The organism is Brevundimonas sp. (genome assembly GCF_035999125.1).
Classification (GTDB): domain Bacteria; phylum Pseudomonadota; class Alphaproteobacteria; order Caulobacterales; family Caulobacteraceae; genus Brevundimonas.
Map to the genome: position 1 here is coordinate 1 of NZ_DASYGX010000009.1, position 53,136 is coordinate 53,136.

62 protein-coding genes, 2 tRNA genes and 2 pseudogenes (1 of these 66 only partly in view) are annotated in these 53,136 nt (G+C 70.3%); 33 read left to right on the top strand and 33 right to left on the bottom strand.

Translation table 11 applies throughout. From position 1 onward, the window contains the following. Positions 1-160 (top strand): annotated as a pseudogene (locus VGN45_RS08555) (cell envelope biogenesis protein OmpA); the annotation flags it as partial. Between the two features lie 135 nt (positions 161-295). Here VGN45_RS08555 and cysC read toward each other — a convergent pair. From cysC to VGN45_RS08575, 4 genes are all read right to left on the bottom strand, one after another. After that, entirely contained in the window at positions 296-2,122 is a 1,827-nt protein-coding gene (cysC, locus tag VGN45_RS08560; protein WP_327461406.1) for an adenylyl-sulfate kinase, read from the bottom strand. Further along, positions 2,122-3,039: a sulfate adenylyltransferase subunit CysD gene (cysD, locus tag VGN45_RS08565; RefSeq protein ID WP_327461408.1), complete on the bottom strand. Its 918-nt coding sequence runs from the start codon at positions 3,037-3,039 to the stop codon at positions 2,122-2,124. The genes cysC and cysD overlap by 1 nt, the downstream gene beginning before the upstream one ends. A 45-nt stretch (positions 3,040-3,084) precedes the next feature. Then, on the bottom strand, positions 3,085-3,246 hold the full coding sequence (locus VGN45_RS08570; protein ID WP_327461409.1) for a hypothetical protein: 162 nt from the start codon (positions 3,244-3,246) through the stop codon (positions 3,085-3,087). A gap of 140 nt (positions 3,247-3,386) precedes the next feature. Beyond that, positions 3,387-4,058, bottom strand: a complete 672-nt coding sequence (locus VGN45_RS08575) for an OmpA family protein (protein ID WP_327461411.1) — start codon at positions 4,056-4,058, stop codon at positions 3,387-3,389. A 217-nt stretch (positions 4,059-4,275) separates the two neighbouring features. Here VGN45_RS08575 and VGN45_RS08580 point away from each other — a divergent pair, with 217 nt between their 5' ends. After that, positions 4,276-5,187, top strand: a complete 912-nt coding sequence (locus VGN45_RS08580; RefSeq protein WP_327461580.1) for an isopenicillin N synthase family dioxygenase — start codon at positions 4,276-4,278, stop codon at positions 5,185-5,187. A 3-nt stretch (positions 5,188-5,190) separates the two neighbouring features. Here VGN45_RS08580 and VGN45_RS08585 read toward each other — a convergent pair whose 3' ends face one another. The 12 genes from VGN45_RS08585 to VGN45_RS08640 form a co-directional block, all read right to left on the bottom strand. After that, positions 5,191-7,044: a ubiquitin-activating E1 FCCH domain-containing protein gene (locus VGN45_RS08585; protein ID WP_327461413.1), complete on the bottom strand. Its 1,854-nt coding sequence runs from the start codon at positions 7,042-7,044 to the stop codon at positions 5,191-5,193. A 136-nt stretch (positions 7,045-7,180) separates the two neighbouring features. Then, complete coding sequence (locus tag VGN45_RS08590; RefSeq protein WP_327461415.1) at positions 7,181-9,055, bottom strand: M2 family metallopeptidase; 1,875 nt, start codon at positions 9,053-9,055, stop codon at positions 7,181-7,183. Between the two features lie 231 nt (positions 9,056-9,286). Further along, a complete protein-coding gene (mtgA, locus tag VGN45_RS08595) occupies positions 9,287-9,979 on the bottom strand; it encodes a monofunctional biosynthetic peptidoglycan transglycosylase (RefSeq protein WP_327461417.1) in 693 nt (230 codons plus the stop codon). A gap of 270 nt (positions 9,980-10,249) precedes the next feature. Continuing rightward, complete coding sequence (locus VGN45_RS08600) at positions 10,250-11,212, bottom strand: WD40 repeat domain-containing protein (protein WP_327461419.1); 963 nt, start codon at positions 11,210-11,212, stop codon at positions 10,250-10,252. Positions 11,213-11,242: 30 nt separating this feature from the next. Next, on the bottom strand, positions 11,243-11,785 hold the full coding sequence (locus VGN45_RS08605) for a hypothetical protein (protein ID WP_327461421.1): 543 nt from the start codon (positions 11,783-11,785) through the stop codon (positions 11,243-11,245). A 76-nt stretch (positions 11,786-11,861) separates the two neighbouring features. Beyond that, positions 11,862-12,572 carry a hypothetical protein gene (locus VGN45_RS08610; RefSeq protein WP_327461423.1) on the bottom strand — a complete coding sequence of 237 codons (711 nt, stop codon included), beginning with the start codon at positions 12,570-12,572 and terminating at the stop codon, positions 11,862-11,864. 100 nt (positions 12,573-12,672) lie between these two features. Further along, the gene (locus tag VGN45_RS08615; protein ID WP_327461425.1) at positions 12,673-13,047 is read right to left on the bottom strand and encodes a type II toxin-antitoxin system VapC family toxin; all 375 of its coding nucleotides are present in this window, start codon (positions 13,045-13,047) and stop codon (positions 12,673-12,675) included. Positions 13,048-13,067: 20 nt separating this feature from the next. Further along, positions 13,068-13,337: an AbrB/MazE/SpoVT family DNA-binding domain-containing protein gene (locus VGN45_RS08620; RefSeq protein WP_327461427.1), complete on the bottom strand. Its 270-nt coding sequence runs from the start codon at positions 13,335-13,337 to the stop codon at positions 13,068-13,070. 31 nt (positions 13,338-13,368) lie between these two features. After that, positions 13,369-14,445, bottom strand: a complete 1,077-nt coding sequence (locus VGN45_RS08625; protein WP_414643420.1) for a CobW family GTP-binding protein — start codon at positions 14,443-14,445, stop codon at positions 13,369-13,371. A 31-nt stretch (positions 14,446-14,476) separates the two neighbouring features. Then, on the bottom strand, positions 14,477-15,439 hold the full coding sequence (locus tag VGN45_RS08630; RefSeq protein ID WP_327461430.1) for a cation diffusion facilitator family transporter: 963 nt from the start codon (positions 15,437-15,439) through the stop codon (positions 14,477-14,479). Between the two features lie 9 nt (positions 15,440-15,448). Beyond that, positions 15,449-16,102 carry a hypothetical protein gene (locus tag VGN45_RS08635; protein ID WP_327461432.1) on the bottom strand — a complete coding sequence of 218 codons (654 nt, stop codon included), beginning with the start codon at positions 16,100-16,102 and terminating at the stop codon, positions 15,449-15,451. A gap of 58 nt (positions 16,103-16,160) precedes the next feature. Continuing rightward, complete coding sequence (locus tag VGN45_RS08640) at positions 16,161-17,444, bottom strand: cyclopropane-fatty-acyl-phospholipid synthase family protein (protein WP_327461434.1); 1,284 nt, start codon at positions 17,442-17,444, stop codon at positions 16,161-16,163. A 142-nt stretch (positions 17,445-17,586) separates the two neighbouring features. Here VGN45_RS08640 and rplU point away from each other — a divergent pair, with 142 nt between their 5' ends. The 3 genes from rplU to VGN45_RS08655 all read left to right on the top strand — a co-directional run bounded on the left by rplU (position 17,587) and on the right by VGN45_RS08655 (position 19,138). Beyond that, positions 17,587-18,129, top strand: coding sequence for a 50S ribosomal protein L21 (rplU, locus tag VGN45_RS08645; protein WP_327461436.1), 543 nt, complete (start codon positions 17,587-17,589; stop codon positions 18,127-18,129). Positions 18,130-18,192: 63 nt separating this feature from the next. Further along, entirely contained in the window at positions 18,193-18,477 is a 285-nt protein-coding gene (gene rpmA / locus VGN45_RS08650; RefSeq protein WP_327461438.1) for a 50S ribosomal protein L27, read from the top strand. A gap of 127 nt (positions 18,478-18,604) precedes the next feature. After that, on the top strand, positions 18,605-19,138 hold the full coding sequence (locus tag VGN45_RS08655) for a GNAT family N-acetyltransferase (RefSeq protein ID WP_327461440.1): 534 nt from the start codon (positions 18,605-18,607) through the stop codon (positions 19,136-19,138). Here VGN45_RS08655 and VGN45_RS08660 read toward each other — a convergent pair. The 3 genes from VGN45_RS08660 to VGN45_RS08670 form a co-directional block, all read right to left on the bottom strand. Further along, complete coding sequence (locus tag VGN45_RS08660; protein WP_327461442.1) at positions 19,135-19,329, bottom strand: hypothetical protein; 195 nt, start codon at positions 19,327-19,329, stop codon at positions 19,135-19,137. The two genes, VGN45_RS08655 and VGN45_RS08660, sit on opposite strands and share 4 nt — an antisense overlap. Positions 19,330-19,489: 160 nt before the next feature. Continuing rightward, positions 19,490-20,002 (bottom strand): BA14K family protein, encoded by a 513-nt coding sequence (locus VGN45_RS08665; RefSeq protein WP_327461444.1) that lies wholly within the window; start codon positions 20,000-20,002, stop codon positions 19,490-19,492. Between the two features lie 22 nt (positions 20,003-20,024). Continuing rightward, positions 20,025-20,546 (bottom strand): hypothetical protein, encoded by a 522-nt coding sequence (locus tag VGN45_RS08670; RefSeq protein WP_327461446.1) that lies wholly within the window; start codon positions 20,544-20,546, stop codon positions 20,025-20,027. Positions 20,547-20,689: 143 nt separating this feature from the next. On the opposite strand from VGN45_RS08670, the gene VGN45_RS08675 reads away from it, so the two are divergent. Both VGN45_RS08675 and VGN45_RS08680 read left to right on the top strand, forming a co-directional pair. Next, positions 20,690-21,889, top strand: coding sequence for a threonine ammonia-lyase (locus tag VGN45_RS08675; protein ID WP_327461447.1), 1,200 nt, complete (start codon positions 20,690-20,692; stop codon positions 21,887-21,889). Further along, positions 21,873-22,418 (top strand): FKBP-type peptidyl-prolyl cis-trans isomerase, encoded by a 546-nt coding sequence (locus VGN45_RS08680; protein WP_327461449.1) that lies wholly within the window; start codon positions 21,873-21,875, stop codon positions 22,416-22,418. The genes VGN45_RS08675 and VGN45_RS08680 overlap by 17 nt, the downstream gene beginning before the upstream one ends. Before the next feature lie 174 nt (positions 22,419-22,592). Here the strand turns inward: VGN45_RS08680 and queG are convergent, their stop codons facing one another. The 3 genes from queG to VGN45_RS08695 form a co-directional block, all read right to left on the bottom strand. Further along, complete coding sequence (queG, locus tag VGN45_RS08685; RefSeq protein ID WP_327461452.1) at positions 22,593-23,648, bottom strand: tRNA epoxyqueuosine(34) reductase QueG; 1,056 nt, start codon at positions 23,646-23,648, stop codon at positions 22,593-22,595. 104 nt (positions 23,649-23,752) lie between these two features. Continuing rightward, positions 23,753-24,436 (bottom strand): glutathione S-transferase family protein, encoded by a 684-nt coding sequence (locus VGN45_RS08690; protein WP_327461454.1) that lies wholly within the window; start codon positions 24,434-24,436, stop codon positions 23,753-23,755. 36 nt (positions 24,437-24,472) lie between these two features. Then, the gene (locus VGN45_RS08695; protein ID WP_327461456.1) at positions 24,473-25,024 is read right to left on the bottom strand and encodes a hypothetical protein; all 552 of its coding nucleotides are present in this window, start codon (positions 25,022-25,024) and stop codon (positions 24,473-24,475) included. Between the two features lie 129 nt (positions 25,025-25,153). Between VGN45_RS08695 and VGN45_RS08700 the strand changes: the two genes are divergently transcribed. From VGN45_RS08700 to VGN45_RS08715, 4 genes are read left to right on the top strand one after another with little or no spacing between them, the layout of a single operon-like run. Then, complete coding sequence (locus VGN45_RS08700; protein WP_327461458.1) at positions 25,154-26,275, top strand: citrate synthase; 1,122 nt, start codon at positions 25,154-25,156, stop codon at positions 26,273-26,275. A 36-nt stretch (positions 26,276-26,311) separates the two neighbouring features. Beyond that, the gene (locus tag VGN45_RS08705) at positions 26,312-27,115 is read left to right on the top strand and encodes an undecaprenyl-diphosphate phosphatase (RefSeq protein WP_327461460.1); all 804 of its coding nucleotides are present in this window, start codon (positions 26,312-26,314) and stop codon (positions 27,113-27,115) included. Between the two features lie 49 nt (positions 27,116-27,164). Further along, the gene (locus VGN45_RS08710; RefSeq protein WP_327461462.1) at positions 27,165-27,413 is read left to right on the top strand and encodes a hypothetical protein; all 249 of its coding nucleotides are present in this window, start codon (positions 27,165-27,167) and stop codon (positions 27,411-27,413) included. Positions 27,414-27,415: 2 nt separating this feature from the next. Next, on the top strand, positions 27,416-27,814 hold the full coding sequence (locus tag VGN45_RS08715; protein ID WP_327461464.1) for a helix-turn-helix transcriptional regulator: 399 nt from the start codon (positions 27,416-27,418) through the stop codon (positions 27,812-27,814). A 14-nt stretch (positions 27,815-27,828) separates the two neighbouring features. On the opposite strand, the gene VGN45_RS08720 is transcribed toward VGN45_RS08715, so the two are convergent. Next, positions 27,829-28,800, bottom strand: coding sequence for a complex I NDUFA9 subunit family protein (locus tag VGN45_RS08720; protein WP_327461466.1), 972 nt, complete (start codon positions 28,798-28,800; stop codon positions 27,829-27,831). A gap of 188 nt (positions 28,801-28,988) precedes the next feature. Here VGN45_RS08720 and VGN45_RS08725 point away from each other — a divergent pair. The 8 genes from VGN45_RS08725 to VGN45_RS08760 all read left to right on the top strand — a co-directional run bounded on the left by VGN45_RS08725 (position 28,989) and on the right by VGN45_RS08760 (position 35,117). Next, a tRNA-Leu gene (locus VGN45_RS08725) sits at positions 28,989-29,075 on the top strand. 292 nt (positions 29,076-29,367) lie between these two features. Beyond that, a complete protein-coding gene (locus VGN45_RS08730; protein WP_327461468.1) occupies positions 29,368-29,982 on the top strand; it encodes a ribonuclease D in 615 nt (204 codons plus the stop codon). A 4-nt stretch (positions 29,983-29,986) separates the two neighbouring features. Beyond that, positions 29,987-30,640 carry an LPS export ABC transporter periplasmic protein LptC gene (gene lptC / locus VGN45_RS08735; RefSeq protein ID WP_327461470.1) on the top strand — a complete coding sequence of 218 codons (654 nt, stop codon included), beginning with the start codon at positions 29,987-29,989 and terminating at the stop codon, positions 30,638-30,640. Between the two features lie 2 nt (positions 30,641-30,642). Continuing rightward, on the top strand, positions 30,643-31,122 hold the full coding sequence (locus VGN45_RS08740) for an LptA/OstA family protein (RefSeq protein WP_327461472.1): 480 nt from the start codon (positions 30,643-30,645) through the stop codon (positions 31,120-31,122). A 356-nt stretch (positions 31,123-31,478) separates the two neighbouring features. Continuing rightward, positions 31,479-32,276 (top strand): LPS export ABC transporter ATP-binding protein, encoded by a 798-nt coding sequence (gene lptB, locus VGN45_RS08745; protein ID WP_327461474.1) that lies wholly within the window; start codon positions 31,479-31,481, stop codon positions 32,274-32,276. An 84-nt stretch (positions 32,277-32,360) separates the two neighbouring features. Then, a complete protein-coding gene (rpoN, locus tag VGN45_RS08750; protein WP_327461476.1) occupies positions 32,361-33,857 on the top strand; it encodes an RNA polymerase factor sigma-54 in 1,497 nt (498 codons plus the stop codon). Positions 33,858-33,930: 73 nt separating this feature from the next. Continuing rightward, positions 33,931-34,551, top strand: a complete 621-nt coding sequence (gene hpf, locus VGN45_RS08755) for a ribosome hibernation-promoting factor, HPF/YfiA family (protein ID WP_327461478.1) — start codon at positions 33,931-33,933, stop codon at positions 34,549-34,551. A 101-nt stretch (positions 34,552-34,652) separates the two neighbouring features. Beyond that, positions 34,653-35,117 (top strand): PTS sugar transporter subunit IIA, encoded by a 465-nt coding sequence (locus VGN45_RS08760; RefSeq protein ID WP_327461480.1) that lies wholly within the window; start codon positions 34,653-34,655, stop codon positions 35,115-35,117. Between the two features lie 20 nt (positions 35,118-35,137). Here VGN45_RS08760 and VGN45_RS08765 read toward each other — a convergent pair whose 3' ends face one another. The 3 genes from VGN45_RS08765 to VGN45_RS08775 form a co-directional block, all read right to left on the bottom strand. After that, positions 35,138-35,392, bottom strand: coding sequence for a DUF1150 family protein (locus VGN45_RS08765; RefSeq protein ID WP_327461482.1), 255 nt, complete (start codon positions 35,390-35,392; stop codon positions 35,138-35,140). 46 nt (positions 35,393-35,438) lie between these two features. Beyond that, positions 35,439-35,858, bottom strand: coding sequence for an Hsp20 family protein (locus tag VGN45_RS08770; RefSeq protein WP_327461484.1), 420 nt, complete (start codon positions 35,856-35,858; stop codon positions 35,439-35,441). A gap of 93 nt (positions 35,859-35,951) precedes the next feature. Beyond that, on the bottom strand, positions 35,952-36,392 hold the full coding sequence (locus tag VGN45_RS08775; RefSeq protein WP_327461486.1) for a DoxX family protein: 441 nt from the start codon (positions 36,390-36,392) through the stop codon (positions 35,952-35,954). Positions 36,393-36,459: 67 nt separating this feature from the next. Here VGN45_RS08775 and VGN45_RS08780 point away from each other — a divergent pair, with 67 nt between their 5' ends. The 3 genes from VGN45_RS08780 (at position 36,460) to copD (ending at position 38,383) form a co-directional block, all read left to right on the top strand. Beyond that, complete coding sequence (locus tag VGN45_RS08780) at positions 36,460-37,032, top strand: tetratricopeptide repeat protein (RefSeq protein WP_327461488.1); 573 nt, start codon at positions 36,460-36,462, stop codon at positions 37,030-37,032. A gap of 84 nt (positions 37,033-37,116) precedes the next feature. Further along, positions 37,117-37,479, top strand: coding sequence for a copper homeostasis periplasmic binding protein CopC (gene copC / locus VGN45_RS08785; protein WP_327461490.1), 363 nt, complete (start codon positions 37,117-37,119; stop codon positions 37,477-37,479). A 1-nt stretch (position 37,480) separates the two neighbouring features. Continuing rightward, complete coding sequence (gene copD / locus VGN45_RS08790; RefSeq protein ID WP_327461492.1) at positions 37,481-38,383, top strand: copper homeostasis membrane protein CopD; 903 nt, start codon at positions 37,481-37,483, stop codon at positions 38,381-38,383. A gap of 17 nt (positions 38,384-38,400) precedes the next feature. Here copD and VGN45_RS08795 read toward each other — a convergent pair whose 3' ends face one another. Both VGN45_RS08795 and VGN45_RS08800 read right to left on the bottom strand, forming a co-directional pair. After that, a complete protein-coding gene (locus VGN45_RS08795; RefSeq protein ID WP_327461494.1) occupies positions 38,401-40,044 on the bottom strand; it encodes a peptide chain release factor 3 in 1,644 nt (547 codons plus the stop codon). 36 nt (positions 40,045-40,080) lie between these two features. Further along, entirely contained in the window at positions 40,081-40,458 is a 378-nt protein-coding gene (locus VGN45_RS08800; protein WP_327461496.1) for a VOC family protein, read from the bottom strand. 124 nt (positions 40,459-40,582) lie between these two features. On the opposite strand from VGN45_RS08800, the pseudogene VGN45_RS14675 reads away from it, so the two are divergent. The 4 genes and pseudogenes from VGN45_RS14675 to VGN45_RS08820 form a co-directional block, all read left to right on the top strand. Continuing rightward, a pseudogene (locus tag VGN45_RS14675) lies at positions 40,583-40,699 on the top strand (LuxR C-terminal-related transcriptional regulator); the annotation flags it as partial. Between the two features lie 169 nt (positions 40,700-40,868). Next, positions 40,869-41,396 carry a hypothetical protein gene (locus tag VGN45_RS08810; RefSeq protein ID WP_327461500.1) on the top strand — a complete coding sequence of 176 codons (528 nt, stop codon included), beginning with the start codon at positions 40,869-40,871 and terminating at the stop codon, positions 41,394-41,396. 136 nt (positions 41,397-41,532) lie between these two features. Then, positions 41,533-41,880, top strand: a complete 348-nt coding sequence (locus VGN45_RS08815) for a hypothetical protein (RefSeq protein ID WP_327461502.1) — start codon at positions 41,533-41,535, stop codon at positions 41,878-41,880. 33 nt (positions 41,881-41,913) lie between these two features. After that, complete coding sequence (locus tag VGN45_RS08820) at positions 41,914-42,321, top strand: hypothetical protein (protein WP_327461504.1); 408 nt, start codon at positions 41,914-41,916, stop codon at positions 42,319-42,321. Positions 42,322-42,348: 27 nt separating this feature from the next. Here the strand turns inward: VGN45_RS08820 and VGN45_RS08825 are convergent, their stop codons facing one another. The 3 genes from VGN45_RS08825 to flgB are packed head-to-tail and all read right to left on the bottom strand — an operon-like array spanning position 42,349 to position 43,504. Beyond that, positions 42,349-42,654 carry a flagellar hook-basal body complex protein FliE gene (locus VGN45_RS08825; RefSeq protein WP_327461506.1) on the bottom strand — a complete coding sequence of 102 codons (306 nt, stop codon included), beginning with the start codon at positions 42,652-42,654 and terminating at the stop codon, positions 42,349-42,351. Positions 42,655-42,665: 11 nt separating this feature from the next. After that, a complete protein-coding gene (gene flgC / locus VGN45_RS08830) occupies positions 42,666-43,052 on the bottom strand; it encodes a flagellar basal body rod protein FlgC (protein WP_327461582.1) in 387 nt (128 codons plus the stop codon). A gap of 47 nt (positions 43,053-43,099) precedes the next feature. Continuing rightward, a complete protein-coding gene (gene flgB, locus VGN45_RS08835) occupies positions 43,100-43,504 on the bottom strand; it encodes a flagellar basal body rod protein FlgB (RefSeq protein WP_327461508.1) in 405 nt (134 codons plus the stop codon). Positions 43,505-43,620: 116 nt separating this feature from the next. Between flgB and VGN45_RS08840 the strand changes: the two genes are divergently transcribed. The 3 genes from VGN45_RS08840 (at position 43,621) to VGN45_RS08850 (ending at position 45,096) form a co-directional block, all read left to right on the top strand. Continuing rightward, positions 43,621-43,890, top strand: a complete 270-nt coding sequence (locus VGN45_RS08840) for a FliO/MopB family protein (protein WP_327461511.1) — start codon at positions 43,621-43,623, stop codon at positions 43,888-43,890. Then, complete coding sequence (gene fliP / locus VGN45_RS08845) at positions 43,887-44,702, top strand: flagellar type III secretion system pore protein FliP (protein ID WP_327461513.1); 816 nt, start codon at positions 43,887-43,889, stop codon at positions 44,700-44,702. Before VGN45_RS08840 ends, fliP begins: the two co-directional genes overlap by 4 nt. A 115-nt stretch (positions 44,703-44,817) precedes the next feature. Then, on the top strand, positions 44,818-45,096 hold the full coding sequence (locus VGN45_RS08850; RefSeq protein ID WP_125256313.1) for an HU family DNA-binding protein: 279 nt from the start codon (positions 44,818-44,820) through the stop codon (positions 45,094-45,096). Positions 45,097-45,110: 14 nt separating this feature from the next. On the opposite strand, the gene VGN45_RS08855 is transcribed toward VGN45_RS08850, so the two are convergent. After that, complete coding sequence (locus tag VGN45_RS08855) at positions 45,111-48,014, bottom strand: hypothetical protein (protein WP_327461517.1); 2,904 nt, start codon at positions 48,012-48,014, stop codon at positions 45,111-45,113. 325 nt (positions 48,015-48,339) lie between these two features. Between VGN45_RS08855 and VGN45_RS08860 the strand changes: the two genes are divergently transcribed. Continuing rightward, positions 48,340-48,753, top strand: a complete 414-nt coding sequence (locus VGN45_RS08860; protein WP_327461519.1) for a DUF983 domain-containing protein — start codon at positions 48,340-48,342, stop codon at positions 48,751-48,753. Between the two features lies 1 nt (position 48,754). Here VGN45_RS08860 and VGN45_RS08865 read toward each other — a convergent pair. After that, positions 48,755-48,831: transfer RNA gene (locus tag VGN45_RS08865), tRNA-Arg, on the bottom strand. 258 nt (positions 48,832-49,089) lie between these two features. Here VGN45_RS08865 and VGN45_RS08870 point away from each other — a divergent pair. The 3 genes from VGN45_RS08870 to VGN45_RS08880 all read left to right on the top strand — a co-directional run. Beyond that, positions 49,090-51,510: a helicase-related protein gene (locus VGN45_RS08870; protein WP_327461521.1), complete on the top strand. Its 2,421-nt coding sequence runs from the start codon at positions 49,090-49,092 to the stop codon at positions 51,508-51,510. A 65-nt stretch (positions 51,511-51,575) separates the two neighbouring features. After that, positions 51,576-52,898 (top strand): MFS transporter, encoded by a 1,323-nt coding sequence (locus VGN45_RS08875; protein ID WP_327461523.1) that lies wholly within the window; start codon positions 51,576-51,578, stop codon positions 52,896-52,898. Further along, positions 52,895-53,136, top strand: partial view of an RNA-binding S4 domain-containing protein gene (locus VGN45_RS08880; RefSeq protein ID WP_327461525.1) — the 5' portion only. The gene runs 46 nt beyond the window's last position; 242 of the gene's 288 nt are visible here — the first part of the coding sequence; the start codon lies at positions 52,895-52,897; its stop codon lies beyond the right edge, outside the window. Before VGN45_RS08875 ends, VGN45_RS08880 begins: the two co-directional genes overlap by 4 nt.

Here is a 53,136-nt window from a genome sequence, read left to right on the forward strand (position 1 = left end):
GCGCCGCGCCCGCACCGTGGCCGACGCCCTGGTCGCCCGCGGCGTCAACTCCGGCGTCCTGCGCGTCGACGCCCGCGGCGAGCGCGACCTGGCCCGCGCCACGGCCGACGGCGTGCGCGAGCCGCTGAACCGCCGCGCCACCATCGACATCAACTTCTAAGCCCAAGCTCAGAAGCCAGGTCGAAACACCAAGCAGGGGCCCGCCGGATCACTCCGGCGGGCCCTTCGCTTTTGTGGGACTTGCGGGTTTGGGGATTGCGGGTCGCGCGAGGCCGGGCGGCACGGCGGGCGTCGGTCAGACCTCGAGCCGGCCCCGGTCCTGGAGGGCCGCCACGATCCGTTCGGCCGCCTGGTCCGGCGTCTCCACGTCGGCGCGGACATGGATCTCGGGCGCCTCGGGACGCTCGTAGGGGCTGTCGATGCCGGTGAAGTTGGCCAGCCGACCCTCCCGCGCCTTTCGGTAGAGCCCCTTCACGTCGCGCGCCTCGGCCACGTCCAAGGGCACGTCGACGAAGACCTCGAGGAACCGCCCCTCCCCCATCAGGTCGCGCGCCATGCGACGCTCGGAGGCGAAGGGAGAGATCAGCGACACCAGCACGATCAGGCCGGCGTCGGCCATCAGGCGGGCGGCCTCGGCGGCGCGGCGGATGTTCTCCACCCGGTCGGCGTCGGTGAAGCCCAGATCGCGCGTCAGGCCGTGCCGCAGATTGTCGCCGTCGATCAGATAGGTGTGCCGCCCCAGGGCGTGCAGGCGGCGCTCGACCGCGTCGGCGATCGTCGACTTGCCGGCGCCGGACAGGCCGGTGAACCACAGCGCCGTCGGCTTCTGCCCCTTGGCGGCGGCGCGGGCGGCGGCGTCGACGGTCAGGGCCTGGCGATGGACGTTGTGGGCGCGGCGCAGGGCGAAGCGGATCATGCCCGCGCCGACGGTGTCCAGGCTGGTCCGGTCGGTCAGGATGAAGCCGCCCAGCGTCCGGTCCTCGGCATAGGGGGCGAAGGCGATCTCGGCGCCCAGCGACAGGTTGCAGACCCCGATCTCGTTCAGCTCCAGCGTCTTGGCCGCCAGAGGGGCGAGATCCTCGACCGAGACGCGGCGTCTGATCTCGGTGATCTGGGCCGAGACCGTGCGGGCCCCGATCTTCAGGTCGTAGACGCGGCCGGGCAGCATGGGCTCTTCGCCCATCCAGACCAGATCGATTTCGAACTGGTCGGCGACCTCCAGAGGGGAGTCGGCGGCGACGATCAGATCGCCGCGCGCCACGTCGACGGGGCGGTCGAGGCGGATCGAGCCGGTCAGGCCGGCGCCGACCTCATCCGCCGGGCCGTCGGCGCTCAGCACTTCGGCGACCGTGGCAAGTCGGCCCGAGGGCTGGATGCGCACGGCGTCGCCGGTGCGGATGCGGCCGGACGCGACCTTGCCCGCATAGGCCCGGTCCAGCCCGTCGCGGCTCACCCACTGAACGGGCATGCGGAACGGGCGGTCCGACGCGGTTTCGACGGACGCCGCCTCCAGACGTGCGATCAGCGGGAGCCCTTCGACCCAGGCCGCATCCGCCGGACGCGCCACGTTCTCGCCGGTCAGGCCGGACACAGGCACGACCTGGACCTCGTCCAGGTCCAGAGCCGCCGCGAAGGCCCGCGCCTCTTCCGCCAGTTCGTCGAACCGGCCCCGGTCCCAGGCCATGGCGTCCATCTTGGTGACGACGAAGACGACCGTGGGCACGCGGGTCAGGGCGGCGATCAGGGCGTGGCGGCGGGTCTGGGCGGTCATGCCCCGCACGGCGTCGATCAGGACCAGGGCGACGTCGGCCTGGCTGGCGCCGGTGACCATGTTGCGCGTGTACTGCTCGTGCCCCGGGGCGTCGATCAGGTGGAAGTCGCGACGCGGCGTGGACAGGTAGCGGTGGGCCACGTCGATGGTGATGCCCTGTTCCTTTTCCGCCATCAGGCCGTCGACCAGGGACGCGAAGTCGATCACGCCGTCGGGGCCTGTGGCGGTGGCCGCGACGTCGTCGGGCACGGCGCCGAGATCGTGCATCAGCCGGCCCATCAGGGTCGACTTGCCGTCGTCGACGGAGCCGCAGGTCAGGACGCGGAGGCGGTCGCCGGGCGCGCGGGCCATCAGAAGTAGCCCTCCTGCTTCTTGCGCTCCATGGAGCCGGGCCGATCCTTGTCGATCAGGCGGCCGGCGCGTTCGGAGGTGCGGGCGCCGCGCGCCTCGGCGGCGACGGCTTCAAGCGTGTCGGCGTCGCTTTCGACGGCGGCGGTCAGAGGCCAGCAGCCCAGGGTGCGGAAGCGCACGCGGCGCACCGCCGGCGTCTCGCCGGGCAGGAAGCGCATGCGGTCGTCGTCGACCATCAGCAGCTTGCCGTCGCGGACGACGGTCGGCCGCGGGGCGGCGAGGTACAGCGGCACGACGGGGATGGATTCGGCCACGACGTAGTCCCAGACGTCGGCCTCGGTCCAGTTCGACAGGGGGAAGACCCGCAGGGTCTCACCCGGCTTCAGGCGGGCGTTGTAAAGATCCCAGAGTTCCGGCCGCTGCCGGCGCGGGTCCCAGCCGTGGCCGGGGGTGCGGACGGAGAAGACCCGTTCCTTGGCGCGGCTGGCGTCCTCATCCCTGCGGGCGCCGCCGAAGGCCGCGTCGAAGCCGCCGGCGTCCAGCGCCTGCTTCAGCCCCTGCGTCTTCCACAGGTCGGTGTGCGCCGACGAGCCGTGATCGAAGGGGTTGACGCCCCTCGCCTCGGCCTCCGGATTGCGGTGGACGATCAGGTTCAGGTCCGGATCGGCCGCCACCCGGTCGCGCAGCGCATACATGTCCCGGAACTTCCACGTCGTGTCGACGTGCAGCAAGGGGAAAGGCAGGGGGCCGGGACCGAAGGCCTTCTTCGCCAGATGCAGCAGGACGGCCGAGTCCTTGCCGATCGAATAGAGCAGGACCGGCCGCGCGCATTCGGCCGCCGTCTCGCGCAGGATGTGCAGGCTTTCGGCCTCCAGCGCCCGCAGCAGGGGCGACGGGGCGCGCACGGGCGTCGTCATGGGGTCTGGGTGGCATTCCCCGGGTCGCGCGGCAAGGGGGCCCGCTCAGTGGGACGTCAGGATGACCTGCGGCTGGGCCTGGACCGAGCGGTCGTCACGGACGGCGGAGCCGATCTGGATGACCAGGGTCGCGGCGACGACGGCGCTGACCACGGCGACCAGGGTCAGCCGCGCGCCTTCGATCCACCCCTTGTCGTCCCCGTTCACGCGAATGCCGCCTCGATTCCACGCCTGTCAGGCGCAGACAGCATGCGGGACGGCGGGCCGCAAGCCTTGCATCACGGCGATCGACGAAAAACCGGCCGGAGCGGGCCCCGACCGGTCGTTTCGTCGGATTTTCAGTCGGATCAGCCCGTGAAGGGGCGGATCAGGATCTCGACGCGGCGGTTCTGAGCCTTGCCCTCGGCCGTGGCGTTGGAGGCGACCGGCTGGCTCTCGCCGCGGCCCTCGACGTACATGCGGGCCGGCAGGACGCCGCGGTCGATCAGATAGCGGGCCACGTTCGAGGCGCGGCGCTGCGACAGGTCGAGGTTGTAGGCGTCCGCGCCGTCGGAATCGGCGTGACCGACGATGTCGATGGTGGAGCGGTCGTACTGCTGGAGCACGCCGGCGACGTCGTCGAGCACCGCGTAGAAGTTGCGGTTCACCGCGTCCTGGTTCGTGCCGAAGGTCACGTCGGACGGCATGCGCAGCACCAGGACGTCGCCCTGACGGACCACGCCGACGCCGGTGCCCGAGAGCTCCTCGCGCATGGCCTGTTCCTGGCGGTCCATGTACTGGCCGACCGCCGCGCCGGCCAGGGCGCCGACGCCCGCGCCGATCAGGGCGTTCTTGCGGCCCTGTTCGCTGTTGGAGGTGTTGGTCAGATAGCCGACCAGGGCGCCGCCCAGCGCGCCGACGATGGCGCCGGTGCCGGTGTTGTTGCGGTCGGGGGTCGAGCTGTAGGGGTCCATGGTGGTGCAGGCCCCGGCGCCCAGGGCCAGGATGCAGACGCCGGTGAGGAAGATCTTGGAGCGCATGGGGCACGCCTTTCGTGGTTGAGCCGGTATGGCCGCTGAACGCCCCCTTATGGTGAAGGTTCCCCTGTATCCAGAATGAACGCCGGTCGCGGGAATGCGACAGGCGGACGTTTGCGGGTCGGGGGCGAGGGGCGTAGGACGTCCGCGACGCTCACTTCCAGGATCCGTGCCCGTGCCCGACTCCGCCAGCCCCGCCCCCGGCATCCGTCCCGTCTCCATGACCGGGCATGACGCCGACTTCGACGCCTTCGCCCGCGATCTGGGCGCCTCGTTCGAGCGCTACGGCTTCGCCGTGGTGTCGGATCATGGGCTGGACGCCGACCTGATCGAGGCGGCGGTGACGGACGCCAAGGCCTTCTTCGCCCTGCCGGAAGACGTGAAGCGCCAGTATCACCGGCCGGGCACCGGCGGCGCGCGCGGCCTGACGCCGTTCGGCGTCGAGGCGGCCAAGGACGCCAAGGCGGCGGACCTGAAGGAGTTCTGGCACACCGGGCGCGAGCTGCCGGAAGGCCACGCCTACACGGCCACCATGCCGCAAAACCTGTGGCCGACGGAGGTCGAGGGGTTCCGCGAGCACGTCTACGGCATGTACGAGGCGCTGGACGCGCTGGGGCGTAAGCTGTTGCGGGCGATCGCGCGGCATCTGGGGCTGGCCGACGATTATTTCGACGACAAGGTTCAGCTGGGCAACTCGGTCCTGCGGCTGCTGCACTATCCGCCGGTGCCGGCCGACGCGCCTGGCGTGCGGGCGGGCGCGCACGAGGACATCAACGTCATCACCCTGCTGCTGGGGGCCGAGGAGGCCGGGCTGCAGCTGAAGGAGAAGGACGGCAGCTGGCTGGACGTGGCCCCGCCGCCGGGCGCCCTGGTGGTCAACATCGGCGACATGCTGCAGCGGCTGACCAACCACGTGCTTCCGTCGACGACGCACCGCGTGGTCAATCCGGCGCCGGCGCGGCGCGGCTTCGCGCGCTATTCCACGCCCTTCTTCCTGCACTTCAACCCGGACTTCCGGATCGAGACCCTGCCGTCCACGGTCACGCCCGAGACCCCCGACCGCTATGCCGGCAAGGCGATCACGGCCGACGACTATCTGGCCGAGCGCCTGCGCGAGATCCGGCTGCTTTAGGCCTCACTTCGAGATGCGCAGGCGCATGATGTCGCGGCCGATGGCGGCGAAGGCGTCGGACAAGGCCGTGCCGGAGCTGGCCATATGCACGTGGTTGCTGGAGGAGGCGCATTGGTTCACCATCGTGCGCGCCCGCTCGTCGTCGACCACCTGGAAACCCACCGTATAGACGACCACCCCGGCTGACTTCATCGCCGCGCACAGCGCCAAAGTTTGGTCGAAGGGGTGGCCGTTGGGCGCGTCGCAGTTGATGTGCTTGGTCGTGTCGCCGGACCCGGCGGTCGAGTTCTTGGCGATCACGCCCTTGCAGTAGCCGCTGTTGTATTCGCCGTCGGTCATGATGATGACGGCCTTCAGCGTGCGCGTCGGATCATAGGCGCCGCCGGCGTTCGAGCCGAACAGGCCGCTGAAGTTCGGCGACAAGGCATACCAGCCCCAGGCGACGCCGATGTGGCCGCCGGTGGACCCGGACGCCGTCAGCGCGTCGATCTGGTCCTTCAGCGTGGCCTTGTCGCTGGTCAGTGGCCGAAGGGTGTTCGTCAGGCAGGGATTGCTGCCGCTCGGATAGTTGCGCCCGACCTTGTGCAGCGTGGGCGACGCGTCGGTCCAGGCCTGAGGTCCGGTCCGCTCGGTCACGCATGTCGAGATCTTCTGCGTGACGAGATCGTCGTAACGGTTCTCGAAAGCGAAGTAGGTGCAGCCTTCCTGAGCGCACCAAGCCTTGCCGCCCGACGTGTACGCCGACAGGCTCGACGACGCCTGCAGATCGATCGTGAAGGTGTTGGTCGTCGCGTTCCCGACCAGGAACGTGTCGCCGTTCAGCTCCGTCATTCCGCCGACGTCGCTGAAATAGACATAGTCGTTGTTGGACAGACCATGGTTGGCGGAAGTGATCACCACGGAGCAGTCGCTGGTCTGGCACTTCTGGATCTTGCCGCCGCTCGAGTACGAACTGTATTCGCGTCCATCCACCCTCGACCCGTTGCGATAGAGTTCGAAGGTGTTGTCGGAGCGGTTGGTGACGACGTAGGCCTTCTTGTTGAGGGACGTCATTCCGTTCACGCCCGTGATCCAGACCACGTCGCCGTTCTGGAAGCCGTGACCGTTCGAGGTGATGACGACCGGGCGTGCCTTGGTCGCGCCGGTGATGTCCTTGACCGGCCCGGTCGTCCAGGTGGCGTTGGTCACGGTCGTGGACGTGCGGATGTCGCCGCGCGCCGCGCCAGCATGGGAATCCACGTTCACCGCCATGGAATAGGGGACGACGGCGACCTTGGAATACCAGGGCGTCTGCTCCGGCTGGACCACGATGTCGACCAACTGCTTCGCGGCCGCGCGGAGGTCGATGATGCGTTGACCGGCCATTGAGCCGGTCGTGTCGAGCACCATGGCGACCTCGACGTTGCGGGCCGACCGGTTGACCTCCGAGTGTGCGCCGACCGGCAGGTAGTCGTCCATGAACTGGCCGTACGGCGGCAGGAAGATGTTGGCGACCAGGGTCTTCACGTTGGCGCGGGCGTCGGCGATGACGATCTTTTCGTCGTTCAAACGGAACGTCGTCCCGGCCGTCAGCAGCGTGACCTGGGGATAGGCGGCGAGGTTGGCCCGAAGCGCGTCCATGCCGACGCGCTGAATGTCGACGTCGGCGGTGTAGGTGCTGCGCGCGGCGGCCAGGGCGGCGGCGTCCAGCGCATCCTGCAGGTTGATGCGGACGGTCGAGACGCGGTGGATGTCCACCCCGCCCAGAGTCATCAGGATCAGGCCCGGCAAGGCCAGGCCGAACAGCATGGCCGCATTGCCGCGCGCGTCGTCGGCGATGCGCCGGGCGAAGGCCGAGAGCCGGGTCCAGAGTGTCATTCCACGTCGCGCCGCTGACGCGGGGCGCGGATCGCCCACGGTCATCGGGCTGGAAGATCGCCGGTCGCGGTTAAGGGATCGCCTCATGGCGAAGGTTAATGCGCGAGCCCTCTCCCGGCGGGAGAGGGAAGACGTCTCACCAGCCGCAGGACTTGCCGCGGTTCTGCTCGGTCAGCCAGACGTTCAGCGGGGCGAAGTAGTCGGCGACGGCCGAGGCGTCGTTTCCGCGCTCGCCGGTGAAGGCGTGCATGGCTTCCTGCCAGGGGCGGCTCTGGCCCATCTCCATCATCGCGTTGAAGCGGGCGCCGACCTCCTTGTCCCCGTAGATCGAGCAGCGGTGCAGCGGGCCCGTCCAGCCCGCCTGCTTGCAGGCCGCGCGGTGGAACTGGAACTGGTAGATGTGGGCCAGGAAGTAGCGCGTGTACGGCGTGTTTCCGGGGATGTGATACTTGGCGCCGGGATCGAAGGCGTTCGCCGGCCGCGGTCCCGGAGGCGTCAGCCCCTGGTACTTCAGCATGTTGGCTGTCCAGGCGTCGTTGTATTCCGCCGGGCTGGTCTCGCCGGAGAAGACGTCCCAGCGCCAGCGGTCGACCATCAGGCCGAAGGGCAGGAAGGCGATCTTGTCCAGCGCCATCTGCAGCAGGAAGGGGATGTCGCCCTCCGGCCCCGGCACGCGGTCCAGAAGGCCGATCTGGTTCAGATAGGTGGGGGTCAGCGCCGACAGGCCGACGAAATCCCCGATCGCCTCGTGGAAGCCGTCGTTCGCGCCGTTCTTGAACAGGAACGGCTGGTCCTTGTAGGCGCGCTGATAGACGTTGTGACCCAGCTCGTGGTGGACGGTGTAGAAGTCGTCGCCGTTCACCTGGGTGCACATCTTGATGCGCACGTCCTCCAGATTGTCGAGGTCCCAGGCCGAGGCGTGGCAGACCACCTCGCGCCCCTCCGGCCGGGTGATCTGGCTGCGTTCCCAGAAGGTGTCGGGCATGGGGGCCAGACCCAGCGAGGTGTAGAAGCCGTCGCCGGTTCGGACCATCTTCTCGGCGTCGTACCCCTTGGCGACCAGGAGGGCCGTCATGTCGTAGCCGGCCTCGCCGCCGGTCTTCGGCGCGACGACGTCGTAGATGTTGCCCCACTGCTGGGACCACATGTTGCCCAGCAGGTCGGCGCGGATCGGGCCGGTCTCGGGCTGGACCGCGTCGCCGTATTTTTCGTTCAGGCGCGAGCGGACGTAGCAGTGCAGGTTCTCGTAGAAGGGCTTCACCTGGTTCCAGAGACGGTCCGTCTCGGCGGCGAAGGCGTCGGCCTCCATGTCGTAGCCCGAGCGCCACAGGGCCCCGACGTCGGCATAGCCCAGGTCGCGCGCGCCCTCGTTGGCGATGGCGACCATGTTCGCATAGTCGTCCTTCATCTGCGGCGAGACGGTGCGCCAGCCCTCGTACAGGGCCTTGGTCTCGGCCGGATCGCGGCTGGCGGCCATCAGGACGGTGGCCTCGTCCAGCGTGATCTGCTTGCCCTGATGCTGGAACTTGCCGGTGGCGTAGGTCGAATCCAGGCGGGTGGTGATGTCCGACAGCCGGCCGGCCGCGCCGGGACGGTTGGGCGCCGGGAGAACGATGCCGAGGCGCAGCAGATCCAGCTTGCGCGACACGTCGGGGGCCAGGCCGGCGACGTCCTTGAACTTGGCCGCCTCGTTGGCCAGCTCGACCTGCAGCTCGGTGTACTGGGCGTTGGCGCGGCTCTCCAGCCACATGGTGTCGTAGGTGATGTAGGTCGCGCGGGTCCACTGGGTGCGGGCGACGAACTCGCTGAGCTCGGCCAGGCGGGTCTCGGCGGAAGCGACGAAGTCGGCCGCGCCCTGGGCGGTGATCGGCCATTGGGTCGAGGCGTCGGCGGAGGCCGTCGGCGCGGTCGAGGTCGCGGCCGGATCCATGCCGAGCCCCAGCCACGAACAGCCCGACATCAGCACGCCCGAAGCGAGGACGGCGGCGGAAGTCAGAAGGGTGCGTTTCATCAGGCCTCTCCCACAGGTGCGCGGCTGTCCCGCGTCGTTCGGGGCGCAAGGGACGCCCGCGGGGCGAGATCGTCAAGCCGCCCTTCCCCGCTCGCCGGGGAAGGTGGCTCGCGGGGCGAGACGGATGGGGTGGCTCGTGGGGCCTCGCTCATCGTCCGGCGGTCAGGATGTTGAAGCAGCCACCCCATCCGACCGACTTCGTCGGCCACCTTCCCCGGCAAGCGGGGAAGGCTAGTTGAGCACGCACCCGGCCAGCCCCTCGTTCCGAACCGTGCCCATGGCGGCCTGGATGCGGGAGGCGCGGCGGCGGACGTAGGGGCCGGGGGAGGCGGCCCTGTACCTGCGCGGGCTGGGCAGAATCGCGGCCAGGCGGGCGGCCTCGCGCGGCGTCAGGTCGGCGGCGGACTTGCCGAACCAGTGCCGGGCGGCGGCCTCGGCGCCATAGACGCCGGGGGCCCATTCGGCGACGTTCAGATAGACCTCGACGATGCGGCGCTTGGACCAGAAGGTCTCGATCAGGACGGTGTAGCCCGCCTCCATCCCCTTGCGGATCCAGTTGCGTCCCGACCAGAGGAAGACGTTCTTGGCGGTCTGCTGGCTGAGGGTGGACCCGCCGCGGACGCGCCGGCCGCGGGCGTTGTTCTGCATCGCCTTTTCGATGGCCTTCATGTCGAAGCCGCGGTGGCTGCAGAAGGTCGAATCCTCGGCCGCGATGACGGCCTCGACCAGGCGGGGGGAGATGTCGTTCAGGCCGCGCCAGCGATAGTCGGCCCCCTGCCCCTTCAGCCGCTGCTCGACCATCAGGAAGGTGGTCAGGGGCGGCACGACGCCGTGGATCGCCACGCCGCCGACCGGCAGCAGGACCAGCACCAGGATGAAGAGGCCGACGGCGCCGAGGCAGCCGAGGCGACGGGGCGCGCTCATGCGGACATGATGGTCAAGCTTGGGGCGGAGGCAAGGGTGTCAGGCGCCGGAGCCTTGGTCACCGGCCGGTTGGTTCTTCACCAAGGTCACGAAGAAGAAGAAAGCCACAAAGGACACCAAGGGACCGGGAGCGAGGCGCCGCAGGCATTCTTGCGCCAGGCCTGAAGGAAATGCGCTTCGCGCGGCGACGCGCTCCGGACCCTTGGTGTCCTTCCTGCCTTCTTGGTGTCCTTCGTGATGAACCTTGGCTACCGACAAGCGCCCGGCGGCTTAGAGATCGCTCACGCCCGCCGCGCCGTCCTCGTCGGCCCAGGCCACGCGGGCGGCGTCGGGCGACAGCGCGAGGGCGGCGATGGGGGCGCCCTTTTCAGCGCGGATGAAGTTGAGCCCTTGAGCGGCCGGGTCGGCGGTCCAGACGCGGCCGTCGTTGAGGCCGGCGGCGAGCAGGCCCTTCGGCGGGCAGGCGGCGACGAGGGTGACGAGCGCGTTCTGGTCGAAGCCGATCTCGGTCGCCTCCTTGCCCATGGGACCGTCCGAGCCGACGAAGGGCCAGAGCACGGCGCCTTGCGCCCCCGCAGTGGCCATCAGGCGGCCGTTGGACAGGAAGGCGAAGGACCGGACCTTGGACGGATAGCCGCCCATGCGCAGGTTCTTCTGGTCCCTGACCCGCCAGCCGTGCAGCTGGGCGTCCTGCATGGCCGTGACGACGAAGGCGCCGTCGGGGGACCAGCCGACGGCGGTGTGGGAGCCGGCCCACTTCATGAAGGTGGGCTTCTGGTCGGCGATGCGGGCGAACCACAGGGCCGCCCCGCCATAGGTCGAGCAGGCGATGCGGCGCCCCTTGGGCTCGAAGGCGACGCCCGAAACGGTGCGCTCATGCTCGAAATCGCGGCGGAAGGCGGGATCCTTCGCGTCGATCACGGACAGGGTCCGGCCGTGGGAGAAGGCGATCAGGCCGCTTTCGGCCGAGGCGTCGACCGCGTCGATCCACTTGCCGCGCGCGTCGGCCAGAACCACCGCCTCGTCGCGCCGGGTCCAGACCACCTTGCCGTCGTCGCCGCCCGTGACCACGCCGTCGCCGGACGGGTGGACGGCGGCGCACAGCACGGCGCCGTCGTGGGCGTCGGTCCGCTCGCCGCCCTCGAACCGGATCGAGCCGTCGCCCAGGGCGAAGACCGCGCCCGTGCGGTCGAACAGGGCGGCGGTGGGCTGGGCGTCGAAGGTCAGCTGCATGGCGGCGGTTTAGGGCGCCGGCGGGGGCCGTCAACTTCGTCGGCGGGCCTCGCGTTCGCGGCGACGGCGTTCGGCGCGGTTCAGGGGCGCGTCGCCGGAAAAATTCGACTCCAGAGACTCCAGAGCGTGGACGTCGCGGCCGTCGGGGCCGAGGCGCGGGCGCGGGCGGTGGACCTCTCCCGGGCAGACGCGGGCCAGATGCTCGGCCTGGCCGGCTTCCTGGCTTTCCGCCAGCGCGGCGGCCTGGGCGCGGGCGTGAAGGTCGGCGTGAAGGCGCGCCCAGCGGGCGGCTTCGACGGACGCCCCGCGATCGATGGCGCGGGCCAGGCGGCGCCAGGCGAGGTCGACCAGTTCGGTCAGGTCGACGCCGGCGTAGGGTTCGAGGTCGTCGGCCTCGGGCTCGGGATCGGGCTGGTCCGAGCGGCGCCAGCCCTCGGCCTGGGCGCGGGCCCAGAAGGTGGAGGGGGCGAGGTCATGGCGGCGGCAGACCTCCTGGCCCGTGACGCCGGCGAGGTAGTCGTCGCGGGCCCTGTCCCAGGTCTCGGCGGAGCGGATGCGATGCGCGTCGGTCATGCCGGCAGGGTGGCACACGCCTACGTCAGGAACGGTCGCACTTAGACGTCCCTCTCCCGCCGGGAGAGGGACGTATTCACCCGTACTCCCTGACCACCGAGGCCCACAGCGTCTCGATCTCGCCCAGGCCGTTCACGAAGGCCTCACGCTCGGCGCGGAGGCGGGCTTCGTCGATGGCGTCGTCGGTTCCCCAGAAGTTGGTGCGCTGGTCCTGCGTCGCCGTGGTCTCGCCCGTGCCGTAGATGAAGCCCGTGCGGACGTCGACGATCATGAAGGCGCAGGTGGCGGTGACGATGGCCTTCTTCGCCGGGAGGAAGCCGAGCGCGATCGTCTGGAGCGGGCCCAACTCCGCGCTCTCCGTCCGGAAGCGGGTGTCGAGGGTGTAGATCAGCACCACGTCGGCGCGCAGCTGGGCGGCCGAGGCGCGCAGGTCTGCGACGCTGCCCAGATGGGCCGGGACCAGCAGGCGGCTGACGGGGGCGACGGCCGTTATCTGCGGCATGCGGCCGAGACGTTCGAAGTCGGGGTCGGTCTCGATGTCGCGGGTGGTGAGGACGCTGAAGGCCCCCTCTCCCACCCCGACGGCGGACCGGCTGACGTAGCCGGGGGCGGCGACGCGGACGATCGCCATGCGCGCGGGGAAGACGGCGGCGGGCTCACGCGCCATGGCCTCGGCCACGTCCGTGCCGACGATGGCGCCCAGCGGCACGCCGGCGGCGGGGGTGGTGTAGGTCGAGCAGGCGGCGAGCAGGCCGGCGGCCAGGGCGATCAGGGCAAGGCGTTTCATGCGGTTCAGTCCTCCCAGGCGCGAAGCTGGGCGGCGAAACCGGGCGCGATTGTGGCCCGGGCGGCGGACGTCAGATGCCGTCAGGCGGAGGCGCGACGCGTCAGGAAGGCTGCTGGGCCGCCACGCCGGCCGCGGCGAGCCTTTTGAGCGCCGACCTGTCGAAGGACACGAACGTCTCCGCGCCCATGGCCATGCCCGTCGCCGCGATGGCCCCGTCGGCGAAATCGCCGCCGGCCCGAAGCAGTTCAAGGCCCATCGAGACGGCCCGTTCGTCGAAGACCGCGTTCGAGGCGCCCGTGAAGGCCCGCAAGGCCGCCGACACGTCGTCTCGCGACGCCCCATAGAAGCGCCGGAGCACCCAGGCCGTTTCACAAAGCGTCGGTGTGGTGAGGAAGATCGCATCCGCCTCAGCGAGGCAATTTCGAGCCGCGCGAGACTGCTCGCCGTCGTCGCTCACCACGACGCGGACGAGCACGTTGGTGTCCGGCGTGATCCTCAAAGGCCGCGCTTGCCCATCTCGGCCCAGCCTTCGGCGATCACCTCGTTCATCTCCTCGATCGTGAGGGGGGGCGTGCCCGGTTTGACCTTGATGAGGCCGAAGGCGTCCGAGATCTTGCCGGTTCGAACGCGGGGCGCGACCAGCTCGACCCGCCCGTCCGGCCGCAGTTCCGCCTCGACCTTGTCGCCGGGCTTGAGGCCGAGATGCTTCACCACCTCCTTGCGGAGGGTGAGTTGATTCTTGGCGGTGAGGGTCAAGGCGACCATGACGCAAGAGTAAGGCAAAACTGCCTTACTTTCAAGCCGCGCAGGCCTCGAACCCGGCCTTGAGCTGGGCCTCGTCCAGGTCGCGGCCGATGAAGACGGCCCGGGACCAGCGGCGCTCGGTCTCGCCCCACGGCTTCTGCAGGTCGCCCTCCAGGATCATGTGCACGGCCTGGAAGACCAGGCGGCGGTCCTCGCCCTTCACGTCGATGATGCCCTTGGCGCGCAGGATGTTCTGACCCTGCTCGCCCAGCAGCCGGTCCAGCCACTGGGTGAAGCGCTGGCCGTCGACGGGGCGGTCCAGCGACAAGGCGATGCCCCTGATGTCGTCCTCGTGCGCATGGCCGCGCGGGCCGTGGTGGTGATGGTCGTGCGAGTGATCGTGCCCATGGTCGTGATGGTCGTGCCCGCAGTGTTCGTCGTGGACATGGCCGTCGGCGCCGTGGGGCGGGTTCAGGAACTCGGGGCGGACCTCGTTGATGCGCTCGAGATCGAAGCCATGGCGGCCCAGCACCTGGTCCAGCGGCACGTTGGCACGCTCGGCGTGGACGATCGGGGCCAGGGGGTTCAGGCCGCGCAGGCGGGCCTCGACGGTCGCCAGCTCCTCGGCGGACACGAGGTCGGTCTTGTTGAGGATGATCTGGTCGGCGAAGGCGACCTGCTCGCGCGCCTCCTTCGAGTCGTCCAGCCGGGCCATGACGTGCTTGGCGTCGACCAGGGCGGTGACGCTGTCCAGCTGGGTCCTGGCCTTGACGTCCTCGTCGACGAAGAAGGTCTGGGCGACGGGGCCGGGGTCGGCGAGGCCGGTCGTCTCCACGATGATGGCGTCGAAGGCGGGCTTGCCCGGACGCTGGCGCTTCATCAGGCCCGAGACGACGCGGATCAGGTCGCCGCGCACGGTGCAGCAGACGCAGCCGTTGTTCATCTCGAACACGTCCTCGTCGGCGCCGACGACCAGGTCGTTGTCGATGCCGATCTCGCCGAACTCGTTGACGATGACGGCGTAGCGCTTGCCGTGGTCCTCCGTGAGGATGCGGTTCAGGAGCGTGGTCTTGCCGGCGCCGAGGTAGCCGGTGAGGACGGTGACGGGGGTCTTTTCCATGGCGGTCATCTAGGGCGCGCGACGGCGGCGCGAAAGGGCGTCAGCAGCCTTCGCAGTCCAGCGCGCCGGTCGGCTCCAGCTGGATCGTCACGTGGTCGATGCCGAAGCGGTCGCGGGCGAGCATGCGGGCGCTGACCAGAAGCGCGGCGGGGTCGGCGTCGTGGACGAGGTGGGCGGTCAGGGCCGTCTTCGTGGTGGAAAGCCCCCAGACGTGCAGGTCGTGGACGGCGGAGACGCCGGGCAGGTCGCACAGGGCGGCGCGAATGGCGGCGACGTCCTTGCCGCGCGGGGCGGCGTCCAGCGCCAGGTTGACCGAGTCCTTCAGCAGGCCCCACGTGCCCCACAGGATGACCGCGACGATCACCAGGCTGACGATCGGATCGATGACGGCGAAGCCCGTCAGCAGGATCAGGCCCCCGGCGATCACCACGCCCAGGGAGACGGCGGCGTCGGCCATCATGTGCAGATAGGCGCCGCGCGCGTTCAGGTCGTGCTGCTGGTTCATGAACAACAGGGCGGTGCCGAAGTTGATGACGATGCCGACGCCGGCCACGATCATGACGGTGGTGGACTCCACCGAGGCGGGCTCCGCGAAGCGGCGGGCGGCCTCGAACGCGATGGCGCCGCAGGCGAAGATGAGCAGCAGGGCATTGCCCAGCGCGGCCAGCACGGTGGCCTTGCCGTAGCCGTAGGTCTTGTCCGGAGAGCCCGCGCGTCGGGCCAGCCAGGCCGCGCCGCCGGCCATGGCGAGGCCCAGGACGTCGGACAGGTTGTGGCCCGCGTCGGCCATCAGGGCGGTGGAGTCAGCCAGGACGCCGGCCGAGAACTCGACGATCACGAAGGCCAGATTGACGACGAGGCCGAGCGCATAGCGCCAGTCGCCCACATCGACGGGCCCATGGTGGTGATGGCCGTGGCCGTGGGCGTGGTCGTGGTCGTGAGCATGCCCATGACCGTGGTGGTCGTGCCCGTGCTCGTGGGAATGGGCGGCGTCGTGAGCCATCGCCAAGCCTTAGTGGACGCGGGTCGCCACGAGAAGGCCGACGCCGATCAGGGCCAATCCCAGAACCGCCCCCTCGAAGCGGGCCCAGCGCTCCAGCCGCAGGATGGAGGCGCCGGCGCGGGCGACGGCCGTGAACAGGCCCATGCCGAGCACGGTGCCGACGGCGAAGGCGACGGTCAGGGCCGCGAGCGCGGCCACGCCCTGATCCGCCGAGGACAGGTAGAAGGGCAGCATCACCTCGCCCGGCGACACGGCCAGCAGGGCGACGAGGCCGAGGAAGGCGGTGCGGTCGGACACGCGCGGCTCGGGCGTCTGGACGTCGGGGCCGCCCGCCAGGACGGGGCGGCGGATCGTGGCGCGCACCAGATAGAACAGGCCGAAGGCGAACAGCAGGGCGGCCGACAGCCAGGGCAGCAGGCCCGACACCCATCCCTCCAGCGCCAGACCGGCCAGGGCGATCAGGCCGCCGACGACCGCCGTGGTCGCGACGTGGGCCAGACCGGCGACGGCGACCGCGGCCATCGTCATGCCGGCCGACCACCCCTGGGCCCGGCCCACCAGGACGAAGGGCAGCCAGTGCGTCGGCAGGACGGCGTGGAGGAAGGCCACGCCGAAACCGCCGGCGAGCAGCGGGCCGAAGATGTCGCCGAAGCCGTCGAGCATGGCGGCGATATAGACTGTTATCTTGTAACGCGCGAGGGGCCGCCGGCGCTTTTTCTGATCAGCGGAAGATCGGCCCGTGGCGTCCGGGCCTGTGCCGACGGGCCAAGGTCTGATGCACGCTGACCACGCCGCGTTCGAAGCCGCGCGCGAACAGGGCGAAATAGGCCAGCCACAGCTGGGTGCGGGCCGGGCCGATCAGGCGCTCGGCCTCTTCGCGGCGCGCGTAGAGGCGAGACGACCATTCGCGCAGGGTGCGCTCGAACGATGGGCGCAGGGTCTCGACGTCCAGCACCTCGAACCGCCAGCGCGCCAGGCCGTCGATCGTCATGGCGAGAGTGTCGAGCTCGCCGCCCGGGAAGATGAAGCGGGTGATGGCGCGCGCCGGGCGGCCGGGCGGGCCGGGGCGCACGCCGCCGCGGCGGATCGAGGCCTGATGCAGATACAGGCCGCCGGGCTTCAGCAGGCGATGCACGGTCTGGAAATGCAGGTCGTGATTGCGGAAGCCGAGGTGCTCGAACATCTCGATCTGGCTGACGGCGTCGAAGGCGCCGGTCAGGTCGCGGTAGTCCTTCAGTTCCAGCGTGATCCGGTCGGTCAGGCCGAGCGCGTCGACGCGGGCCTGGGCGAACTGGAGCTGCGCCGGCGACAGGGTGACGCCGTGGACGGTCGCGCCGAAATGCGTCGCCGCATGGATGGCCAGGGCGCCCCAGCCGCAGCCGACGTCGAGAAGACGGTCGCCGGGCTTCAGGTCCAGCTTGCGGCAGATGCGGTCCAGCTTGCGGATCTGGGCGGCGTCCAGATCGTCGGCGCCATTCTCCTGTGACCCGGGCGCGAAGGCGGCGCTGGAATAGACGTGCAGCGGGTCCAGGAACAGGGCGTAGAAGTCGTTGCCGACGTCGTAGTGGAAGCGGATGAAGTCGGCGTCGGCGCGGCCGGCGCGGTCGCGCCCCCTGCCCGCCTCCGGATCGGCCGAGGGGGCCGAATCGGCCGGGCTCGACGCTGTGAACAGCAGCGGCCAGGCCTCGCGGGCCAGGGCGGTCAGGTCGAGCGCCTTCCTGACGTGCACCAGCCGGCCGTGGTCGATGCGGTCCAGGGCGTCGAGGGGAGAGCCGCCCTCGACCGCCAGCCGCCCCTCGGCGATCAGGCGGAAGGCCGTCTCCGCCCCCGGGCGCAGCAGGAACCGCTTCAGCACATCGGGCCCAGCGACGACGATCCGCAGGTCGTCGCGCGCGTCGGGGGTCAGGGGAACGACCTCCCCGGTCCACAGCCGGACCGACAGGTCCGCGCCCAAAGCGGCGCCGAGGCGGGCGATCACCTTGCGGGCGGCGACGTCCGTGGTCACGTGGGCGGTTCCCCTCAAAGAAACGCGGTCTGCGGGGCCTTTCGCCTTGACTCAAGAGGGGCGGTCCGCATATGTCGCCGCTCTTCGCCCGCGGGTCTCCCTCGCGGGCGCTGCTCTTTTGCGTTCAGCCGAGGCTTTCAAGATGTACGCGGTGATCAAGACCGGCGGCAAGCAGTACCGGGTCCAACCTGGCGACGTGATCGTGGTCGAGAAGCTCGACGGCGACGCGGGTTCCGACGTCAAGTTCGGCGACGTCCTGATGCTGGGCGGCGACAAGGGCGTGACCCTGGGCGCCCCGCTGATCGACGGCGCCTCGGTGCTGGCCACGCTGGTGGAAACCCGCAAGGGCGAGAAGGTGAAGATCTTCAAGAAGATCCGCCGCCAGGGCTATCGCCGGACCAAGGGCCACCGCCAGATGGAATCGGTGCTGCGCATCACCGGCATCGAAGGCGCCGGCGAAAAGGCCAAGTGGGACGGCGAGACCTCGCTGCTGACCAAGGCCGAGATCAACGCCCGCGCCCGCGGCCTGGCCCCGCGCGTCTCGGAAGAGACCACCGCCAAGCCCGCCAAGAAGGCCGCCGCGCCGAAGACCGAGGCCGCCGCCGACGAGAAGCCGGCCGCCAAGAAGGCTCCGGCGAAAAAAGCTCCGGCCAAGAAGGCCGCCGCCAAGACCGACGAAGCGTAAGACGAAGACTTGCCCTCAAGCAGGCCGAACGGCCGGTAGGGCAAAGGGAAGTAGGACAGACCCATGGCTCACAAGAAATCCGGCGGTTCGTCGCGCAACGGTCGCGACTCCGAGTCGAAGCGCCTCGGCGTGAAGAAGTTCGGCGGCGAGCGCGTCGTGCCGGGCAACATCATCATTCGTCAGCGCGGGACCAAATGGCACCCGGGCACGAACGTCGGCATGGGCCGCGACCACACCCTGTTCGCCCTGACCGACGGCGCCGTGACGTTCACCACCAAGCGTGGCGGCCGCTGTTACGTGTCCGTGGCCGCCCCGGCCCTACAGGCCGACAAGCTGGCCGCCGAATAAGCGATCCGAAACAGGTTTCCGGATCGCGCAGGCCGAAAAGGCCCCGATCCGGACCAGGGAAACATTTCCGCGGGGAGTCCGGATCACCGGGCTCCCCGTTTTCGTTTCCCCGCCCTGAGAGGCGACCATGTGCGTGATCGAAAGAACCCCCGTCATCGAGACGCGGCGGCTGGCCCTGAGGGCGCCGGAACCGCGCGACGCGGCGCGCCTGTCGGAGCTGGCGTCCGACTATGACGTCGCGAAGATGACGCTGCGCATGCCCCACCCCTATCAGGTCGCCGACGGTCTGGCCTTCGTCGAGGCGGTGCAGGCGCAGGACCCTCGCCGGGCCGCGACCTTCGTCATCGACCATGAGGACGGCGGCCCGATCGGCGTGATCGGCCTGTTCGAGGACGCCGATCCGGCGCCCGAGGTCGGTTACTGGATCGGCCGGCCCTTCTGGGGACGAGGCCTGGCGACCGAGGCGCTGGAGGGCGCGCTGGTGTGGGCCAGGAAGGCGTGGAAGCGTCGGGCTCTGACCGCCGGGCACTTCACCGACAACCCGGCGTCCGGCCGCGTGCTGGAAAAGGCGGGGTTCCTGTACACCGGCGAGGTGCGGCGCGGATTCTCGAAGGCGCGCGGCGACTGGACCCGGACGCGGCGGATGGTGTGGCTGGCCTAGGCGCCGACCGCCGGCATGAAGACCGCGGCGGCGGCGACGATGCCGGCGACGACGGTCACCGCGACGCCCAGGCCGAAGGCCAGCGCCGTGCGGGCCCGCAGCCGGCGGGCGCCGCCGGATTTGACCGAGCGCAGATAGACCTGCGGCCGCTTTTCGAAGGCTTCGGAGCCGACGATGTTGTGCTGGGACATGAACGCGCTCCCACGACCTCAATGGACGATCGTTTGACGAGGCGGTCGAGGCCGAAAGATGGCGAACGGGGGTATGGGCTTCCGGAGCGCGGACCTCCAGGTCCGCGAGACCCCGACGCCGCCAAGTCGCGGACCTGGAGGTCCGCGCTCCTTTACGGAGTCAGCCGCACCAGACCAGACGGCCGGAATAGGCGCGATAATAGCCGCTGTTCGGATCGTAGGAGCGGTAGCTGGCGCGGCACCAGGCGATGCGGTGCGGATCGCGGGCGCCGTGACCGTAGCCGTAGCCCTGCCCGCCGCCGCCGCCATAGACCAGATCGGGTCGGCCATAGGCGGCCGGATAGGCCACGGCGGGCGCCTGGCCATAGCCGTAGGTCGGAGCATGCCCGCGCCAGCGGTCCTGACGGCCGTAGCCGTGGCCGTAGCCGTGATCCTGGCGCGCGTACTGACGGCGGTGGTCGCCACGGTGATCGTAGCGGTGGCCGCCGCGCGGCGTGCGCCAGGCGGCGTCGCAGTCGGTGCGGTTGGCGTCCCAGTAGGCGTCGCAGCGGTAGTCGCCGCCGCGATCCCACTGGCCGGAGACGTTCCAGCCGGCGATGACCTGGGCCTGGGCGGCGGAGGCGGCGCCGGCGGCGAGGCCGGCGGCGACGAGGGCGGCGGCGAGCGGCTTCATGGGCGGGCTCCGTTTGCGGGCCTTAGTTGAGGGAGACGCTTACAGGGCCGCCGCGCGTGGTGACGCGGCGCATCAGGACGAAACGGCCGCCGTCGGCCCCGGTCACCGGCGCGATCAGGTACCATCCGCCGTCGGGCAGGCCGGAGAAGTCGAAGCGGTTTTCGGAACAGGCGTCCGAACGGGTGAAGGCGCGGTAGTCGGCGTTGGGATCGGGCACGTTGCGGGCGCGCACCACCTCTTCCGGCACGGCGGCGCGGTCTGTGGAGCCGTACAGCTGGCGGAATCGGGCGCGGGTGTAGGGCGTGTCGGGCACAAGGCCCACCGATCCCGCGCACCGATAGGCCACGCCGCCCGGCCGGAAATCGACCCGCCCGTCGATGGAGCCGGAGCCCGAGCGCGTCGACCAGGCGAAGTCCGTGGCGTCGAACGACGAATCCTCGACCACCGGCAGGCCGACGGGCCCAGTGGTGGGCGCGCAGGCGGCCGCGCCGAGCGTCGCGGTCACGGCCAGGACGGTCATAATCGGGACGGAGGGACGCGACATGGAAGTCTCCCGGGCAGACGTCGTAACTGGCCGCATGAGGCCCCAACGCATGCGCCAAGGTCAAGGTTGCGGCGGCCCTTGCCTCGCGTCAAAAGGCGGTGAGCGACCGGGGACGGAACCCCGGCGACACGCCCCGGGAAGCCATGTCGGTCACATTTCAAGACGTTCTGGACGCCCGCGACCGCATCGCGGGCCAGGTGGACCGCACGCCGGTGCGCCATTCGCGCAAGTTGTCGGAGCTGACCGGCGCGGAGGTGTGGGTGAAGTTCGACAATCTGCACTTCACCGGCAGCTTCAAGGAACGGGGCGCGCTGAACCGGCTGTCGCTGCTGACCGCCGAGGAGCGGCAGCGCGGCGTGGTGGCGGCCAGCGCGGGCAACCATGCCCAGGCGCTGGCCTATCACGGGGCGCGGCTGGGCGTGCCGGTGACGATCGTGATGCCGGAGGGCACGCCCTTCACCAAGATCGAGGGCACGCGGCGCCACGGGGCCAAGGTGGTGATCCACGGCCTGGACTTCTCCGGCTCGACCGAAGAGGCGCACCGACTGAGGGACGAGGAGGGGTTCGTCTTCGTCTCCGCCTTCGACGACGCCGGCATCGTGGCCGGTCAGGGCGTCTGCGGCCTGGAGTTCCTTGAGGACGCGCCGGAGCTGGAGGCGCTGGTCATCCCCATCGGCGGGGGCGGGCTGATCGCCGGTTCGGCGATCGCGGCCAAGGCGTTGAAGCCGGACATCCGCATCTTCGGCGTGGAGGCGGCGATGTATCCGTCCTTCTCCATGCGCCGGCAGGGGTTGGCGCCGAGGTGCGGCGGCCAGACGATCGCCGAGGGCATCGCCATCAAGGCGGTGGGCGACGTCCCCTACGCCATCGCCGAGCCGCTGATCGAGGAGGTGCTGGTCTGCGAGGAGGCCGACTTCGAGCGCGGCGTCGCCTATTTCGCGACGCTGGAGAAGACGGTGGCCGAAGGGGCGGGCGCCGGCGGGCTGGCGGCGCTGCTGGCGCATCCCGACAAGTTCCGCGGAATGAAGGTCGGCCTGGTGCTGTGCGGCGGCAACATCGACGCGCGGATGCTGGCGGTGGTGCTGAACCGGGAACTGGTGCGGCAGAAGCGGCTGGTCACGTACCGCATCCTGGGCGACGACCGGCCGGGCATGATGGCCCGTATGGCGGGCGTCATCGGCGGGCTGGGCGGCAACATCATCGAGATCATTCACGACCGGCTGTCGCTGGACGTACCCGCCAAGGGCGCGGAATTCGACATCCTGGTGGAAACGCGCGACGGAGCCCACGCCGACGAGATCGGCCGCGCCCTGGAGGAGAACGGCTATGCGCTTCGGCGGTAAGTTCATCATGGTCGCCGCGGCGGCGCTGGCCCTGGCCGGATGCGGCGCGGGGGCGGAGGACGCGGGCGGCGCGGACGCGGAGGCTCTGCGCGCCGCGGAGTTCTTTCTGACGTCCAACGCGCGCGCCGAGGGCGTGGTCAGCCTGCCGTCCGGCCTGCAGTACAAGGTGGTGCGCAGCGGATCGAACGCCGGGCCCCAGCCGGACCGCAACGACCTGGTGCGGGTGCATTATGAGGGCGCCCTGACCGACGGCCGGGTGTTCGACAGCAGCTTCACGCGCGACACGCCTTTCGTCACCACGCCCGAAGGCCAGCCGGCCGGCAACATCATCCCGGCGTGGACCGAGGCGCTGCAGCTGATGCGGCCGGGCGACGAGTGGATCGTCTATGCGCCGCCGGCCCTGGGCTATGGCGAGCGCGGGGCACCGCCGGAGATTCCGGGGAACGCGGTGCTGGTGTTCCGCATCCGGGTGCTGGACGTGGCGCAGATCCCCGGCGGCGAGCGGGGCGTGGACGTGGGGATGGGGTGAAGCTGACCCTCTCCCGGCGGGAGAGGGCTTGAGGCTCGCAGAGCGCAGCGATGCGCCAGCCGAAAGGGTGAGGGGTTACGGCGTCCGCACGTCGCACCCGTCGTCGCGACGCGATGCGTTTCTCCTCCACCCCTCACCCTTTCGCGCAAGGACGACGGCTGCGCCGCCGTGCGCTCAAGCCCTCTCCCGCTGGGAGAGGGAAAGCTTGAGACGCCCCAGCGCCCATTGAGCGGCGTCGGCGACGACGGGGTCGGGGTCCGCGACCAGCGCGCGCACAGGCTCCATCAGCGCCGCGTCGCCGCTGTTGCCGGCGGCGTAGAGCGTGTTGCGGACGAAGCGGTCGCGGCCGATGCGCTTGATCGGGCTTTTGGAAAACAGGGCGCGGAAGGCGGCGTCGTCGAGCACCAGAAGATCGGCGAGGCGGGGCGATGTGAGCCCGGGCCGGGGGCGCAGGCGCATTTCCGAAGCGGCGGCGGCGAACTTGTTCCACGGGCAGACGGCCAGACAGTCGTCGCAGCCGTAGATGCGCGAGCCGGTGGCCACCCGGAACGCCTCCGGCCAGGGCCCGGCGAACTCGATGGTCAGGTAGGAGAGGCAACGCCGGGCGTCGAGCTGGAACGGCGCGGGGAAGGCGTTCGTCGGGCAGGCGTCGAGGCAGGCGGTGCAGGTGCCGCAGTGTTCCGCCTCGGGCGGATCCGGCTCGATCTCGGCGGCCGTCAGGATCACGCCCAGGAACAGCCAGTTGCCATGGTCGCGGCTGAGCAGATTGGTGTGCTTGCCCTGCCAGCCCAGGCCGGCGCGCTGCGCCAGGGGCTTTTCCATCAGGGGGGCGGTGTCGACGAAGACCTTCACGTCCTGACCGGTGCGCGCCGCGACCTGGCCGGCCAGCGTCTTGAGCCGGCCCTTGATCACCTCGTGATAGTCGTCGCCGCGCGCATAGACCGAGACATAGCCGACCGAGCGGTCGGCCATTTCCGGCAGGGGATCGGCGTCGGGTCCGTAGTTGAGGCCCAGCACGATCGCGGTGCGCGCTCCGTCCCACATGGCGGTGGGGTGGGCGCGCCGCGGCAGCGTCGTCTCCATCCAGCCCATGTCGCCGTGGCGGCCCGCCTCCACGAAGTGCGCCAGTCGCTCGCCCGCCGACCACGGCGCGGCGGCCGAGGCGAAGCGGCAGGCGTCGAAGCCCAGCGCGGTCGCGCGGTCGCGGATGAGGGCGCGCAGGTCGGCCATGGGGGGTGTCTCTCACACCACCGAGCCCCGCGAAAGCGATTGGAGCGCGGACGTCCACGTCCGCGTCTTTGCGGCGTTCGCGGACCTGGAGGTCCGCGCTCCCTTTAGAAATCCAGGTCCGCGTAGTGGGGGGCCGCTTGCAGACCCGGCAGGCGGTCGGTCAGCAGGGGGCGGAACGACGGGCGGGACTTGATGCGCATGTACCAGGTCTTCAGCGCCGGCCAGGCGGTCCAGGAGACCTCGCCGAAGAAGTCGAGCACCGACAGGTGGGCGGCCGCGATCAGGTCGGCCTGGGACAGGCGGCGGCCGGCCAGGCAGTCCCGCTGGGCCAGCAGGTTCTCCAGCTCTGAGAGGTGGCCTTTCAGGTTGTCGCGCCCCTCGCGCAGGGCGCGGGCCTCGGGCGGGCCGAGCCGCAGCAGCGGCTTCTCCAGCCGTTCGTGCAGCAGGACGGCGTCGACCTCGTCGTTGAAGCGGCGGGCGAACCACTGGACCAGGCGCCGCGTCTCGGCGCGCTCGACCGGATCGGCGGGCAGAAGGAAGGGGGCGCCGGCGCGGTCTTCCAGCCAGCCCAGCAGCGCGGGCAGCTCGCACAGGGTCAGGGGGCGCTCTCGTTCGCTGGTGACGAAGACGGGCGGCATGCCGGACGGGTTCAGCCCGCGCAGGACGCAATCCGGCTCCCAAGGGCGGACGGGGTTCTCCTCGAAGGCGGCCTTGGCCTCGCCCAGCGCCAGGCGCGCCGTGCGCGAGGCGGGGTCGAAGGCGAAGTGGTGCAGGACGCCGAGGCTCATCCGGCGAGCCATGGCATGGGGCCGTTAAGGCCGCGTTTACCGCGTGCGCAACCTGTCCACCCCGCCCCACAGCAGCCACAGCGCGATGATGGCGCCGGCCGCCGCGTCCAGCCCCGGCGAGCCCAGGAAGGCGGCGCCCGCCAGGCCGATGACGGCGACCAGAACGACCGACGGATCGGCCACGGCTTCCGGGTCCGCCCGTCCCGGCGCGCGGCGCAGGCCGGGCAGCGAGGTCGCCGCCAGCGCCAGGGCCGAGGCGACCACGAGGGCCACCACCCCGACGTCGCCGGCGGTCAGGGTCTGGGGCCCGAGCATGCGGGCCAGGGACGCCGCGCCCAGCAGGCCCGACGCCGCCAGCGCCATGCCGGCCAGGAAGGCGTCGGCCCCCTGCCCGTCTCCCGAGCGGCGCTTGCCCAGCAGGCCGACGAAGCCGGCGAGGTGAAGCGCGCCGGCGATCAGGGCCCCGGCCGCGCCCAGCGAGCCGGTGGCCGCAAGCGCGAACGCCTCCAGCGCCACGATCAGCACGGCGACCAGCGCGACGGCGGGGCGCAGGCGGGCGGCGGGATCGGGGGCGACGTCGGCGGTCATGACCCGCTTCTGACGCAGGTCACCTGCGGTTCCAAGGGGGCTCTGCGCCGCGTTTCAGCCGGCATTAGGGATAATGTCACGAAACCCCGTCATGCCGTTCCGGCGCGGGGCGCGCGCGGCGGAGACGCCATGGACGGCGAAGGACGCTGGATCGGACGGCGCGAGGCGCTGGAGCGGCTGGGGGTCAAGACCCAGACGCTGTACGCCTATGTCAGCCGCGGGCGGATCACGGCGCGTCCGGACCCCGGCGATCCCCGGCGCAGCCTGTACGCCGTGCGAGACATCGAGCGCCTGATCCGCGGCGAGGGGCCCGCCGAGGCGCCGCCCGAGCGGGCCGCGGCGCGGGGCGAGGCGGAACTGCTGTCCGGTCTGAGCACGCTGTCGGGCGGGCGGCTGTACTATCGCGGCATGGACGCGGCGGAGCTGGCCCAGCAGGCCACGCTGGAGGACGTCGCGCGCCGCCTGTGGGACGTGGAACCCAACCCGTTCGTCGATTTGAAGCCCCGCGTGGACCTGTTCACCGCCGGGTCGATCCGGTCGCGGGTGTTCGCCACCCTGGCGCGGCGGGCGGGCGAGGCGCCGTCGGGCGACGGCATGGACGAGGCGGCGCGCGTGTCGGACGCGGCGGCGGCGCTGAATGAGGTGGTGGACGCGGCCTCGGGCCCCGGCCCGCGCTCGCACTTTCATCAGAGGCTGGCGCGCGGCTGGAAGATGGTGGAGCGCGACGCGCACCTGCTGCGGCGCGCCCTGGTGCTGTGCGCCGACGGACGGATGAGCGCGGCGGTGCTGGCCACGCGGACCGCGGCGGCGGGCGGCGCCTCCATGGCGGGGGCGGCGCTGGCCGGGCTGACGACGTTGGCGGCGTCGGGCCTGGTGCAGAGGACGCAGGCGGCGGTGCTGGAGGTGATCGACGCGCGGCGCGATCCGAACTTCATGCCGCCTCCGGTCGCGGCCGACGCGGACTGGCCCGGCGGCGACCCGCGCGGCCCCGCCCTGCTGGCTGCCCTGGCGGCGACGGGCGAAGCGGCCCGGGTGCGGCAGAGGTTCGAGGCGGCGGGCCGGCACGTGGATCTCGCGCTGGCGCTGGCGCTGGTCACGCGGTCGCTGGAGTTGCCGCGCGAGGCGGCGGTCGACCTGATCCTGATCGGCCGGCTGGCGGGTCTTCTGGGCCATGCGCTGGATCAGCGGCGATCGGGCTCGCCCATCCGGGCGCGACTGCGCTATGTGGGGCCCGAACCCGGCGCGCGCTGAGCGACGGCGGGACGGTTCCGAGCGTTTGGGGGTTTCATGGCGGACTGGCTGGCGGCGATCCTTCTCGGCCTGATCGAGGGGCTGACCGAGTTCATTCCGGTGTCGTCGACCGGCCACCTGCTGCTGCTGCGCGAGGCGCTGGGGCTGCAGGGCCAGAACTGGAACACCTTCGTGGTGATGATCCAGCTGGGCGCGATCCTGGCGGTGATCAGCGTCTATTTCGCCAAGCTGTGGAAGGTGCTGATCGGCCTGCCGACCAGTCCGGAGGCCCGACATTTCGCCATCAGCGTGCTGATCGCCTTCCTGCCGTCGCTGTTCGCCGGGGTGTTCCTGTACGACTTCATCACCCGCGTGCTGTTCGAGACGCCGCAGGTGATCTGCATCATGCTGATCGTGGGCGGCTTCCTGCTGATCGCGGTGGAGCGGTTCGCGCCCCAGCCCCAGCATTTCGACGCGATGAAGCTGACGTGGAAGACGTCGCTGCTGATCGGCCTGTTCCAGTGTCTGGCGCTGGTCCCGGGCGTGTCGCGGTCGGGGGCGACGATCTCCGGTTCCATCCTTCTGAAGCTGGAGAAGCCGGCGGCGGCGGAGTTCAGCTTCTTCCTGGCCATCCCGACCATGGTCGGCGCCTTCGCCTATGCGCTGATGAAGGAGTACGAGACGATGGATTTCCAGGGTTTCGGCTGGGTGATCGGCGTCGGCTTCGTGACCGCCTTCCTGGCCGGGCTGGCGGTGGTGCGGTTCCTGGTGAACTTCGTCGGCCAATACGGCTTCACGCCCTTCGCCTTCTGGCGGATCGTGGTGGGAAGCGTCGGCCTGTTGGCGATCTGGCTGTACTGAAGAAAATAATATTGCTTGCGGCCGGCTCCCGGATCAGCAATATTATTCCATGAAGACGATCGTGTTTTCGAACCGAGCCGCCAGGGAGTTCGACGCTCTGCCGGTCCTCGTGCGACGGACGGTTTCCGACGCCCTCGACGCTTACGCGATCCATGGGAGAGGCGACGTCAAAGCGCTTCAGGGCCGGGACGGCTTTCGCCTGAGAGTCGGCCGATGGCGCGTCATCTTCGCGGAAGACGCGGTCACGGTCCTGGCGCTCACGATCGGTAAACGTGAAACGACGACGTACAGGAGGTGACCATGGTTCCCTTTCAAATCCTGCGAACCGATGGCGGCGATGAATTGGTCGTGCTGGCGCGCGCGGACTTCGACGCTCTCGTGGCCGAGGCGAACGGCGGCGATGAGGACGCGGCCGACGCCGCGGCCTTCGACGACGCTCTTGCCGACTATCATGCCGACATTCACGCCGGTCGCGCCGCGGTGCAGCCCGACGAGGTCGCCGCCCTGATGCTGAAGGGAGACCGCCGCCTCACCGCATGGCGACGATTCCGCGGCCTGACCCAAGTCGATCTGGCTCAAATGGCCGGGATCGGTCAGGGATTTTTGTCGCAGTTGGAGCAGGGTCGAAAGACCGGCTCACCCGAAACGCTGGAAAGCCTGGCTCAAGTTCTGGGAGCCCGCGTCGAACAGATCGCCTGACCGCATTCAGGCGTTCAAAACGTGGCCTTTTCCGCGAACTGGCCGCCCTTGCGGTAGCGCCAGAGGTAGGACGGCACGACGGCTTCCATCCCCGTGGGCTGGATGCCCAGGGTCGCCAGGGTCGCGGCGTCGTCGGCGACCACATTGTCCGTCTCCAGCGACAGAACCTGATCGCGGGTCAGCACCGGCGGAATGCCCAGGATCGCGCTGAACTGCGCCGCCGAGCCGATCATGCGGGCGACGGGGAACGGCAGAGGGGCCAGCAGCCGCGCGCGGCCCGTCTCGCGCAGCACCAGCTTCAGCACCTCCTCGAAGGTCAGGACCGCGGGACCGCCCAGCTCGAAGGTGCGGCCGGCCGGGGCCTCGTCGGTCACGCCGCGCGCGATCGCCTCGGCCACGTCGCCGACGTAGACGGGCTGGAACCGCGTCTTGCCGAAGCCGACCAGAGGCAGGGCGGGCGCGAACGTGGCCATCGCGGCGAAGCGGTTCAGGAAGCCGTCGCCCGGGCCGAAGACGATCGAGGGGCGCAGGATCATCGCGTCCGGGTAAACCGCGCGCACGGCCGCCTCGCCCCCGGCCTTGGACCGGGCGTACTCCGACTTGCCGTTCGCGTCGGCGCCGATGGCCGAAACCTGCACGAAGCGGGTCGCGCCCGCCGCCCGGGCCTGTTCGGCGATCGTGCGCGCCGCGTCGACGTGCATCGCCTGAAAGGTGCGCTTGCCCGATTCGAACAGGATGCCGATCAGGTTGACCACGGCGTGGGCCCCGCGGCAGACCTCGGCCACCTGGGCGGCGTCGGTGACGTCGCAGCGGACCAGCTGGATCTGGCCGGGGTCGCCCGCCGGCTTCAGCTCCACCGCCAGGTTGGGCTGGCGCACCGCCACCCGCACGCGCCAGCCGCGTTTGGCCAGGGCGCGTACGGCCTGGGTTCCGACGAAGCCCGAACCGCCGAAGACGGTGACGAGACCTTGCGTGGTCGCGACCATGCTGAAGCTCCGAGTGCGTCGGCCGGCGCACCTGCGCGCGGCGTTCGCGGGCGGGATAGACGACCCGCGCCCGACGGGCAACGCGACCCGTCGACCGACCGGGCAAAAAGGCCGTTGACCCGCACAATCCGCTGCCTTAAGGGTCCGCGCCTTCCGGACGGGAAGCCCACGCGGCGGCCCGGCCAGATGCCCAGGTGGCGGAATTGGTAGACGCGCTGGCTTCAGGTGCCAGTGACTGAAAGGTCGTGGAGGTTCGAGTCCTCTCCTGGGCACCAATTCTCTTCAAACGGCGTCGCGAGCGATCGCGACGCCGTTTTGAGTCCGGGCTTCCTCGGTCGCGCCGGCGGTGAGGGCGGCTGGTTCATCACCAAGGACACCAAGGAGACACGAAGGACACCAAGAAACCGAGCGCGATGCGCCGCAGGCGTCCGTCATTTCCGAACGACAAGGCGCTCCGCGCGAAGAAGGGCGCCGGCCCCTTCGTGTCCTTCGTGTCTCCTTGGTGTCCTTGGTGATGAACCGACCGGTCCCTCCCCCACGCGCAAAAGGCCGTGTAAGACACCGGACATGACCGTGCATTTTCATCAGGGCGATCTGCCCGACGGGCTGGAACTGGGCCCCATCGTCGCCGTGGATTCCGAGACCATGGGGCTGCGATACCGGCGCGACGCCCTGTGCGTGGTGCAGCTGTCGGCGGGCGACGGGGACGCGCACGTGGTGCGGCTGAACCGGCCGGCCTACGACTGTCCGAACCTGCGCCGGGTGCTGACCGATCCGGCGGCGCTGAAGATCTTCCACTACGGCCGCTTCGACGTGGCGATGTTCCAGCTGCATCTGGGGGTCGAGACCACGCCCCTGTTCTGCACCAAGATCGCGTCGAAGCTGGCGCGCACCTACACGGACCGGCACGGGTTGAAGGACGTGGTGCGCGAGCTGGCGGGCGTGGACCTGTCCAAGGCGCAGCAGTCCAGCGACTGGGGCGCCGATCAGTTGAGCCCCGAACAGCTGGCCTATGCCGCGTCCGACGTTCTGCACCTGCATGCGGTGCGCGAGCGCCTGATGGCCATGCTTGAGCGGGAGGGGCGGATGGACCTGGCCCAGGCCTGTTTCGACTTTCTGAACACGCGCGCCCGGCTGGATCTGGAAGGCTGGGACGAAATCGACGTCTTCGCCCACAGCTGATCCCGTGACCGACGCGCCCCCTCCCCTGCCCGACGACGACGGCCGCCTCGGCAGGGAGGCGGCGCGGTGGCGCGCGCGGTCGCAGCGGGTGCGGCTGCTGCGCCGCGTGCTGCCGATCCTGATCGTGATGCTGGCCGGCGGGGTGGTCGCCTGGGTCGCCCTGCGCACCGTCATCTCGGGCGCCGAGCGGGACGCCGAGACGCGCCAGGAGCAGGCGCTGGTCAACGCCGTCTTCCATGGCCAGGACGCCCAGGGGCGATCCTTCATGATCGGCGCCCAGGGCGCGACGCGCGACCCGACGACCGGGCGGTATCGTCTGATCGGCCCGGTGCTGCGGCTGAACCTGGGCGGGCGCAAGGTGACCGAGATGACCGCCGACGGCGGCGAGTACGACCAGGCGGCCAAGACGGTGACCATCGGCCCGAACGTGCGCATCGCCGACGGCGAGAGCGGCTTCACCCTGGTGACGCCCGAGGCGGTCATGGACACCGAGACCGGCACGGTGACCGGCGACAAGGGCATAGAGGGCACGGGCCCGCTTGGAACCATCAAGGCTTCGGCCTATGTGATCGAGGACCAGGGCGAGCGGATCCGCTTCCGCGGCCTGGGCGACCAGAAGGTGCGCGGGGTCATCAACCCCGCCGGATCGGATCGATGAGAATGAGCACGCGCAAGTCCTTGGGCGCTCTGGCCGCCGCCGTGGCGCTGACCCTGCCGGCCGCGGGCGGGGCGCAGGTCGCGCCGAGCTCGGCCGACGCGCCGATCTATTGGGGCGGGGACGAAGTCATCTACGAGGGCAGCATGCTGTCCTTGGTGGGCAGAGTTGAGCTCACTCAGGGCGAAAACCGGCTGCGAGCGGATCGGGTTTCGGGTTTGAACCAGTCCGGAGACAGCGTGATCCGCGCGACCGGGAATGTCTTCTTCGTCACGCCAGAGCAGACGATTCGGGGCGATGCGGCAACTTACACGACCGCGACGGCGACCTTGGTCGTCTCCGGAGATGTGATTTTAGCTCAGGGCCAGAACGTCGCGACCGGTTCGCGGCTCACGTACGATGTCCGCACGGAATCCGCGCGGCTGGAAGGCAGGCCGACTCCGAACGGCTCGCGCGTACAAGGCGTTTTCTACCCAGACGAGTAGACATTTTCTTCTCCTGCGTGCATGCTGGCTTCGGCAGCAGATACTGCCGATCGCGCAAGGAGCCTCCTATGCTGTCTGCGGTAATAGCATTGTCTTGGTCGCTGACATTCCAGCCCGTTCTCATCCAAGACCCCGATCTTCCTCCACCGTCCTGCCCGTCCGGCGAGACCTGCACGCCATACGATCCGTTCCCGCCTGGCCATCCCATGGACGAGAACACGGTCTGCATACGGGTGACGTCTGACAACAACCGCGTCATGTGCATCACCTATCCAGACGGCTGGGGTGACGGCGATCAGGACGAAGTCGACCCCTGACACTGGCGGGAGCGGACGGTTCTCGGTAGCTAGCTGGAAATGGCCCGCAAGGAACTGTCCGCCCTCAATCTGGAGCCCGAGGCCGCGCCCGACGCGGCGCCTGAGGCCGTGCGCGGGGCACGGGGTCTGAGGGTCGAGAACCTGGCCCGCAGCTTCGGCCCGCGGCAGGTGGTGCGCGACGTCTCGCTCAGCCTGGACCGCGGCGAGGTGGCCGGGCTGCTGGGGCCGAACGGCGCAGGCAAGACGACCTGCTTCTACATGATCACCGGCCTGATTCCGCCCGACAGCGGCCGCATCCTGCTGGACGGGCAGGACGTGACCGCCCAGCCGATGTACCAGCGCGCGCGCATGGGGCTGGGCTATCTGGCGCAGGAGGCCAGCATCTTCCGCGGCATGAGCGTGGAGGAGAACGTCCGCGCCGTCGTCGAACTTCACGAGGCCACGCCGGCGAGGATCCGCGAGGAGACCGACCGCCTGATGGAGGAGCTGGGCGTGTCTCACCTCGCCAAGGCCTCGGCCGCCGGCCTGTCGGGCGGCGAGCGACGCCGCGTGGAGATCGCGCGGTCGCTGGCGGGCAAGCCGGCCTTCATGCTGCTGGACGAACCCTTCGCCGGCATCGACCCCCTGGCCATCGCCGACATCCGCCAGGTCATCCGCTATCTGGCCGACCAGGGCATCGGCGTCCTGATCACCGACCACAACGTGCGCGAGACGCTGGACATCATCGATCGCGCCGCGATCATCTCGTCGGGGGCGGTGCTGTTCGAGGGCACGGCGGCCGAGGTGGTGAACGACCCGGAGGTGCGGCGCGTGTATCTGGGCGACAGCTATCGGTGATCGCCGCTTAGACCCCCGTTAACCGCTTCGGCGCAAACGTGGCCCCAGCAAGTTCCGGGCCATCCGGAGCCGGGGAGCGACGACGTGCTGGGTCAGAGGCTTGAGGTCAGGCAGGGGCAGGGGCTGGTCGTCACGCCCCAGCTGCAGCAGGCCATCAAGCTGCTGCAGCTGTCGAACCAGGAGCTGGAGGCCTTCGTCGAGGCGGAGCTGGAGCGCAATCCGCTGCTGCAGCGCGACGAGCCGGACGCGCCGGGCGAGGGCGAGGGCGCGCCCGTCGAGGCCGCCGCGTCGTCGGAAACCGAACTCAGCTTCGAGGACGGCCGGTCGTCCGCCGCCGACGAGGCCATGGACGTGCGCGCCGAGGACGGCTGGAACGACGCCTCGGAAACCGCCGCCGCGCCGACGGCCGAGGCCCAGGCCGGGCTGAACGACTGGAGCCGCGTCGGCGCCGGCGGCTCGGCCCCCGACGGGGAGCTGGAGCGGCCGGACACGCGCGAGGCCACCCTGTGGGAGCATCTGCAGACCCAGGCCTCGGCCGCGCGGCTGTCGCCGGCGGACCTGGCGATCGCCCACGTGCTGATCGACATGGTGGACGAGGGCGGATACCTGCGCGGCGAGCTGATGGAGGTCGCGGACCGGCTGGGCTGCGGACTGGACCGCGTCGAGGCTGTGCTGAGGGTCTGTCACGGCTTCGAGCCGACCGGGATCATGGCGCGGTCGGTGCCGGAGTGCCTGGGGCTGCAGCTGGCGGAGCGGAACCGGCTGGATCCGGCGATGCAGGCGCTTCTGGACAATCTTGACCTGTTGGCGAAGCGCGACCTTGCGGGCCTGAAGAAGGTCTGCGGGGTCGACGGCGAGGATCTGGCCGAGATGATCGGCGAGCTGAAGGCCCTGACGCCGCGCCCCGGCGCCGGCTTCGGCGGCGAGCCGGCCCAGACGGTGGTCGCCGACGTGATCGTGAAGCCGGACCCCGCAGGCGGCTGGCGCGTCGAGCTGAACGCCGACACCCTGCCCCGGCTGCTGGTCGACAAGCGCTATCACGGCGTGGTCGCGTCCGGCGCACGGTCGGATCAGGAGAAGACCTTCGTCGCCGAGTGCGCGGCCCAGGCCAGCTGGCTGGTGAAGTCGCTGGACCAGCGGGCCAGGACGATCCTGAAGGTGTCCAGCGAGATCGTGCGCCAGCAGGACGCGTTTCTGGCCTTCGGCGTGGAATGCCTGAGGCCGCTGAACCTGAAGACGGTCGCCGACGCCATCGGCATGCACGAATCGACCGTCAGCCGCGTGACCTCGAACAAATGGATCGCCACGCCGCGCGGCCTGTTCGAGCTGAAATTCTTCTTCACCGCCGCCATCGCCTCGGTCGACGGCCAGTCGACTCATTCCGCCGAGGCCGTCCGCCATCGGATCAAGTCGATGATCGAGGCCGAGGCGGCGGAAACCGACGTGCTGTCCGACGACGCCATCGTCGACATCCTGAAGGAAGCGGGCATCGACATCGCCCGGCGCACCGTGGCCAAGTATCGGGAAGCCCTTCGGATTCCTCCCTCGACCCAGCGGCGGCGGATGCTGCGGGCCGGGTGATCCCGGCGCCAAGCGTGACCACAAAAAAGTGAAGCCCGTTGACACCGAACGCGGTCGGTCGCGTTCTATGCCCATGCAAGTCCAAGTCAGCGGCAAGCACGTGGATGTCGGCGAAGCGTTAAGCTCGCGCATCTCCCAGGAACTCAACGACGGGGTCGGCAAATACTTCGAACGCGGCGGCCAGGACGCCGAGGTCGTGGTGTCCAAGGACGGTCCGGGATTCAAGGTCGATTGCTGGGTGCGTCTGGCGTCGGGCCAGACCCTGGTCACCACCGGCATGGGCGGCGACGCCCATGCGGCCTTCTCCGATTCGCTGGACAAGCTGGAGAAGCGGGTCCGGCGCTACAAGCGGCGTCTGAAGAACCACCACGCCGGACCGGCGGGCCTGTCTCCCGAGAAGACCGAGATGGCGGCCGCCACCGTGTTCCGCGCGCCCGAGACGGTGGAGGACGAGGACTTCGGCGACGCCGGCGCCCCCGGGAATGCGCCGGCCGGCATGGTCATCGCCGAGGGGCATTCGCCGATCAAGGTGATGACGGTCGGTCAGGCCGTGCTCGAACTGGACATGACCGGATACCCGGTTCTGATGTTCCGCAACGCCGGGCACGGCGGCGTGTCGGTGGTGTATCGACGACCCGACGGCAATGTGGGCTGGATCGATCCGGCACGCACGGGAACCAACGGCAAGGGCTGACCGAACGTCGATCGATCATAGGCCTTCTTTCGGCGCCGGATCGCGGGTAAAGCGGCCGCGCGCCAGACGACAGTACGCGTGAAGGGCGTTCGGGGATCATCATGGACATCGGCGCATTGCTGCCCGAGGGCGGCATCGTCCTGAAGAGCGGCGTGACCACCAAGCGTCAGGCGCTCCATGCGCTGGCCGACGCGGCGGCGCAGGCCTATGGCCTGGACGCGCAAGCCGTCTATGACGCCCTGAACGAGCGTGAGGCGCTGGGGTCGACCGCGCTGGGTTCGGGCGTGGCGGTGCCGCATGCGCGGATCGCCGGCATGGCCGGCGTAAGCGCTGTCTTCGTCAAACTGGACCAGCCGGTGGCCTTCGGGGCGCTGGACGACCGGCCCGTGGATCTGCTGCTGGGCCTGTTCGCCGCGCCGGAGGACGGCGCCGGGCATCTGCGAGCCTTGGCCGCAGCGTCGCGGGCGCTCCGGGGGTCGGACCTGCGCGATCACCTGCGCAAGGCGGAGAAGCCGGACGCCGTGCGCGCCCTGCTGATGCGGCAATCCCAGGCTCAGGCCGCCTGACGAACCGCCGCAGCGATCCGTCAGTGAACTGAGACGGGCTCCAACTCATGCGCCACGGCCGCCGCGAAGGCGGCTTCCCGGTCGATCAGAACGGCCAGACGTTCGCCGTCGGCGCTGTGGACCGCATACAGAATCTGGTCGGGGTCGATGTTCAACCCTTTGAGCGCCGCCTTGGGGGCATCGCCCAGAATTTCGGCGGCCGCCACCTCTCGCACATAGACCATGTCCGGCGCGCCGAGGTCGGCAAGGGCTTGTTTGGACAGCTGGGTCTGCATGGCGGGAATTCCCGTGGCTCCTTCAAGGGGTTCGAGCGATCGTCGCTCAGGCTTGAGATATCGGAATGCGGCGCACGGCGGGTCGTTCCTCCGGCCGCGCCAGATCGATGTGCAGCAGGCCATGCTCCAGACGCGCCTCCACGACCTCCAGCCCGTCCGCCAAGACGAAGGCGCGCGTGAAGCCGCGAGCCGCGATGCCGCGATGCAGATAGGCGCCCGGGTCGGCCTCCGCTCCCTCGCGCTTGCCGGCCACGGTCAGCTGGCGACCCTCGATCGTCACGGCCAAGTCGTCGGGCGTGAAGCCGGCCACGGCCAGGGTGATGCGGACGGCATGATCCCCCCGGGCCTCGACGTTGTAGGGAGGATAACCCTCGGCCGCAGCGCGCTGGGCGCGGTCGATCAGGGCGCGGGTGTGGTCGAAACCCAGCAGGAACGGGCTGTCGAACAGCAGGGTGCGGGTCGTCATCGTCATCGGCCCCCGAAGCAGGCGACGGCCTCAAGGCGCCCCATGGAGGCGACGCCCGGCCGGACGCTCAGATGGGGCCGCGGGCGCCCGGCTTCAACCGCCCCGGAACCGCGCGTCCATCGACCAGCGCCCGGGTCCGCCCGTGGCCAGGATCAGGCCCGCCAGAACGCACATCATCGGCCCGAAAACTTCCCGCGCGACGGCTTCGCCCGGCGCCTCCAGCCCCGTCGCCAGCAGGACGACCGCGACGGCGAAGTTGACGGCCAGCAGCAGTCCCGCCCAGCGCGTCAGAAAGCCGGGGACGAGCAGAATCCCGACCAGCAGTTGAGCATAGACGGAGACCGGCGCGGCCACGGCGGGCAGCGGGCAGTTCAACCCCGCGAGAAAAGCCTGAAACTCGGCCATGCGCGCGGCGGAGGTGACGTTGTCCCACACGCCCCAGATCAAAAAGCCGCCGAGATAGAGGCGCAGCAGCAACACCGCCTCGTCGGCGAAACGGCTGAAGAGAACGTGATCCGATCGGGGGTTGCGCATCGTCGGCGTCTCGCGTCGGAGTGGGGCGTGGGGCCCCTTGCCCCATCCCCCTTCGGAGTTCCCAGTCATGCGTGCGGTGGTCCTGGCGTCAATCCTTCTTCTGGGGGCCGCATCCCCCGCCTTGGTGCAGGCGCAGACGCCGCAGGACGCGACGGCCCAGTATCGTGACGTGAAGGCGCGCGCGGAGGCCGGCGACGCCGAAGCGCAGTGGAACCTCGGCATGATGCTTCTGAACGGCGAGGGAACGACACGGAACGAGCGCGAAGCCTGGCGCTGGGTGCGGGCGTCGGGCGACGCGGGCTATGAGAACGGCATGATCTCCACCGCCGTCATGCTGGCCCTGGGTCAGGGCACGACCAAGGACGAGTCACAGGCGCGGGATTGGTATCGCCGAGCGGCGGAGACGCATGACTCGGCCCATGCCCTGCGCGGCTACGCCGGCATGTTGCTGACGGGTCAGGGCGGCCCGCAGGAGGTGGAGCGCGGTCTGGCCTATCTGGAACTGGCCGGCGAGGGCGGAGACGAGAACGCGCTGCGCATTCTGGAGGCCATCGCCCCGCAAGTCGCCGGCCGGGTGGATCGCGCCCGTCTGGACGCCTACAAGACCGAGTGGGTGGCGGCGCACGGCCGGCCCGACTGAGGCCGCGCATCGCGTCTGAGCGACCTTGGAAATGCCGGGATGGTGGGGCAGAAGACGCATTCTCGCCGCTTGTCGGAGCGTCCTATGTCCCGCCTGATTCCCCTGTCCGTCGTGACCGCGGCGGCCGTCGTGGCGATGGCGACCGGACAGGCGGGCGCGCATGCCGGCCTGGCCTCGGCCACGCCCGCGCCGAACGCCGTCGTCGCGCCGACCCGGACGGTCAGCTTGACCTTCAGCGGCCGGATCGTGGCGAACTTCTCCAGCTTCGACGTCACCGACGCGGCGGGAAACAAGGCCGTCGTCACCGTGGCCCACGCGCGCGACGGCAAGACCATGACCGGGACCCTGGCCCGACCGCTGGCGCGGGGCCTGCACCGGGTCGACTGGCGCATCGCCTCGATCGACGGCCACCGCATGACCGGGGCCTACGTCTTCACCGTGCGGTGAGATGGAAGAACCCATCGTCGCCGGCCTGAGGCTGGTCCAGTACGTCGGCGTGGCCCTGCTGCTGGGGGCGCCGCTCTTCCTGGCCGGCGCGGGGCGCGATCTGCCGTCCCGGTACTGGGCACGGCCGCTGACGATCGCGGCAGCGGGCCTCACAGCGCTGGGCGCGGCCGGCGCCCTGACGGCCCAGACGGCGGTCATGGCGGGATCATGGAGCGAGGCCCTCAAGCCCGGTTCCTTAAGTCTGGTCGCGTTTCAGACGCCCTTCGGCCTGTCGATGGTGACGCGTGCGGGGGCGGCGCTGACGGCTTTGGCGGCCCTCGCCCTGCTGAAGACCGGGCGGACAGCCTGGACCGCGTCGATCGTCGCCGGTCTGGTCGCGGCCGGCAGCTTCGCGTGGAGCGGCCACGCCGGCTCGACGGAGGGGGCGGGCGCGCGGCTGCACCTCGCGGCCGACGTCCTGCATGCGGTCGCGGCGGCGGTCTGGCTGGGCGCCTTGGCCGCGCTGACCCTGACCTGTCTCGACCGGGGTGCGGCCCAAAGCCGCGAAACCGCGCGGGCGTTCGCCCGCTTTTCCGGCGTCGGCATTTCGGCGGTCGTCGCGCTGGCGGCGACGGGACTTGTGAACTCGGCCTTCCTCGTCGGGCCGGAGAAGATCGGCGAGCTGGGCGACGGCCTGTACGGCCGACTGCTGCTTTTCAAGCTGACGTTGTTCGCCGCCATGCTGGCGCTGGCCTGGAGCAACCGGACCCGGCTTACCCCGGCACTGGCGGCCGCCGGCCCGGCCGAGGCGGAGGCCGCCCTCGCGCGGCTACGGGCCAGCGTGCTGGTGGAGACCGCTCTGGGCCTGGCCGTGCTGGCGGTGGTCGCCGTGATGGGCGTCGAGGCGCCGCCCGGGCTGATGTGACGGTGGAAGGACGCTCCCTACCCCCGCTCCTTCGTCTTCATGAAGCGGACCTTGGGGAAGCGTTCGCCGACGTAGCCCGTCTCCCAACTGGACTTGGCCAGGAAGACGGGGGCGGCGTCGATGTCGACAGCCATCTGGGGGCGGTACTTGCCCATGAAGTCGTCGAGGTCGGCTTTGGCCCCCCCCTCCGCAAAAGCGATCCAGCGGGCCTCGGCCCAGGGGCTGGGTTCGAACAGGACGTCCAGGCCGTATTCCTCGCCCAGGCGGTCGGCCATGACCTCGAACTGCAGCTGGCCGACGGCGCCGACGATGAAGTCGCTGCCCAGCTCCGGGCGGAACAGCTGGGTCACGCCCTCCTCGGCGAGACCCTCCAGCGCCTTCTTCAGGTGCTTGGCCTTCAGCGGATCCTTGACCCGCACCCGCTGCAGGATCTCGGGCGCGAAGTTGGGCAAGCCGGCGAAGCGGATCATGCCGCTCTCCGACAAACTGTCGCCCACCCGCAGCACGCCGTGGTTGGGGATGCCGATCACGTCGCCGGCGAAGGCGTCCTCGGCCAGTTCGCGGTCGCTGGCGAAGAACATGATGGGGGCGTTCACGCTCAACTGCTTGCCCGTGTTCTGGACCTTCAGCTTCATGCCGCGGCGAAACTGGCCGGACGCCATGCGGAACATGGCGATGCGGTCGCGGTGGTTGGGGTCCATGTTGGCCTGGACCTTGAAGACGAAGCCGGTGACCTCGGCCGTGCCGGGATCGACGGTCAGCTCTACCGGCTCGGGTGCGTTGCGGGTCTCGGGCGGGGCTTCCTTCTTCGCCGGCATCACCTTGGGCGGCGGGGCCCAGTCGCCGATGGCCGCCAGCAGCTGGTCGATGCCGAAGTGGCGCAGCGCCGAGCCCCACAGGACGGGCGTCATGTGCCCCTCCAGGAAGGCCTGGCGGTCGAAGGGCTTGTAGCCGCCCTCGACCAGCTCCAGCGCCTCGGTCAGGTCGGCCTGCTCGGAGCCCTCGAAACAGTCGGCGGCGTCGGCCAGGGGGCGGGGGGCGCCGTGGTCGGGGTCTTCGTCCGAGCCCGCGGCCTTGCGGACGTAGGGCTGGAACATGCCCGTGCCGATCTCGACCATGCCGCGCAGGCGGTTCCCGCTCTCGGCCGGCCACCAGATGGGCGAGGGGTCGAGCTGCAGGCGGCTGGCGATCTCGTCCAGCAGGGCCATGGGATCCTGGGCCTCGCGGTCCAGCTTGTTGATGAAGGTGATGATCGGGATGTCGCGCAGGCGGCACACCTCGAACAGCTTCAAGGTCTGGGGCTCGATGCCCTTGGCGGCGTCCAGCACCATGATGGCGCAGTCGGCGGCCGTGAGGGTGCGATAGGTGTCTTCCGAGAAGTCCTCGTGGCCCGGCGTGTCCAGCAGGTTGAACATCTTGCCGTCGTGCTCGAACGTCATGACCGAGGCCGAGACGGAGATGCCCCGCTCCTTCTCGATCTTCATCCAGTCCGATCGCGTGCGCCGGTTCTCGCCCCGCGCCCGCACCGCCCCGGCCGCGCGGATCGCGCCGCCCGACAGCAGGATGTGCTCGGTCAGGGTCGTCTTGCCCGCGTCGGGGTGGGCGATGATGGCGAAGGTCCGGCGACGGCCGGCCTCCTCGGCGAGAGTCAGTTTCGACATGGCGCGCGGCGATAGCCCGAACGCGCCCTCAAGTCATCACATGCCCTGGACGAGGTGCAGGATGTTGCCGTCGGGATCCTTGAACCAGGCCATGCGGGCGTCGCCGGCCAGGTGAACGCCGTCCTCAAACGTCGTGCCGGGGAAGTCGTATTTTTCGAACGTCACGCCGCGTCCCGTCAGGGCTCGCACGACGTCCTCCAGCCCCTTGCCCATCGCCCAGACCACGGCATTGGCCAGGTTGGAGCCGGCGTATTCGGAGACGTAGACGGTCAGCCGCGTGGCGCCGGTGCGGTAGACCGCCATGGTCGCGTCTGCGGTCTCCTCCGGCAGATCCAGCGTCTTTCCATAGAAGAGGCGGGCGCGGGCCAGGTCGGTCACCGCGACGATCGGATGGGCGTCGATGTTCCTGAGCATGATCGTTCCTGTGGATGCACCTGACGGAAACGCGCACGCTTTCGTGCAGATCACTCGCCGTGACGGGGAATCGCGGTGTTAATCATTCTGAACGATTTTTCGCGAACCGATCGGAGCGCCCGCAGTGGCCTTGCTCGATCTTCTCACCGCTCAGGAACGCCGATGTCTGACGGGCGTCGCGCAGCATCGTCAGGCGGATGAGATTTCGGCCGAGTTGGGCATCGCCCAGGCGACGGTCGAGCGGCACCTTGCGAATGCGCGCCGCAAGCTGGGCGTGACGAGCTCACGCGCCGCGTTCCGCCTGCTGCATGAGCGCGGCGAAATTCTGCATACCGAGTATGCAGCGGGTTTTTCCAGCCTGCCGGCCGACGACGACGCGATCGATCCTGACGGTCTCGAAGGAGGCCAAAATGATCGAACCCCAACGCAACATTCCCGACTGGTACAAGACCGACTGGACCCCCGCGACCGGTCCGGACCGCCTGCCGACCATGACCTGGGAGGACGTGGAGACCGTGCTGGACCAGTTGGCGGGCACGCCCCGGCGCAAGGCCTGGGCGGAACACCTGCTGAGCCAATTGCAGGAGGCGAGCGCGCATCTGTCGCCGATGGATCTGCTTCAGCAGATCGTTCTGACGGCCTCGGCCGTCACGGCGCCGACCGCCGAGCCGCCGGTCGCGCGGACGACGACCCGCAGACCGAGGAAAGGGAATCTGCCCAGCTGGAGCCTGACCGACCTGGAGTGGGCGATCAACTACAGCGTGTCCGGTCCTCGCCGCCGCGTGGCTCTGGAACGGCAGAGGGATCTGCTGAGACGCCGGCACGAGCTGTGTTCGGGGGCCGAGACGCTGCGCTCGATCTTCTTGATCGCGGCCGGGCTGCTTTCCGGGCGGACGCTGAAGACCCAGCGCAGGACGGACCTGAGCGACGCGGCCTGAGCGGAGCGGCCGTCCGCATACTCGTGATCCTTGCGGCGATCGGCTTCTGCACGTTTTTGTTGACGACGGTCGGGGAATTCGCTTTATGGTTGCAGTCGCTCCTTTTTCCGGGGCCGGGCATACCGAGGGTTCACCCATGACAAGACGAGAGTCCCACATCCAGTTGGCCCAATCCGTGGCCGACCAGCTGTTCGCCACTGAGCGGGCCGTCGACGACGCCATGTGCAGCATCGCCGGCCTGACCCAGTCCCTGCCCGCCAAGGCGCGGGAAGCTGGGTTCGCAGCCACCCGCGGCCAAGCCGTCTACGACCGCCTGGTCGAGGCGATGGCGGCCCAAGCGCGGGCCCGTTCGGCGGTCGTCGAGGCGCACAACGCCCTGGCGGATCTGCAGACCGAGTCCGTGTTCCGCTCGATGCCCATCGGCGGCGGCACAAAGGACGAAAAGCCGGGCACAAGCGGAAGGCTTGCGGTGGTCGCCGCCTGACGGCGATAGTCGCCCCCTTTGACGGGGGGCGGCATGTCGACGCTGGAAGTCATCGGCCTGGTCATCATGCTGGGCGTGTGCGGCTTCACCTTGTTGCGGGGCGGTTCGACCGAGCGTCGAGCCGCCCTCGCCGTTTCCTTCGCCTGGATCGCCTCGACCGTCGCCGACATGGACTGGTGGACCGGTGTGCAGTGGGGGATCCTGCTCATCGACGCGGCCCTGGCGGTCTTCCTGGTCTGGCTGTCGACGCGGAGCCGCAGGATCTGGCCGGCGGTGGCCGCCGCCGGCGTCGTTCTGATCGTTCTGACCCACATCGCCTTCCTGACCTCGGCGACCATGAGGCAGGCGGGATTCTTCACCGTCTACTATCTGTGGAGCTATCTGGTGCTCGGGGCCGTGCTGTGGGGCGGCGTCACGGCGCCACGGCGTCAGACGCGCTGATCGCGCCCGGTCCATGCGGGCCAGGCGTCAGATCGGCATCCGCATGATCTCCTGATAGGCCTGGATCACCTGGTCGCGGACGGCCATGACGGTTTCCAGAGAGGCCTCGGCTGACGACACCGCGGTGACGACGTCGATCAGGCTGCCCTGGCCCTGCACCGCCATGGACATCTGGGTTTCGGCGGCGCGGGTCTGTTCGACGGCGCCCTTCATCACGCCGTCCAGGATGGCGCCGAACTCCGAGCCGCCGGCCGGGTCCATGCCGCCCGCTCCGCCGACGGCGGAGCCCGACTGGACCGACTGATAGGCCTTGATGGCGGCCATGGGGTTCATCGGCTACGTCCTCAGCGCTTCAGGATGTCGAGGGTGCGCTGCTCCATGGCGCGCGCGGTCTCGATGACGTTCAGGTTGGCCTCATAGGCGCGCTGGGCCTCGCGCATGTCCATGGCCTCGACCAGGGTGTCGACGTTGGGGCGCAGGACGTAGCCTTCGGCGTCCGCGGCCGGGTGGCTGGGGTCGTAGTCGCGGCGGAACTGGCCCGGATCGGCGCGGACCTCGGCCAAGGCGACGCCGGTGGCGCCGTCCACCTCACGCGCGCGGAACACCGGCACCTGACGGCGATAGGGCTGGCCGCCGGCGGTGTCGGACGTCGAATCGGCGTTGGCGATGTTCTCGGCGATCACCCGCATGCGCGACTGCTGCGCCTTCAGGGCGCTGGCGGCCACGGCCATGGTGGAATTGCGGGGCGGAATGGGGTCAGGCACGGGTCAGCCCTCCGTCAGCGGCCGGGCGGCCGGGCGGCCATGCGCAGCAGGGCCATGGATTTCTGGTACAGGCTGATGGCGGCGTCGTAGGCCATGCGGCTCTCGGCCATCTTCAGCATCTGTTCCTCCACGACCACGGCGTTGCCGTCCAGCGTGGTTTCTGAATCGGGGCTGTCCTGCACGGCGAAGCGCGCGGGTTGATTGGTCGGCGCAATGTGGGCGGCCGAGGTGCGGGTCATCTGCAGCCCGCCCGCGCCCTGCACCGCCTTGGCGAAGTCGGTCGGCTGGCGAAGGTCGCGCGCCATGTAGCCGGGGGTGTCGGCGTTGGCGACGTTCTGGGCGATGACGCGCTGGCGCTCGTCCAGCCAGGTCAGCCGGCCCTTGATCTGGTTCAGCAGCGGCAGGTCGGCGGGCGACATCGGCCGGTCCTTCTCGCGACGCGGGCGGGGGCGCCCGAGCGAAATCGTGACCGAGCGTGGTTAATCAATCGTTCTCTAAACGGCCCGTTAACCCTGACCGTTAACGATCCGGGGCGATGGATTTCCTCGATCTGCTCCGCGCCATTTTCGGCCTGGCCTTCACCCTGGGCCTGATCGGGGGCGCGGCCTGGCTGGCGCGCCGCTATGCGCCGCAGCTGCTGGCCCGGCTGTCGGCCGAGCGGGGCGAGCGGCGCATGGCCGTGATCGAGACCCTGGTGCTGGATCCAGCACGACGGCTGGTGCTGGTCAAGATCGACGACGAGGAGCGGCTGATCCTGCTGGGCGAGGGGCGCGAGCTGATCGAGCCGCGGGGGAAGGGGACGTGAAGGTCTTCGTCCTGCCGACGCGGGCGGAACTCAAGCGCGCGGCCCTGCTGTCGCTGTGCGTGACCCTGGCCTGTCTGGTGTGGCCGCTGGGCGCGCTGGCGCAGGAGGCGGCGCAGGCGGCGGCGGGCTCGTCGGCGGTGAACATCGACCTGGGCACAGGGGCGGGCCTGACCACGCGAGTGGTGCAGCTGGTCGGGCTGATGACGGTGCTCAGCCTGGCGCCGTCGATCGTGATCATGACCACCAGCTTCGTTCGGATCGTGGTGGTGCTGTCGCTGCTGCGGACCGCGCTGGGCATGCAGCAGTCGCCGCCGAACGCGGTCTTGGTGTCGCTGGCCCTGTTCCTGTCGGCCATCGTCATGGCTCCGACCTGGCAGGACGCCTATGATTCGGGAATCAGGCCGCTGATGGATCAGCAGATGGAACTGCCCCAGGCGTTCGATCTGGCGGCCGATCCGGTGAAGACCTTCATGCTGGCCCAGGTGGACCGCGGCGACCTGGAACTGTTCACCCGGCTGTCCAACGTCGAGGCGCCGCCGACGGCGCAGGACCTGCCCCTGCGGGTCATCGTCCCCGCCTTCATGATCAGTGAGCTGAAGACCGCGTTCGAGATCGGATTTCTTCTTTTCGTTCCGTTTCTTGTGATCGACCTGGTGGTGGCCAGCGTGTTGATGTCCATGGGCATGATGATGCTGCCTCCGGTGGTGATCTCCCTGCCCTTTAAGCTGATCTTCTTCGTGCTGGTGGACGGGTGGAGACTGGTCGCCGGCAGCCTGGTCGAGAGCTTCCAGAGGGCGTCGGGCGGAGGGTGAATCCCCAGCCCGTGGGGCTTTCAGCGCCGAAGTCGCTTGCCAAGCGATCAAAAAGCGGCGTCAATCCGGCGGCAGTCGCCCAGTCGGGGCGACAGAAAATCGGAAACGACCCAACATGACCACTCAAGCCGAACTGATCGCCGCCGTCGCCAAGGACGCGGGCGTGTCGCAGGCCGACGCCGGCCGCGTGCTGACCGCCATCGTCGACAACATCCACAAGTCGCTGAAGTCCGGCGGCGACGTGCGCATCTCGAACCTGGGCGTGTTCGACACCGCCGCCCGCGCCGCCCGCGAAGGCCGCAACCCGGCCACCGGCGCGACCATCAAGATCGCCGCCTCGAAGGCCGTACGCTTCCGCGTGTCGAAGCCGCTGAAGGACGCGGTCAACAAGTAAGCCTTCCTCCCCGCCTACGCGGCGGGTGAGGATTGGGCGGGCGGAGCGGCGGGCGTCGCTCCGCCCGTCTGCGTTTGAGCCGCCACCGCAGGGGTCCGCTCGCGGAACCGCGTCCGGGCGCCCTCGACCCAGCCGGTGAAGGTGCTTGAACTCTGGATCGCCGCGGCCAGGCCGGACGGCGAGGTCAGGGTCAACGGATCGTACAGGGCGATGCGGATGGCGTCGGCGCTGCGGGCGCGCTCGACAAAGGGCGCATGGCGCTGGGCCAGACGGGCCAGTCCGGCGTCGTCATTCCCCAGCGAATAGCCCACGCCCGCGCGAATCAGCCGGCTCTCCTCCACCGGCGTCAGCGGGGTCGCGGCGTCCAGGTGCCGGTCGCCCAGCAGCCGCTCGTAGACGGCGCCGGCGGCGGCCCAGCTCTCCTGCTTCCACAGCACCTCGGCCCGGACCTCAAGCGCGGCGGGAGAGGCGTCGTCGCCCAGTACCTCCAGCGCGTGATCAAGCCGGCCCAGATCCATCAGGGCCCGCGCCTCCAGCGCGCGGCGCTCGGCGTTCAGGGCAGACGGCAACAGCGTCGTGCGCGACGACCAGATGGCCTGCAGGGCCGCCTCGGGCTGGCGGTCCATCAGATAGACGACAGCCAGATCGGTGGCGACGACGGCCTTGGCCACGCCGTCCAGCCGTTGCTCTACCTGATACTTCAGCAGCTCGGCCGCCTGATCCAGCAGGTCGACGTCGATCAGACGCCGCGCCAGGCGGCGCACCATCTCGTCGCCATCGGCGCCGATGGGGGTCAGTTCGCGGAAGTCGTAGAACAGGCCCAGCGCCTGGATCGGCTGCAGCCCGTCGGCGCCGCCTTCGAGGAACAGCATGCGGAAGGCCGCCTGGACGTCGGCCTGAAGCTCGACGCCGCCCGGCATGGTCGCCATGCGCGGCCCGGCGGCGCGCAGCGCGGTCAGCGCTTCGCGATACAGGCCCTGGGACAGATATAGTTGGCCGAGCGTGCGGATGACCTCCAGCTCGGTGGCGTCGCCGCGCCAGCGCCAGCGCAGGGTCTCCAGCTCGGTGGCGGCGTCCTTCGGACTGATCGTGCCGCGCGCCAGGCCGATGCGGATGACGCCGAGGCGCGCCGGGACGGCCACGGAATCCAGCGGAGCCTTGCCGACCGCGGCGAACACGGCCGAGGCCTTGTCCAGTTCGCCGGTCTTTTCGAAAAGGCGCGCCTGAACCAGGCGGATCTGGAGCTGTTCCGCCGCGCCGATCGGCTGGCTGAGGGCGTAGGCGAGCAGCGAGCGCGCCGCCTCCACGTCGCCCAACTCAAGCGCGGCCAGGGCGTGGGCGCAGCCGAAGCGAGCGCGCCATTCGGGCGGGAAGCCGTCGATGACGGCGGCCGAGGCGGCGAACTGGCGCCGCGCCTCCTCCCAGTCGCCCTGGCGGGTGGCGATCAAACCCAGCCAGGCCTTGGCCGAGGGATCGCCGGACAGGGCCGCGCCGGACAGGTCGGCCAACGCCTCGTCCAGGCGGCCGATCGAGATGCGGGCGGCCGCGCGCAGGCCGCGCACCTCGGCCTCGCCCAACAGGTTCGGCTGGGCCGCGACCAGGGCGTTCAGCGTGCCCACTGCCTCGTGCCCCAGGCCGGAGCCGACCAGGAAGCGGGCGAGGGCCAGGCGCTTTTCGACCGGGGCGCGCGGATCGTCTGCGGCGGCGGCCCCTTCCTCCGCGGCCTCGGCCTGCAGCTTGCGGTGACGGGCGACGAATCCGCCTTCGGCCGGGGCGGCCCAGTCCGGCGAGATCATCGCCGGATGGCTGGCCTTGCGCGGCGCGTGGTCGCCGGCGTCGGCGACCTCCAGCAAGGCCGAGGGCGGCGACAGGATCAGGCCTGACGGGCGCGACAGCACGACCCGGTCGCCGTCGGCCAGGATCGACAGGTCGTCCGCGACCGTCTCGATCGCCAGCCCCTGCGCCGAGGGCAGGACGTGCAGGTCCATGGTGCGGCGGCGCCGGCCGAAGCCCTTGGCCGGGCCGATCGCCGTCACGGCGGCGAAGCGGTCGCCGACCACCGGATCGGTCAGCCAGATCGCCCGGCCCGATCCGGCCATGTTGAAGACCAGCGACGGCTCGCCCGCCGGGTCGCGGTCGACCGAGACGCCGCCCGACGCCACGGTGCCGCCGCCCAGGCGAACCGTCCAGACGCCGCCCTCGGCCGAGGCGGCGACCGGCAGGGATTTCGGAGCCTCGATCCGCAGCGCGACGTAGTCGGGACCGGCCGCCCAGCGCGCGGGGCCGGCGGGGCCCAGGTCGGCGCCGGGGGCCAGGCCCAGCTTCGCCGGCGCGTCGAACACCACCCAGACGGCGTCGCCGCGGCGGAAGACGGCGGCCCCCACCTGCTGCGGCCAGTCGAAGCTCAGGGTCAGGGCGTCGGCGGTCGCCTGGGTCCGCACGGGCACGGCGGCGACGGCGGTGGTGGGCGCGGGCTGGGCCTGAGCGGCTTGAGGCGCGCGACCGGGGGCGTAGAGGTTCAGGAACACGGCGCCGTCGGCGACGCCGGTGCGGGCCTCGGCCCCCTCGGCCAGGGTCAGGACCAGTTCGGTGGCGCCCTGGACGGAGCGGGTCTCGACAGCTTCGACCCCCGCGGGCGGATCGACCTTCAGGCGCGAGACGTCGGGGGCGGCGGTCGTGCCGATGCGCACGACCACGCGGCGCCCGTCGATCGAGACGCGCGACCGGGCGCCGACGACGCCGGCGAACTCCACGCGGGTGTAATCGGCGGTCGCCCCGACGCGGATGGCGACGGGGTCCAGGGCGGCCGGCTGGTACTCCTGGGCCAGCGGCAGGACCGGAGACAGGGCCACGGCCCCGGCCGCGGCCAGGGCCACGGTCGACTTCAGGACCCGGCGGGAGGTGCGGCGCGCGGACATGCGCGCGCACCCTGACGCGCGCGCGGTTTCATCGCGGTTAACAGGGCATGACCGGCGTCAGCCGCGACGATACAGGCGGCAGTGCTGGCAGACGATCCAGCCTGGCCGGCTGCGGCTGTGGTGAAACACGTGGCCGCAAAACGGCCGTTTCAGCAACTGCATGAGCGATTTGAACATTTCCGCTCTCCCCGGCGTCGATGTGCGCCTGCCCGACCATCTCGTCAACCGCTGTTACTTGAAGTTGCTGCGCTGCAACATGTCTGCAACCTGAGGCGATGCGCCCGGAGGCTTGCGCCGAGGGACGAGGGAGCGCACCTGATCGTTCATGACGCCCCCGCCTTCGCCCGCCGATCGGACCAGCGCCCTCTGGCTGGGCCTGAGGTGCCGCTGTCCCCGCTGCGGCGAGGGGCCCCTGCTGCGCGGCTTCCTGAAGATACGCGACGTCTGCCCGAACTGCGGACTGAACTACGGCTTCGCCGACCCGGCCGACGGCCCGGCCTTCTTCGGCATGAGCCTGGTCGGCACGGTGGGGATGACGGCCTTCATGGCGTTCGAGTTCATCGTGCAGCCGCCGATCTGGGTGCACCTGATCGTCACCTTTCCCTTGCTGGCCGTCGCCTGCCTGGCCGTGCTTCGGCCGCTGAAGGGCTGGATGGTCGTCGAGCAATGGCGCCGCGGCGCCGCCCCCGACGAATGGCAGAGCGTCGGCAAACACGGCGAAGGACGGAAGTGGCGGTGACTGGCGACCCCGGCAGGACTCCAACCTGCGACCTCGGCTTTAGGAAAGCCTTGCTCTATGCAGCTGAGCTACGGGGCCGTCGGCGGGTGACCTAGCGGATGGCGGAGATCAGGGGAAGCGCGGAGCGTTCCGGGGTCGCCGTTTTCCGATTGTGGTTAATCGGCTTTAAGATACAATATCTTGCGGTGAACGGATCGGGAATCGGGCCGAGTCGGTGATTCGGTCCTGATTCGTTTCGCCCCTGTTCCGCGGACCCGACCGCCGCCGTTAAGCGTGACCGTTCGTCGTGTCGCGACGCTTGAGGAACCGCGCGCGGGACGCCACCTTTCCTCCATCATGAGCGACCGCGGCACAGGCCGGGCGCCGGGTCGCGTCGTCGCGGTTCTGGGCCCCACCAACACCGGCAAGACGCATCTGGCGGTCGAGCGGATGCTGGGCCACGGCTCGGGCATGATCGGCCTGCCGCTGCGGCTGCTGGCGCGCGAGATCTATGAGCGGATCACAGCGCGCGCGGGCAAGGCCTCGGTCGCCCTGGTCACCGGCGAGGAGAAGATCAGCCCGCCGCACGCGCGGTTCCACGTCTGCACGGTCGAGGCCATGCCGATGGAGCGGTCGGTCGACTTTCTGGCCGTGGACGAGATCCAGCTGGTGGCCGATCCGGAGCGGGGGCACGTCTTCACGAACCGCCTGCTGCACGCGCGGGGTCGGCAGGAGACGATGTTCCTGGGCGCCGGGACGATGGAGCCGCTGATGCGGCGGCTGGTCGAGGACGTGGAGATCCAGTCGCGCGACCGGCTGTCCACCCTGTCCTACGCCGGGCCGAAGAAGCTGACCCGCCTGCCCCGGCGCAGCGCCGTCGTCGCCTTCTCGGCCGAGCAGGTCTACGCCATCGCCGAGCTGATCCGGCGCCAGAGGGGCGGCGCCGCCATCGTCATGGGCGCTCTGTCGCCCCGCACCCGCAACGCCCAGGTCGAGCTGTTCCAGTCGGGCGAGGTCGACTTCCTGGTGGCGACCGACGCCATCGGCATGGGCCTGAACATGGACGTCGACCATGTGGCGTTCGCGGGCCTGAGGAAGTTCGACGGGCGGCGGACGCGGTGGCTGCACGCGCACGAGATCGGCCAGATCGCCGGGCGGGCGGGGCGGCACCTGCGCGACGGCACCTTCGGCGTCACGGGCGAGGCGGAGGATCTGGACGACGACCTGGTCGAACAGGTGGTCGAGCACCGCTTCGACCCGGTGGAAGGCGCGGAGTGGCGCAATGGTCGGCTGGATTTCGACAGCCTGCCCGACCTGCTCCGCTCACTCACCGAGCCGCCGCGCCGAACGGGCCTGCATCTGACCGGCCAGGCGCTGGACGAGACCCTGCTGCGCCGGGCGGTGCAGGACGAGGAGGTGCAGCGCATCGCGCGGTCGCGCGGCAGCCTGATGCGGCTGTGGGACGCCTGCCAGATTCCGGACTTCCAGAAGACGACGGCGGACGAGCACTTCAAGCTGACGATGGAGGTGTTCCACGCCCTGATCGGGCCGAACGGGCGGCTGCCGGAGGACTGGATTTCCAAGCGGTTCCGGGGGCTGGACCACGAGGACGGGCAGATCGACCAGCTGTCGGGCCGGCTGGCTGGGGTGCGGACCCTGGCTTACGTCGCGGCGCGGCCCGACTGGCTGGAGAATGCCCCGCACTGGCGCGAGCGGACCCGCGCGCTGGAGGACAGGCTGTCCGACGCCCTGCACACCCGCCTGACGGCGCGGTTCGTGGACCGCAAGACCACCGCCCTGATGCGCGCCCTGCACGCCGAAGACGAGGCGGCCGTGCGGGTCGGGGCGGACGGGGCGGTCATGATCGAGGGCGCCGAGCTGGGGCGCATCGAGGGCCTGCGGTTCGTCGCAGACCGCGACGCGGGCGCCCATCCGTCGCACCGGCGGCTGGCGCTGCGGGCGATCGAGCCGGAGGTGGCGCGACGGCTGGGCCGGCTGGCGGCCGATGCGGACGACGCCTTCACCGTGCTGCCGGACGGGGCCGTGACGTGGCGCGGTGAGCTGGTGGCGCGGGTGACGAACGAGGACCCCTGGTCGCCGCGCGTGCGGCTGATCGGGGATCAGGGCGTCGAGGCGGCGCGGGAGCGGGCGCGGCGCCGGGTCGAGGCCTGGCTGGCGCAAGAGGGCGGGCGGGCGCTGCGGGGGCTGTCGCGGTTGAAGCGGGCCCTTGAGAGCGGCGGACTGAAGGGGCTGACGCGCGGGCTGGCGTTCCGGCTGGTGGAGGCCGGCGGCGTGCTGGCGCGACGGGACGTCGAGGGCGAGCTTTCGGCGCTGAGCCAGGTCGAGCGGCGGACGCTGAAGACCTTCGGCGTGCGGGTGGGGGCGCACTCGGTCTGGCTGCCCGCGGACCAGAAGGCGCGGGGCCGGGGTTTCGCCCAGGCCTTCTGGGCGCGCGACGAAGCTCCGACCGACGCCCCGCGCACGCTGTCGGCGAGGGGGCTGCGCGCGGCGGGCGGACTGACGCTGCCGCTGGCGACCCTGGAGCGCCTGGCCGACCTGCGCGCCGCCGGTCAGGGCACGCTGGATTACGCGGCGCTTGCCGAACTGGGACTGACGGAGGCGCAGGCGGAAACGCTGTCGAAGGCGCTGCGGGCGGCGCGGACGAGGCCGCAGGCCGGGGCGCAGGCGGCGGCATCCCCCTTCGCGGCGCTGGCGGGCCTGAAGGCGCCGCCCGAACAAATCCGGCAGCGCCGGTCCAGGCGAAGACGCACCAGCTGACCCTCTCCCGGCGGGAGAGGGTCAGCACTCTTGAACCGCGACGTTTCTCGCGCTTTGACGCCCGCATGACCCCGTTCCACCATCTATTGTCCAACAATCTGGTCGCCACCGTCACCAACTTCACGGTGTGGTTCGCCCTGACGTTCTGGGTCTGGCTGGAGACGCGGTCGGTGTTCGCGACCAGCATGATCGCGGGGCTGTATCTGGTGCTGACCGCGGGGCTGGCGATCTGGTTCGGAAGCCTGGTGGACCATCATCGCAAGAAGCGGGTCATGCTGGGGTCCAGCGCGGTGTCGGCCAGCCTGTATGCCGTCGCCCTGGGCGTCCTGATCCTGACGCCCGAGGACGCGCGACGCGACGTGGCGAACCCGGCCCTGTGGGCCTTCATCGCCGTGACGATGGGCGGCGTCATCGCCGGGAACATCCGCGCCATCGCCCTGCCGACGCTGGTCACCGTGCTGGTTCCCGAGGACCGGCGCGACAAGGCCAACGGGCTGGTCGGCATGGTGACCGGGATCGGCTTTCTGACGACGTCGGTCATCTCGGGCTTCCTGGTGGCGCGGACGGGGATGGAGGGGACGCTGGTGTTCGCCCTGGCGCTGACGACCGCCGCCTTCGTGCATCTTCGGTTCGTGGGCGTGGACGAGCCCGATCCCCGGGCGGCGTCGGCCAATGCGGACGGCACGCCGGGTCGGCGGCGCGTCGATCTGAAGGGCACCCTGGCCGTGGTCGGGGCCGTGCCCGGCCTGTTCGCCCTGATCCTGTTCGCCACGTTCAACAATTTTCTGGGCGGCGTCTTCATGGCGTTGCTGGACGCCTATGCCCTGTCGATGATGCCGGTGCAGCGGTGGGGCCTGCTGCTGGGCTGCGTCTCGACCGGATTCATCCTTGCGGGCCTGGTCATCTCGCGCACCGGACTGGGCAAGAGCCCGCTGCGGACCCTGATGCTGGTCAATCTGGCGGCCTGGACCTCGGCCGCCCTGTTCACGATCCAGCCATGGATCTGGCTGTTGGCCGTCGGCTGTTTCGTCTGGTTCTTCATCAGCCCCGTCGCCGAGGCGGCCGAGCACACCACCCTGCAGAAGGTCGTGCCGTTCGAGCGGCAGGGACGGGTGTTCGGCTTCGCCCAGTCGGTGGAGCAGGCGGCCAGTCCCCTGACGGCGTTTCTGATCGGCCCCTTGGCCCAGTTCGTGGTGATCCCCTTCATGTCCGACGGCGGCGAAGGCGCGGCGGCGATCGGCGACTGGTTCGGCACGGGGCCGGCGCGGGGCATGGCGCTGATCTTCACCGTGGCGGGGGCGCTGGGCGTCGTGGCCACGCTGGTGGCGTTCAACTCGCCCCAGTATCGGCGGCTGTCGCGGGTCTATGCCGAGAGCGCGGCGTCGTGACCGAGGCCTGCCGCGTCGACGTCTGGCTGTGGCGCGCGCGGTTCGCCAGAACCCGGTCGGCGGCGGCGGCGATGGTCGAGGACGGTCGCATGCGCCTGACCCACCGCGGAGTGCAGACCCGGCTCGACAAGCCCAGCCGCAGCGTCCACGTCGGCGACGTGCTGCTGTTCTCCGCCGGCACGCGCCTGATGGAGGTCGAGGTGCTGGCCTTCGGCGAACGGCGCGGCCCGGCGGAGGA

Coding starts and splice junctions, on each gene's coding strand:
- VGN45_RS08635 (WP_327461432.1), bottom strand. CDS start 16,102: ATGCTCGACGGCTTCGGCGACATCTTCGGCCCGCTGCTCGCCGGCGGT.
- VGN45_RS08655 (WP_327461440.1), top strand. CDS start 18,605: ATGTGCGTGATCGAAAGAACCCCCGTCATCGAGACGCGGCGGCTGGCC.
- VGN45_RS08660 (WP_327461442.1), bottom strand. CDS start 19,329: ATGTCCCAGCACAACATCGTCGGCTCCGAAGCCTTCGAAAAGCGGCCG.
- VGN45_RS08610 (WP_327461423.1), bottom strand. CDS start 12,572: ATGAAACGCCTTGCCCTGATCGCCCTGGCCGCCGGCCTGCTCGCCGCC.
- VGN45_RS08855 (WP_327461517.1), bottom strand. CDS start 48,014: ATGTCCGCGCGCCGCACCTCCCGCCGGGTCCTGAAGTCGACCGTGGCC.
- VGN45_RS08715 (WP_327461464.1), top strand. CDS start 27,416: ATGGTTCCCTTTCAAATCCTGCGAACCGATGGCGGCGATGAATTGGTC.
- VGN45_RS08580 (WP_327461580.1), top strand. CDS start 4,276: ATGACCGGGCATGACGCCGACTTCGACGCCTTCGCCCGCGATCTGGGC.
- copD (WP_327461492.1), top strand. CDS start 37,481: ATGGAAGAACCCATCGTCGCCGGCCTGAGGCTGGTCCAGTACGTCGGC.
- VGN45_RS08695 (WP_327461456.1), bottom strand. CDS start 25,024: ATGACCGCCGACGTCGCCCCCGATCCCGCCGCCCGCCTGCGCCCCGCC.
- VGN45_RS08875 (WP_327461523.1), top strand. CDS start 51,576: ATGACCCCGTTCCACCATCTATTGTCCAACAATCTGGTCGCCACCGTC.
- VGN45_RS08675 (WP_327461447.1), top strand. CDS start 20,690: ATGTCGGTCACATTTCAAGACGTTCTGGACGCCCGCGACCGCATCGCG.
- VGN45_RS08590 (WP_327461415.1), bottom strand. CDS start 9,055: ATGAAACGCACCCTTCTGACTTCCGCCGCCGTCCTCGCTTCGGGCGTG.
- VGN45_RS08680 (WP_327461449.1), top strand. CDS start 21,873: ATGCGCTTCGGCGGTAAGTTCATCATGGTCGCCGCGGCGGCGCTGGCC.
- cysD (WP_327461408.1), bottom strand. CDS start 3,039: ATGACGACGCCCGTGCGCGCCCCGTCGCCCCTGCTGCGGGCGCTGGAG.
- VGN45_RS08600 (WP_327461419.1), bottom strand. CDS start 11,212: ATGCAGCTGACCTTCGACGCCCAGCCCACCGCCGCCCTGTTCGACCGC.
- VGN45_RS08670 (WP_327461446.1), bottom strand. CDS start 20,546: ATGTCGCGTCCCTCCGTCCCGATTATGACCGTCCTGGCCGTGACCGCG.
- VGN45_RS08605 (WP_327461421.1), bottom strand. CDS start 11,785: ATGACCGACGCGCATCGCATCCGCTCCGCCGAGACCTGGGACAGGGCC.
- VGN45_RS08665 (WP_327461444.1), bottom strand. CDS start 20,002: ATGAAGCCGCTCGCCGCCGCCCTCGTCGCCGCCGGCCTCGCCGCCGGC.
- VGN45_RS08850 (WP_125256313.1), top strand. CDS start 44,818: ATGACCACTCAAGCCGAACTGATCGCCGCCGTCGCCAAGGACGCGGGC.
- VGN45_RS08840 (WP_327461511.1), top strand. CDS start 43,621: ATGGATTTCCTCGATCTGCTCCGCGCCATTTTCGGCCTGGCCTTCACC.
- VGN45_RS08620 (WP_327461427.1), bottom strand. CDS start 13,337: ATGGTCGCCTTGACCCTCACCGCCAAGAATCAACTCACCCTCCGCAAG.
- queG (WP_327461452.1), bottom strand. CDS start 23,648: ATGGCCGACCTGCGCGCCCTCATCCGCGACCGCGCGACCGCGCTGGGC.
- VGN45_RS08815 (WP_327461502.1), top strand. CDS start 41,533: ATGACAAGACGAGAGTCCCACATCCAGTTGGCCCAATCCGTGGCCGAC.
- lptB (WP_327461474.1), top strand. CDS start 31,479: ATGGCCCGCAAGGAACTGTCCGCCCTCAATCTGGAGCCCGAGGCCGCG.
- VGN45_RS08870 (WP_327461521.1), top strand. CDS start 49,090: ATGAGCGACCGCGGCACAGGCCGGGCGCCGGGTCGCGTCGTCGCGGTT.
- VGN45_RS08775 (WP_327461486.1), bottom strand. CDS start 36,392: ATGCGCAACCCCCGATCGGATCACGTTCTCTTCAGCCGTTTCGCCGAC.
- VGN45_RS08585 (WP_327461413.1), bottom strand. CDS start 7,044: ATGACACTCTGGACCCGGCTCTCGGCCTTCGCCCGGCGCATCGCCGAC.
- VGN45_RS08795 (WP_327461494.1), bottom strand. CDS start 40,044: ATGTCGAAACTGACTCTCGCCGAGGAGGCCGGCCGTCGCCGGACCTTC.
- VGN45_RS08705 (WP_327461460.1), top strand. CDS start 26,312: ATGGCGGACTGGCTGGCGGCGATCCTTCTCGGCCTGATCGAGGGGCTG.
- VGN45_RS08765 (WP_327461482.1), bottom strand. CDS start 35,392: ATGCAGACCCAGCTGTCCAAACAAGCCCTTGCCGACCTCGGCGCGCCG.
- VGN45_RS08825 (WP_327461506.1), bottom strand. CDS start 42,654: ATGAACCCCATGGCCGCCATCAAGGCCTATCAGTCGGTCCAGTCGGGC.
- VGN45_RS08770 (WP_327461484.1), bottom strand. CDS start 35,858: ATGACGACCCGCACCCTGCTGTTCGACAGCCCGTTCCTGCTGGGTTTC.
- copC (WP_327461490.1), top strand. CDS start 37,117: ATGTCCCGCCTGATTCCCCTGTCCGTCGTGACCGCGGCGGCCGTCGTG.
- VGN45_RS08820 (WP_327461504.1), top strand. CDS start 41,914: ATGTCGACGCTGGAAGTCATCGGCCTGGTCATCATGCTGGGCGTGTGC.
- VGN45_RS08720 (WP_327461466.1), bottom strand. CDS start 28,800: ATGGTCGCGACCACGCAAGGTCTCGTCACCGTCTTCGGCGGTTCGGGC.
- VGN45_RS08625 (WP_414643420.1), bottom strand. CDS start 14,445: ATGACCGCCATGGAAAAGACCCCCGTCACCGTCCTCACCGGCTACCTC.
- rpmA (WP_327461438.1), top strand. CDS start 18,193: ATGGCTCACAAGAAATCCGGCGGTTCGTCGCGCAACGGTCGCGACTCC.
- flgB (WP_327461508.1), bottom strand. CDS start 43,504: ATGTCGCCCGCCGACCTGCCGCTGCTGAACCAGATCAAGGGCCGGCTG.
- VGN45_RS08810 (WP_327461500.1), top strand. CDS start 40,869: ATGATCGAACCCCAACGCAACATTCCCGACTGGTACAAGACCGACTGG.
- VGN45_RS08800 (WP_327461496.1), bottom strand. CDS start 40,458: ATGCTCAGGAACATCGACGCCCATCCGATCGTCGCGGTGACCGACCTG.
- VGN45_RS08575 (WP_327461411.1), bottom strand. CDS start 4,058: ATGCGCTCCAAGATCTTCCTCACCGGCGTCTGCATCCTGGCCCTGGGC.
- VGN45_RS08630 (WP_327461430.1), bottom strand. CDS start 15,439: ATGGCTCACGACGCCGCCCATTCCCACGAGCACGGGCACGACCACCAC.
- VGN45_RS08690 (WP_327461454.1), bottom strand. CDS start 24,436: ATGAGCCTCGGCGTCCTGCACCACTTCGCCTTCGACCCCGCCTCGCGC.
- rplU (WP_327461436.1), top strand. CDS start 17,587: ATGTACGCGGTGATCAAGACCGGCGGCAAGCAGTACCGGGTCCAACCT.
- VGN45_RS08860 (WP_327461519.1), top strand. CDS start 48,340: ATGACGCCCCCGCCTTCGCCCGCCGATCGGACCAGCGCCCTCTGGCTG.
- hpf (WP_327461478.1), top strand. CDS start 33,931: ATGCAAGTCCAAGTCAGCGGCAAGCACGTGGATGTCGGCGAAGCGTTA.
- VGN45_RS08760 (WP_327461480.1), top strand. CDS start 34,653: ATGGACATCGGCGCATTGCTGCCCGAGGGCGGCATCGTCCTGAAGAGC.
- flgC (WP_327461582.1), bottom strand. CDS start 43,052: ATGGCCGTGGCCGCCAGCGCCCTGAAGGCGCAGCAGTCGCGCATGCGG.
- VGN45_RS08740 (WP_327461472.1), top strand. CDS start 30,643: ATGAGCACGCGCAAGTCCTTGGGCGCTCTGGCCGCCGCCGTGGCGCTG.
- VGN45_RS08710 (WP_327461462.1), top strand. CDS start 27,165: ATGAAGACGATCGTGTTTTCGAACCGAGCCGCCAGGGAGTTCGACGCT.
- mtgA (WP_327461417.1), bottom strand. CDS start 9,979: ATGAGCGCGCCCCGTCGCCTCGGCTGCCTCGGCGCCGTCGGCCTCTTC.
- VGN45_RS08730 (WP_327461468.1), top strand. CDS start 29,368: ATGACCGTGCATTTTCATCAGGGCGATCTGCCCGACGGGCTGGAACTG.
- cysC (WP_327461406.1), bottom strand. CDS start 2,122: ATGGCCCGCGCGCCCGGCGACCGCCTCCGCGTCCTGACCTGCGGCTCC.
- VGN45_RS08780 (WP_327461488.1), top strand. CDS start 36,460: ATGCGTGCGGTGGTCCTGGCGTCAATCCTTCTTCTGGGGGCCGCATCC.
- VGN45_RS08700 (WP_327461458.1), top strand. CDS start 25,154: ATGGACGGCGAAGGACGCTGGATCGGACGGCGCGAGGCGCTGGAGCGG.